Below are 57,671 nucleotides of genomic sequence, written 5' to 3' on the forward strand. Positions count from 1 at the left end.
GCCGCGTCGATGGTTCCGAACGGCGTGTAGCTGGGCGGCAACTGACTGTCCTGGTAGACGAGGAAGAACTGGCTGCCTCCGCTGTGCTTCTGCCCGGTGTTCGCCATGGCGACCGTGCCCGCCGGATAGACGTTCCCCTTCAGGCTCGAGTCCTTGAGGTTCTCGTCGGGGATGGTGTAGCCGGGACCACCCGCGCCGGTGCCCTGCGGGTCGCCGCACTGGAGCACGTAGATGCCGTTGGTGGTGAGCCGGTGGCACTTGGTGTGGTCGAAGAAGCCCTTCTTCGCCAGGAAGTCGAAGGAGTTCACGGTGTGCGGGGCCGCGGCCGTCTTCAACGCGATGCCGATGTCACCGCACGTCGTCGCCAGCTTCATCGTGTACTTGGCCGACGTGTCGATGGTCATCGCCGGCTCCTTCTTCCAGTTCAGCGACTCGACCTTGCCCGGGGCGGGCTTCTCGCACGGGTCCGGCGCCTTGCTGGGCGCGGAGGCGCTCGGTGTCACCTCCGCGCTCGCGTTCGCCTTCTTGTCGTCATCGGTGAAGACGCCGGTGGTGAACGACACCACGCTGCCCACGACGACCACGCCGAGGACCGATGCGATCACGGCATTGCGGGTGTGTGCCTTGCGCCGCGTCTCCGTGCGCCGTTGCTGCTGCCGCAAGAACTTCTCCCGGGCGAGCTGTCGCCGCCGCTGATCCTGGCTGACCACGGGGTTGTCTCCTCATGCGTCTCGTACGCCGACCGGTACGCGTGCGTCGGGTGTGCCGTCCGCAGGCGTGTGCCCCGTACCGTATATGGGTTCGCTGAGGAATCGGCAGCGCCGGTAGGCTCTGACCCACAGCCAGTCACCCCCGCACTACACAACGAAGGACGATCGTGCTCATTGCCGGGTTCCCCGCCGGGGCCTGGGGGACCAACTGTTACCTGGTCGCCCCCGCCGCGGGTGAGGAGTGCGTGATCATCGACCCAGGCCACCAGGCCGCCCAGGGAGTCGAGGAAGCGCTCGCGAAACATCGGCTCAAGCCCGTCGCCGTCGTCCTCACCCACGGGCACATCGACCACGTGGCCTCGGTCGTCCCCGTGTGCGGCGCGCACGGCGTGCCGGCCTGGATCCACCCCGCGGACCGCTACATGATGAGCGACCCGGAGAAGGCGCTCGGGCGCTCCATCGGGATGCCGCTGATGGGCGAGTTGGCGGTGGGCGAGCCGGACGACGTCAAGGAGCTGAGCGACGGCGCGAAGCTGGAGCTGGCGGGTCTGGAGCTGTCCGTCGCGCACGCGCCGGGCCATACCAAGGGGTCGGTGACCTTCGGCGTCCCCGAGGCGGCGGACATCCCGCCGATCCTCTTCTCGGGCGACCTGCTGTTCGCCGGCTCCATCGGACGCACCGACCTGCCGGGCGGTGACATGGCCGAGATGCTCGACTCGCTGGCCCGCGTGTGCCTGCCGCTCGACGACTCGACCGTGGTGCTGTCCGGTCACGGCCCCCAGACGACCATCGGCCGGGAGCGCGCCGCCAATCCGTATCTGCGACAGGTGGCCGCCGGCCCGGGAGCGAACGTCGACGACGCTCCCCGACGAGGAATGTGACGAGACCTTTCGTGAGCACCTTCAAGGCCCCCAAGGGCACGTACGACCTGATCCCACCCGAGTCCGCGAAGTACCTCGCCGTGCGCGAGGCGATCGCGGCCCCGCTGCGCAACTCCGGCTACGGGTACATCGAGACGCCCGGCTTCGAGAGCGTCGAGCTGTTCGCACGCGGCGTGGGCGAGTCCACGGACATCGTGACCAAGGAGATGTACACCTTCGAGACGAAGGGCGGCGACCGGCTGGCCCTGCGCCCCGAGGGCACCGCCTCCGTGCTGCGCGCGGCGCTGGAGGCCAACCTGCACAAGACGGGCAACCTCCCGGTCAAGCTCTGGTACTCCGGCTCCTACTACCGCTACGAGCGCCCCCAGAAGGGTCGTTACCGCCACTTCTCGCAGGTCGGCGCGGAGGCGATCGGTGCCGAGGACCCGTTCCTCGACGCCGAGCTGATCATCCTGGCCGACCAGGCCTATCGTTCCCTCGGGCTGCGGAGCTTCCGCATCCTGCTGAACAGCCTGGGCGACAGGGAGTGCCGCCCGGTCTACCGCGCCGCGCTCCAGGAGTTCCTGCTCGGACTGGACCTGGACGAGGACACGCGCCGCCGGGTCGACATCAACCCGCTGCGCGTGCTCGACGACAAGCGGGAGGCCGTGCAGAAGCAGCTGACCGGCGCCCCGCTGCTGCGCGACTACCTGTGCGACGCCTGCAAGGCGTACCACGAGGAGGTCCGCGAGCTGATCACCGCGGCGGGCGTGCCCTTCGAGGACGACCCGAAGCTGGTGCGGGGCCTGGACTACTACACGCGCACCACGTTCGAGTTCGTCCACGACGGTCTGGGCTCCCAGTCCGCCGTGGGCGGCGGCGGACGCTACGACGGACTGTCGGAGATGATCGGCGGACCGTCGCTGCCGTCCGTGGGCTGGGCGCTGGGCGTCGACCGCACGGTGCTCGCCCTGGAGGCGGAGGGAGTCGAGCTCGAACTCCCCGCGTCCACCAGCGTGTTCGCGGTCCCGCTGGGCGAGGAGGCCCGCAGGCTCCTCTTCGCCAAGGTCACCGAGCTGCGCAAGCTGGGCATCGCGGCGGACTTCTCGTACGGCGCCAAGGGCCTCAAGGGCGCGATGAAGAACGCGAACCGCAGCGGAGCCCGCTACACGATCGTGGCGGGCGAGCGGGACCTCGCCGAGGGCGTGGTCCAGCTCAAGGACATGGAGTCCGGGGAGCAGGCCGCGGTCGGCGTGAACGAGATCGTGGCGGAACTGGAGACCAGGCTCGGCTGAGCGTCCGTACGAGGGCCCCGGGGACGATCCCCCGGGGCCCTCGTCATGGGCGCCGGGTGGTGCTGGAGTGATGCGGACCGCCCGGGCCGCTGTGCGGATCGTCAATTCCCCGGACGCCGATTGCCCCTGCGGGATGATGCGTTTTCGGGCGCGCATACGGCGCGCTGGGACCGCAGGGCACCGTGGCCCGGCCCGCGGCCCGGTGGCCCCAGGTCCCCCACGGCGGCGCTGGCCCCGGGCGTTCGCCGGGAGCCCGTCCGCGGGTGTGGTCCCGGCCACGGCCCCGGCCGGAACCGAACGCCCGGCGGCGGCCGTCCGTACTTCCTTATGTCCATCGAACGGTGGAGACGTGCTCACGTGCGGCACAATGACCACTGACCGCAGGTCCACCCCTCGAGTATCGGAATCGACGTGATGAGCAAGACGACAGTGAAGGACGTCTCCACCGAGTCGACCGAGTCGGAACGCGCGGACGCGCCCCGGACGGTGGGCGGCAGTCGTGCGTTCGCCCTGCTGCTGGTGATCACCGGTGCGGCCGGTCTGCTCGCCGCGTGGGTCATCACGATCGACAAGTTCAAGATCCTCGAGGGCAAGGTGAGCGGCAAGACGTTCACCCCGAGCTGCAGCATCAACCCGATCGTCTCCTGCGGCAGCGTCATGGAGAGCAAGCAGGCCGCGGCCTTCGGGTTCCCCAACCCGATGCTGGGCCTGGTCTGCTACGGCATCGTGATCTGCGTCGGCATGAGCCTGCTGGCCCGCACCCGTTTCCCCCGCTGGTACTGGCTCACCTTCAACTTCGGCACGCTCTTCGGCGTCGGCTTCGTCACCTGGCTGCAGTTCGAGTCCCTGTACCGGATCAACGCGCTGTGCCTGTGGTGCTCGCTGGCCTGGGTGGCCACGATCACCATGTTCTGGTACGTGACGTCGTTCAACGTCCGCAACGACTTCCTGCGGACCCCGCGCCCGGTGAAGAACTTCCTCGGCGAGTTCACCTGGGTCCTCCCGCTCACCCACGTCGGCATCATCGCCATGCTGATCCTCACCCGCTGGGGCAGCCAGCTCTGGGCCTGAGCGGTTCCAGGGCCCGGCGGGCCCCGGACCGGGCGACGGACGCGGCGGCGTTGTCAGTGGGGTGACATAGGGTTTCAGCGTGGAGCCCGACCTGTTCACCGCCGCCGCAGAAGAACGCCAGGAGAAGGACCCGACCGCCAGTCCCCTGGCGGTCCGGATGCGCCCTCGCACCCTCGACGAGGTCGTGGGCCAGCAGCATCTGCTCAAGCCCGGCTCTCCGCTGCGCAGACTGGTCGGCGAGGGCAACGGCGGCCCGGCCGGACCCTCCTCGGTGATCCTCTGGGGTCCGCCCGGCACCGGCAAGACGACCCTCGCGTATGTCGTCTCCAAGGCCACCAACAAGCGCTTCGTCGAGCTGTCGGCGATCACCGCGGGCGTGAAGGAGGTCCGCGCGGTCATCGACGGGGCCCGACGGGCCACCGGCGGCTTCGGCAAGGAGACCGTCCTCTTCCTCGACGAGATCCACCGATTCAGCAAGGCTCAGCAGGACTCCCTGCTCCCGGCCGTGGAGAACCGCTGGGTCACCCTGATCGCGGCCACGACGGAGAACCCGTACTTCTCGGTCATCTCCCCGCTGCTGTCGCGCTCCCTGCTGCTGACCCTCGAACCGCTCACGGACGACGACCTGCGCGGACTACTGCGCCGCGCGCTGACCGACGAGCGCGGACTGGGCGGCGCCGTCACGCTTCCCGAGGACACCGAGGACCATCTGCTGCGGATCGCCGGCGGTGACGCCCGCAGGGCCCTGACGGCCCTGGAGGCCGCCGCCGGTGCGGCCCTCGACAAGGGGGAGCCGGAGATCGCCCTGACGACCCTGGAGGAGACCGTCGACCGCGCCGCGGTGACGTACGACCGCGACGGCGACCAGCACTACGACGTGGCGAGCGCCCTGATCAAATCCATCCGGGGCTCGGACGTCGACGCGGCGCTCCATTACCTGGCCCGGATGATCGAGGCGGGGGAGGACCCCCGGTTCATCGCCCGCCGGCTGATGATCTCCGCGAGCGAGGACATCGGCCTCGCCGACCCGAACGCGCTGCCGACGGCCGTCGCGGCAGCCCAGGCCGTCGCGATGATCGGTTTCCCGGAAGCCGCGCTCATCCTCAGCCACGCCACGATCGCTCTGGCCCTCGCCCCCAAGTCCAACTCGGCGACCACGGCGATCGGCGCCGCCATGGAGGACGTGCGCAAGGGTCTGGCCGGCCCCGTGCCCCCGCATCTGCGCGACGGGCACTACAAGGGCGCGGCCAAGCTGGGCCACGCGCAGGGGTACGTGTATCCGCACGACCTGCCCGAGGGCATCGCCTCCCAGCAGTACGCACCGGACGCGCTCAAGGACCGCGAGTACTACACGCCCTCCCGGCACGGCGGGGAGGCGCGGTACGCGGACGCCGTGGAGTGGACCCGCAAGCACCTGCGTCGAAAGCAGCCGTAGCCACCCTGTAGAATCCCTTGAAGTGCTGAGTCCCGTGTCCGGCCCCGGCCGGACACCACCAGAACGGGACAACCAGCCGGAACCCCGTCGCCGTCAGGCACGGGGATCCAGGAGCGTCGCGCACCGTCGAACGGTGTCGCGGGCAGCCCACCACCTCCTTCGGTCACTCCGGGGGTCACAGGTAGGTGGGCCACTCGCGTGCTGCACGTATGTGCCCAGACCAGGGGAGCGGCTGCCCGGCAGGTCCCATGTGGACCCGCAGGGTTTCCCCGGCTGCGGATGCGACCTCCTCTAACCCTGGTGAAGCCGATTCCACAGAGAAACACGAGGTGTTTGGTTCATGGCGAACCAGTCCCGCCCCAAGGTCAAGAAGTCGCGTGCCCTCGGCATCGCGCTGACCCCGAAGGCCGTCAAGTACTTCGAGGCCCGCCCCTACCCGCCGGGCGAGCACGGCCGTGGCCGCAAGCAGAACTCGGACTACAAGGTCCGTCTGCTGGAGAAGCAGCGTCTGCGCGCTCAGTACGACATCTCCGAGCGTCAGCTGGTGCGCGCCTACGAGCGTGCGTCGAAGATCCAGGGCAAGACCGGTGAGGCCCTGATCGTCGAGCTGGAGCGTCGCCTCGACGCGCTGGTCCTGCGTTCGGGCATCGCCCGCACGATCTACCAGGCCCGCCAGATGGTCGTCCACGGCCACATCGAGGTCAACGGCCAGAAGGTCGACAAGCCGTCGTTCCGTGTCCGTCCCGACGACGTCGTGATGGTCCGCGAGCGCAGCCGTGACAAGACGCTCTTCCAGATCGCCCGCGAGGGTGGCTTCGCCCCCGACGGTGAGACCCCGCGCTACCTGCAGGTGAACCTCAAGTCCCTGGCGTTCCGCCTGGACCGCGAGCCGAACCGCAAGGAAGTTCCGGTGATCTGCGACGAGCAGCTCGTCGTCGAGTACTACGCCCGCTGATCACTTCTCGGCGAACGCGGGTACGTCCCACGCAGCAGCCCGCCGTCTCTCCGCCCGCACGGGCGGGCGAGCCGGCGGGCTGTCGCATTCCGCCGGCGGACAGCCCTAATCCGGTACGGACCGGCCGCTCCGGCGCGATAGGCTCGGGGGACGACTTTCTTGATGTTCAGGCACGTTCCAGGGAGCGGGTGCGCACGGTGTCCGGTGGTGAGGTGGCCGGGATCCTCGTGGCGGTCTTCTGGGCGATCCTGGTCTCCTTCCTCGCCGTCGCACTGGCGAGGCTGGCCCAGACGCTCAGGGCGACCACCAAGCTGGTGTCGGAGGTGACCGACCAGGCCGTTCCGCTGCTGTCGGACGCCTCCAGCGCGGTGCGCTCCGCACAGACCCAGATCGACCGGGTCGACGCGATCGCGTCGGACGTCCAGGAGGTCACGTCGAACGCGTCGGCGCTGTCGACGACCGTCGCGTCCACCTTCGGCGGTCCCCTGGTCAAGGTCGCGGCATTCGGCTACGGCGTGCGCCGGGCGATCGTCGGCCGCCGTGAGAACGTGCCCCCCAAGGCGCCCCGGCGTACCGTGATCGTGGGCCGCACCGTCCCGTCCCCGCGGCGGGGGAAGCGGAACACCCGGGAAAAGAGAGACTGACCGAGCGATGTTCCGCCGTACGTTCTGGTTCACCACGGGCGTCGCCGCCGGTGTCTGGGCCACCACCAAGGTCAACCGCAAGCTGAGGCAGCTGACGCCCGAGAGCCTGGCCGCTCAGGCCGCGAACAAGGCGCTGGAGGCGGGGCACCGGCTCAAGGACCGCGCAGCGGACTTCGCGTCCGACGTCCGCACCGGCATGGCCCAGCGCGAAGCCGAACTCGACGACGCACTGGGCCTGAACGCGTCCGTCGACCAACTCCCGGCACCCCGGCGGCATGCAGCCGTCGAGAACCGCAACAGCCCCAAGTACATCGAGCCCCCGATGTACTCGAACAACCGGAATGAGGACCACTGATGGAGTCGGCTGAAATCCGCCGCCGCTGGTTGAGCTTCTTCGAGGAGCGCGGTCACACCGTCGTCCCTTCGGCGTCGCTCATCGCGGACGACCCGACTCTGCTGCTCGTCCCGGCCGGCATGGTGCCCTTCAAGCCCTACTTCCTGGGTGAGGTCAAGCCGCCGTTCGTGCGCGCCACCAGCGTGCAGAAGTGCGTGCGCACACCCGACATCGAAGAGGTCGGCAAGACCACCCGGCACGGCACCTTCTTCCAGATGTGCGGCAACTTCTCCTTCGGCGACTACTTCAAGGAAGGCGCCATCAAGCTCGCCTGGGAGCTGCTCACCTCGCCCCAGGACAAGGGCGGTTACGGCCTCGACCCCGAGCGCCTGTGGATCACCGTCTACAAGGACGACGACGAGGCCGAGCAGATCTGGCACGAGGTCGTCGGCGTGCCCAAGGAGCGCATCCAGCGGCTGGGCATGAAGGACAACTTCTGGTCCATGGGCGTGCCCGGACCGTGCGGTCCCTGCTCCGAGATCAACTACGACCGCGGCCCCGAGTTCGGCGCCGAGGGCGGTCCCGCCGTCAACGACGAGCGGTACGTGGAGATCTGGAACCTCGTCTTCATGCAGTACGAGCGCGGCGAGGGCATCGGCAAGGAGAACTTCGAGATCCTCGGCGATCTGCCGAGCAAGAACATCGACACCGGGCTCGGCCTGGAGCGGCTCGCCATGATTCTGCAGGGCGTGCAGAACATGTACGAGATCGACACGTCGATGGCCGTGATCAAGAAGGCCACCGAGCTCACGGGTGTCGCCTACGGTCACTCGCACGCGTCGGACGTCGCGCTGCGCGTGGTCACCGACCACATGCGCACCGCCACCATGCTGATCGGCGACGGCGTCACCCCCGGCAACGAGGGCCGTGGCTACGTCCTGCGCCGCATCATGCGCCGCGCCATCCGCAACATGCGTCTGCTCGGCGCCACCGGTCCGGTGGTCAAGGACCTGATCGACACCGTGATCGGGATGATGGGCCGGCAGTACCCCGAGCTCATCAGCGAGCGCGAGCGCATCGAGAAGGTCGCCGTCGCCGAGGAGAACGCCTTCCTCAAGACGCTGAAGGCGGGCACCAACATCCTCGACACCGCCGTGACCGAGACCAAGGCCTCCGGTGGCACGATCCTGTCCGGCGACAAGGCGTTCCTGCTCCACGACACCTGGGGCTTCCCGATCGACCTCACCCTCGAGATGGCTGCCGAGCAGGGTCTGAGCGTCGACGAGGACGGTTTCCGCCGCCTGATGAAGGAGCAGCGGGAGCGCGCAAAGGCCGACGCCCAGGCCAAGAAGACCGGCCACGCCGACCTCGGTGCCTATCGCGAGATCGCCGACAGCGCCGGCGAGACCGACTTCATCGGGTACTCGGACGTCGAGGGCGAGTCCACGATCGTCGGCATCCTCGTCGACGGCGTCTCCTCCCCGGCCGCCACGGAGGGCGACGAGGTCGAGATCGTCCTCGACCGCACCCCGTTCTACGCCGAGGGCGGTGGCCAGATCGGCGACACCGGCCGCATCAAGGCGGACTCCGGTGCCGTGATCGAGATCCGGGACACGCAGAAGCCGGTCCCCGGCGTCTACGTCCACAAGGGCGTGGTCCAGGTCGGCGAGGTCACCGTCGGCGCCAAGGCCCACGCCTCGATCGACACCCGCCGCCGCAAGGCCATCGCCCGTGCCCACTCGGCCACGCACCTGACCCACCAGGCCCTGCGCGACGCCCTCGGCCCGACGGCCGCCCAGGCCGGTTCCGAGAACCAGCCCGGCCGCTTCCGCTTCGACTTCGGCTCCCCGGCGGCCGTCCCGACGACCGTGATGACCGACGTCGAGCAGAAGATCAACGAGGTCCTCGCCCGCGATCTGGACGTCCAGGCCGAGATCATGGGTATCGACGAGGCCAAGAAGCAGGGCGCCATCGCCGAGTTCGGCGAGAAGTACGGCGAGCGCGTGCGCGTGGTGACCATCGGCGACTTCTCCAAGGAGCTGTGCGGCGGCACGCACGTGCACAACACCGCCCAGCTGGGTCTGGTCAAGCTGCTCGGCGAATCGTCGATCGGCTCGGGCGTGCGCCGTATCGAGGCCCTGGTCGGCGTCGACGCCTACAACTTCCTCGCCCGCGAGCACACGGTCGTCAACCAGCTGACCGAGCTGCTCAAGGGCCGCCCGGAGGACCTGCCCGACAAGGTCTCCAGCATGCTCGGCAAGCTGAAGGACGCCGAGAAGGAGATCGAGAAGTTCCGCGCCGAGAAGGTGCTGCAGGCCGCCGCCGGGCTCGCCGGGTCCGCCAAGGACGTGCGCGGAGTCGCCGTGGTCACCGGCCAGGTGCCGGACGGCACGACGCCCGACGACCTGCGCAAGCTGGTGCTGGACGTGCGGGGCCGGATCCAGGGGGGACGGCCCGCCGTGGTCGCCCTGTTCACCGTGAACAACGGCAAGCCCCTCACGGTCATCGCCACGAACGACGCCGCCCGCGAGCGCGGTCTCAAGGCCGGTGACCTGGTCCGCACGGCCGCCAAGACCCTCGGTGGCGGCGGTGGCGGCAAGCCGGACGTCGCCCAGGGCGGTGGCCAGAACCCCGGTGCCGTCGGCGAGGCGGTCGAGGCCGTCGAGCGCCTGGTCGCCGAGACCGCCAAGTAGGAATCGGCACCGGTATGAGAAGAGGACGCCGACTCGCGATCGACGTCGGTGACGCCCGGATCGGGGTCGCCTCGTGCGACCCCGACGGGATCCTGGCCACCCCGGTGGAGACCGTTCCCGGCCGGGACGTCCCGGCGGCCCGGCGGCGGCTGAAGCAGCTCGTCGAGGAATACGAACCGATCGAGGTCGTCGTCGGCCTGCCCCGTTCCCTGAAGGGAGGGGAGGGCCCGGCCGCCGTGAAGGTACGGGGTTTCGCACAGGAACTGGCGCGTTTGATCGCGCCCGTTCCGGTCAGGCTCGTGGACGAGCGGATGACCACGGTGACCGCCGGTCAGGGACTGCGCGCCTCGGGTGTGAAGTCCAAGAAGGGGCGATCGGTGATCGACCAGGCAGCGGCCGTCATCATCCTCCAGCAGGCACTGGAATCCGAGCGAGTGTCAGGTAAAGCACCCGGCGAGGGCGTCGAAGTGGTCATCTGATCGCGATACGGTAACGTTCCGCGCGATGCGATGGTGTTCGAACAGCCATCGCACGGCAATGGGGCGGAACGGAAGCCGGGCCACAGGAGCCTGCGACCGCCGCTTCGAGGCGCTAGGGGATCGATGACTGAGTATGGCCGGGGCCAAGGCTCCGCACCGTGGCATCCGGAGGACCCGTTGTACGGGGACGGCGGATGGGGAGGGCATGAGGGCCAGGCGCCCCAGCCCCCCTACGGCGGCCAGCCACAGCAGCACCCGGAGCAGCCGCAGCAGCACTACGGCGACTGGGGCGGCGCCCCGCAGGCCGGATACGACCAGGGGCAGCAGGGGTATCAGCAGTACCCGCAGCCCGGTCAGCCTCAGTACCCCCAGCCCGGACAGCAGCCCGGTCAGCAGCAGTACCCGCAGCACGGGCAGCAGCCCGGTCAGTCTCAGTACCCGCAGCACGGACAGCCTCAGTACCCGCAGCCCGGTCAGCAGCAGTACCCGCAGCACGGGCAGCAGCCCGGTCAGCCTCAGTATCCGCAGTCCGGACCGCAGCAGTACCCGCAGCCGGGACAGCCGTACGGTCAGCAGCCGGGACAGCAGTACCCCGGGCAGACGCAGCAGGGTCAGGGCAACGCCGGCTGGGACCCGAGCGGTCAGTCCGGCGCCCCCTACGCGAACGGTCCGTCGGGCCCGTACGGTGGCGAGCCCGGTGCGTACGGTTCCGAGCAGCCGGACTTCTACCAGACCCCCGACGCGTATCCGCCGCCCGAGCCGCCGAACCGCCGGCGGGCGGAACCGGAGCCCGAGAGCGACTGGGACCCGGGACCGGACCAGGGCGAGCACGCCTTCTTCGCGGGCGGGGACGACGATGACGACGCCGACGACCAGGCGGCCGACGGCCGCAAGGGGCGCGGCGACAAGGGCACGGGCAAGAAACGCCGCAACGGCTGCGCCTGCCTGGCGGTCGTGCTCGTCCTCGGCGGCGGCGTGGGCGGTGTCGGATATATCGGATACCAGTTCTACCAGAGCCATTTCGGTCCTGCGCCCGACTACGCGGGCGAGGGGAACGGCGAGCAGGTCGCGGTCACCATCCCGCAGGGCGCCACCGGTTCCATCATCGGGCAGGTGCTGAAGAAGGCGGGTGTCGTGAAGAGCGTCGACGCCTTCGTGGCCGCGCAGGAGGCGAACTCCGCCGGGAAGAGCATCCAGGCGGGCACGTACACGTTGAACAAACAGATGTCCGCGGCCGCGGCCGTCCAGTTGATGCTCAGCCCCAGGAGCAAGAACAACCTGATCATCGCCGAGGGCTGGCGCAACACGAAGATCTACACGGCGATCGACGAGCGGCTGAAACTCAAGGCGGGCACCACCCAGGACGTCGCCAAGAAGGAGTGGAAGAGCTTCGGCCTTCCCGACTGGGCCAACAACGACAAGGCCATTGAGGACCCGCTGGAAGGATTCCTCTACCCCTCCAGCTATCCGGTCGCCAAGGGCATGAAGCCCGCGGACGTCCTGAAGCAGATGGTCGACCTGGCCAAGCAGAAGTACGCCGCACTGGGCATAGAGGCCAAGGCCGAGAGCCTCAACCTGGAGAATCCGCTGCAGGTGCTCACGGTCGCGAGCCTCGTCCAGGCCGAGGGCAAGTACAAGCACGACTTCGAGAAGGTCGCGACGGTCGTCTACAACCGGCTCAAGCCGGACAACACCGAGACCTACGGACTGCTCGACTTCGACTCCACGGTGAACTACCTGCGTGGCCAGTCCAAGCTCGACACCGGTTCCGTCGACTCGCTGCGGCAGATCAACAACCCTTACAACACGTACAAGTTCAAGGGACTGCCGCCCGGACCGATCGACAACCCCGGCGATGTGGCGATCAAGGCCGCCCTCCATCCGGCGAAGGGCAACTGGTACTACTTCGTCTCGATCAACGAGAACGAGACCCTCTTCGCCGAGACGAACGAAGAGCAGAACCGCAACCGCGACAAGTACTTCAAATCGCAGAAGAAGAGTCAATGACGGACACCGCCGACCGGCGCCGGGCCGCCGTCCTCGGTTCCCCGATCGCCCACTCCCTCTCGCCGGTGCTGCACCGCGCCGCGTACGACGAGCTCGGGCTGAAGGACTGGTCGTACGACCGGTTCGAGATCGACGAGGAAGCGCTGCCGGGGTTCGTGGCGGGGCTCGGCCCCGAGTGGGCGGGCCTGTCGCTGACCATGCCGCTGAAGCGGGCCGTCATCCCGCTGCTCGACTCCATCAGCGACACCGCCGCCTCGGTGGAGGCGGTCAACACCGTCGTGCTCACGAAGGACGGGCGTCGCCTCGGGGACAACACCGACATCCCCGGGATGGTCGCCGCGTTGCGTGAGCGCGGCATCGAGCAGGTCGGCTCCGCCGCGATCCTCGGTGCCGGCGCCACCGCCTCCTCCGCGCTGGCGGCGCTGGCCCGGATCTGCACCGGCGAGGTCGTCGCCTACGTCCGCAGCGAGGCGCGGGCCGCCGAGATGCGTCAGTGGGGCGAGCGGCTCGAGGTCGACGTCCGCACCGCTGACTGGTCGCAGGCCGACCGGGCGCTGCGCGCTCCGCTCGTCGTCGCCACCACACCCGCCGGCACCACGGACCCGCTGGCCGCGGCCGTCCCCGAACGCCCCACGACCCTGTTCGACGTGCTGTACGACCCCTGGCCCACCGCGCTCGCGGCCCGCTGGTCGATGTACGGCGGCGCCGTCGTCAGCGGCCTCGACCTGCTGGTGCACCAGGCCGTGCTCCAGGTCGAGCAGATGACCGGTTGTGCCCCGGCCCCCGCGGACGCCATGCGCGCGGCGGGGGAGCACGCCCTGGCGGCCCGCCGCACGTGAGGGAAGCCGGCCCCCGCCGGGCCCGTGCACGTCCGTCTGCTGGACCTGGGGCTGTTCCCGGTGGCGGACGTGGGAGGATCGTAGGTGGCCGGCCGGAGCCGCGCACTCGGTCGTGCCGTCGCCGTACGCGAGGACGCGCGTACGCAGGGCAGTACCAGAGCGCGAGCACTGAGGAGCACCGTTGAGCAGGTTGCGCTGGTTGACCGCGGGGGAGTCCCACGGCCCCGCACTTGTCGCGACGCTGGAGGGTCTTCCCGCCGGCGTGCCGATCACCACGGAGACGGTGGCGGACCACCTGGCACGACGGCGGCTCGGTTATGGGCGCGGTGCCCGGATGAAGTTCGAGCGGGACGAGGTCACCTTCCTGGGCGGGGTGCGGCACGGCCTCACCCTGGGCTCCCCGGTGGCGGTCATGGTCGGCAACACCGAGTGGCCCAAGTGGGAGCAGGTGATGGCGGCCGATCCGGTGGACCCGGAGGTGCTGGCCGGCCTCGCCCGCAACGCCCCGCTGACCCGGCCGCGCCCCGGACACGCCGACCTGGCCGGTATGCAGAAGTACGGGTTCGACGAGGCGCGGCCGATCCTGGAGCGTGCGTCGGCCCGGGAGACCGCGGCCCGCGTGGCGCTGGGAGCGGTGGCGCGGTCGTACCTGAAGGAGACCGCGGGCATCGAGATCGTCTCGCACGTCGTGGAGCTCGCCTCGGCGAAGGCGCCCTACGGCGCCTACCCGACCCCCGAGGACGTGGAGCGGCTGGACGCCGACCCGGTGCGCTGCCTGGACGCGGACGCGTCGAAGGCGATGGTCGCGGAGATCGATCAGGCGCACAAGGACGGCGACACCCTCGGTGGTGTGGTGGAGGTCCTGGCCTACGGGGTGCCGGTCGGACTGGGCTCGCACGTGCACTGGGACCGGCGGCTGGACTCGCGGCTGGCGGCGGCGCTGATGGGCATCCAGGCGATCAAGGGCGTCGAGGTCGGGGACGGCTTCGAACTGGCCCGGGTACCGGGCTCGAAGGCGCACGACGAGATCGTCACGGGCCCCGAGGGCATCAGGCGGGCCACGGGCCGCTCCGGCGGCACCGAGGGCGGCCTGACCACGGGCGAACTGCTGCGGGTACGGGCCGCGATGAAGCCGATCGCGACCGTCCCGCGCGCGCTGAGGACCGTGGACGTGGCCACGGGTGAGCAGTCGCAGGCGCACCATCAGCGCTCCGACGTGTGCGCGGTCCCGGCGGCCGGCATCGTCGCGGAGGCGATGGTGGCGCTCGTGCTGGCGGACGCGGTGGCGGAGAAGTTCGGCGGCGACAGCGTGGCCGAGACCCGCCGCAACGTGCGGTCCTACCTCGAGAGCCTGGCGATCCGGTGAGCGCGCCGCTGGTGGTCCTGGTCGGCCCCATGGGCGTGGGCAAGTCCACGGTCGGGCAGCTCCTCGCGGAGCGGCTCGGTGTGGGTTTCCGGGACACGGACGAGGACATCGTCGCCGAGCAGGGCCGCTCGATCGCCGACATCTTCGTGGACGAGGGGGAGTCCGCCTTCCGCGCCCTGGAGAAGCGGTCGGTGCACACGGCGCTGGTCGAGCACGACGGGATCCTCGCCCTCGGGGGCGGCGCGATCCTCGACGTGGAGACGCGTGCCCTGCTGGGCGGGCACCGGGTCGTCTACCTGTCGATGGACGTCGAGGAGGCGGTCAAGCGGACCGGCCTGAACGTGGCCCGCCCGCTGCTCGCGGTCAACCCGCGCCGCCAGTGGCGCGAGCTGATGGAGGCCCGCCGCCACCTCTACGAAGAGGTCGCGACGGCCGTGGTGGCCACCGATGGCCGCAGCCCCGAAGAGGTCGGTCAAGCCGCCCTGGACGCACTGGAGTTGAAGGAAGCATGAGCGAGGCAGTGACGCGGATCCAGGTCGGTGGCACCGCGGGCACGGAGCCGTACGAGGTGCTGGTCGGCCGTCAGCTCCTCGGTGAACTGGCCGGCCTGATCGGCGACCGGGCCAAGCGGATCGCGGTGATCCACCCGGAGGCGCTGAGCGAGACGGGTGAGGCGCTGCGCGCCGACCTGGCCGAGCAGGGCTTCGAGGCGATCGCCATCCAGATCCCGAACGCCGAGGAGGCGAAGACCGCCGAGGTCGCCGCCTACTGCTGGAAGGCACTCGGCCAGTCGGGCTTCACCCGCACCGACGTCATCGTCGGCGTGGGCGGCGGCGCGACCACCGACCTGGCCGGGTTCGTCGCCGCTACCTGGCTGCGCGGGGTGCGCTGGGTCGCCGTCCCGACCACGGTGCTGGCCATGGTCGACGCGGCGGTCGGCGGCAAGACCGGCATCAACACCGCCGAGGGCAAGAACCTGGTGGGCGCCTTCCACCCGCCCGCGGGCGTGCTGTGCGACCTGGCCGCGCTGGACTCCCTCGCGGTCAACGACTACGTCTCCGGCCTCGCCGAGGTCATCAAGGCCGGTTTCATCGCCGACCCGGTGATCCTGGAGCTGATCGAGGCGGACCCCGAGGCCGCCCGTACCCCGGCCGGCCCGCACACCGCGGAGCTGATCGAGCGCTCGATCAAGGTCAAGGCCGAGGTGGTCTCGTCGGACCTGAGGGAGTCGGGTCTGCGCGAGATCCTCAACTACGGGCACACGCTCGGCCACGCGATCGAGAAGAACGAGCGGTACAAGTGGCGCCATGGGGCGGCCGTCGCCGTGGGCATGCACTTCGCCGCCGAACTCGGGCGGCTCGCGGGCCGGTTGGACGACGCGACCGCCGACCGTCACCGTACGGTCCTCGAGGCCGTCGGGCTGCCGCTGCACTACCGCTACGACCAGTGGCCCAAGCTTCTGGAGACGATGAAGGTCGACAAGAAGTCCCGCGGCGACCTGCTGCGCTTCATCGTCCTCGACGGCCTGGCCAAGCCCACGGTGCTGGAGGGCCCGGACCCGGCCGTCCTGCTCGCCGCCTTCGGTGAAGTGGGCCAGTAGCGGCGCCTCTCCGGGCGGCGCGGCAGTCGCGCCCCGGCCCGTTCGGCGGGCGACTCGTTCCCCTCGGTGCGGTTGACCCGATTTGCCTGCGGCGACGGGCACTTCGGGCGCTCCCCGGCCGTTCACACAACGGCGGCCGGGGACGGTACCGTTCGGTAGGGAGCGGGGTGCACACCTCGCTGCCGGCGGCGATCGTCACCGCGGCGAGCGAGCCGGAGGCGAGCCGAGCCCCGAAGACGACGAGACGGAGTGGCACCGGATGCAGCACGCAGTGGGAGCTCCGCTGCCGCCGCCCCACCAGCCGGGGCAGGGTCCGGAGACCGCCTGGTCACCGGCCGCACACCACCCGGGACAGCCGGGCGGCCACCCGGGACCCGCTCCGCAGCCCCCGCCCGCGTCCGCGCCGGGCTTCGCGGCAGCGCCCATGCCCCCAGGAGCACCCTCCGCCCACGTCCCGCCCCCGCAGCCACCGGTGCCTCCGGCGCCCGATGCGACGGGCCATGTGCAGCTTCCGCCCGGCGGCCCGGTCGGCATACCGAGCGCCCCGCCGGCCAGCGGGGCGCCCGATCCCTCGTCCACCACACTCGCCGTACTGCTGATCGGCCCGGCGGGCGCGGGCAAGACGAGTGTCGCGAAGTACTGGGCCGACCACCGACGCGTCCCCACGGCCCACATCAGCCTCGACGACGTGCGCGAGTGGGTGCGCTCGGGCTTCGCCGACCCACAGTCGGGGTGGAACGAGAACTCGGAGGCGCAGTACCGTCTCGCCCGCCGTACCTGCGGCTTCGCGGCCCGCAACTTTTTGGCCAACGGCATCTCGTGCATCCTCGACGACGCCGTCTTCCCCGACCGCCCCGTCGTCGGCCTCGGCGGCTGGAAGCGGCACGTGGGACCCGGTCTGCTGCCGGTCGTGCTGCTGCCCGGTCTGGAGGTGGTCCTCGAGCGCAACGCGGAGCGCACCGGCAACCGCCGCCTCACGGACGAGGAGGTCGCCCGCATCCACGGCCGGATGGCCGGCTGGTACGGCTCGGGGCTGCCGATCATCGACAACTCCCAGCTCGACGTGCCGGGCACGGCCCGGGTTCTGGACGAGGTCCTGGTGCGCTCGATCGCCAGCCCACCGACGTGGTGAGGTGACACGGAGGGCGAGCCGACGGCGGATGCCGTGGCGGCCTTCGGCGCGGTCAGCCGCTCAGCATGCGGCAGGAGAGGTCCGTCGCCCCCTCCCGGCGCGCTCCGGCAGGGCCTCCCGAGGGTTTGTGACCGCCTTCGCGGGTCGGCCCACACGCCCGGAACTCCGTCGGACGGCGCCCGCCGCCCGTCCGGACCTCTGGACCGGCGACATCCGGCAGACGCTCGTAGGCTCGGGTCATGTCAGAGGTGTACGCGGCCCGCCGCGAGCGGCTGAGAGAACGCTGCAGCGCGGGTGGCAGCGCGACCGCGCTGATCTCCCGCCCTGCCAACGTCCGCTACCTCTCGGGCGCCGCGCCCGAGGGTGCGGTCCTGCTGCTGGGCATCGACCAGGACGTGCTGGTGTGCACCGGACCGCTGGACGACCAGTACGCCGACGGACGGCCGGACGAGGCGATGCGGGTGCAGGTGCTGCCGGTGCCCGCCGGCGACGCGGCCGTGGCCGCGGCCGACCTCGCGTCCGCGCAGGGCGCCGAGTCCCTGGCGGTCGAGGAGAACCACCTGACCGTCGGCCGGTACCGGGCCATGAAGTCGGTCGCCCCGCGGTTGCGGCTCGGCGACCTCGGCGGCGCGGTCGAGCAGCTGCGTGTGGTGAAGGACGAGGAGGAGATCGCCCTCCTGCGGATCGGCGCGGAGATCGTCGACCAGGCCCTGAGCGAGCTCCTGGAGTCGATCCTGGTGGGCCGCACCGAGCGCCACCTCGCGCTGGAACTGGAGCGGCGCCTCGTCGACCACGGTGCCGACGGACCCGCCTTCACCACCTCCGTCGCCACCGGCCCGAACTCCGGCCGCCGCGGCCACCGCCCCACCGACCGGCGCGTGGAGGAGGGGGACTTCCTCTCCGTGTGCCTCGGCGCCACCTACCGCGGCTACCGCTGCGAGATCGGCCGTACGTTTGTCATCGGCACCTCTCCGGCCGACTGGCAGATCGAGCTGTATGATCTGGTGTTCGCAGCCCAGCGGGCCGGACGGCAGGCGCTGACGCCCGGAGCCGCCTACCGGGACGTGGACCGCGCAGCGCGCCAGGTACTGGACTCCGCCGGGTACGGGAGCGGCATCCCGGCACTGACGGGGCACGGCGTGGGGCTCGAAATCGACGAGGACCCGCAGTTGGCTCCCGCGGCCATGGGTAAACTGGACGCTTGCGTGCCGGTCACCGTCGAACCGGGGGTCCACCTCCCGGGCCGGGGTGGTGTCCGGATCGATGACACGCTCGTCGTACGCCCCGAGGCGGACGGCGGACCCGAGCTACTCACCATCACGACCAAGGAGCTGCTCGCGCTGTAGCGCGCGCCCCCGGGGTCGTACGTCAGTCCAGGAGATTCCGCAACCGTGGCTTCCACGAACGACCTCAAGAACGGCATGGTGCTCAAGCTCGAAGGCGGCCAGCTCTGGTCCGTCGTCGAGTTCCAGCACGTCAAGCCCGGCAAGGGCCCGGCCTTCGTGCGCACCAAGCTCAAGAACGTGCTCTCCGGCAAGGTGGTCGACAAGACCTTCAACGCCGGTGTCAAGGTCGAGACGGCCACTGTCGACAAGCGCGACATGCAGTTCTCGTACAAGGACGGCGAATACTTCGTCTTCATGGACATGGAGACCTACGACCAGCTGCACATCGACCCGAAGGCCGTCGGCGACACGGCGAACTTCCTGATCGAGGGCTTCACGGCCGTTGTGGCGCAGCACGAGGGCGAGGTGCTCTTCGTGGAGCTGCCGGCCGCCGTCGAGCTGATCGTCGCCGAGACCGAGCCGGGCGTCCAGGGCGACCGCTCCACCGGTGGCACCAAGCCCGCCACGCTGGAGACCGGCCACCAGATCCAGGTCCCGCTCTTCATCACCACCGGTGAGAAGATCAAGGTCGACACTCGCTCGAGCGACTACCTCGGCCGGGTGAACAGCTAACCGTGGCTGCCCGTAACACGGCCCGTAAGCGCGCCTTCCAGATCCTTTTCGAGGGGGACCAGCGCGGGGCCGACGTCCTCACGGTCCTCGCGGACTGGATCCGGCACTCGCGCGGCGACACCCGGCAGCCGCCGGTGAGCGAGTACACGATGCAGCTGGTCGAGGGCTACGCGGAGCACGCGAGGCGCATCGACGAGCTCATCGCGCAGTACGCGGTCGGCTGGACGCTCGACCGGATGCCGGTCGTCGACCGCAACATCCTGCGTCTTGGCGCCTACGAGCTGATCTGGGTCGACGAGACCCCCGACGCCGTGGTGCTGGACGAGATGGTGCAGCTCGCCAAGGAGTTCTCGACGGACGAGTCGCCCTCGTTCGTCAACGGGCTGCTCGGCCGGCTCAAGGATCTCAAGCCGTCCCTGCGCCGCGAGGGCTGACGTACCCGAACGCCGGAGGGGCCCGCAGCACCCGTGCTGCGGGCCCCTCCGGCGTTCGTGGGAGCGCCGCGACACCGTCGACAGGCCGCCGGCCCGTCCGGAGCCATATGGTTCCGGACGGCCCGGCGGCACGTTTCTGCTGGAGGGTGGAGAGGTCAGTTCTCTTCGTGGGAGACGGCGCGGCGCGCGTCCGCGTCCAGTACGCCCCAGCTGATGAGCTGCTCGGTCAGGACCGAGGGCGACTGGTCGTAGATGACAGCGAGCGTGCGCAGGTCGTCCTGGCGGATCGACAGCACCTTGCCGTTGTAGTCCCCGCGCTGCGACTGGATCGTCGCGGCGTAGCGCTGAAGCGGGCCCGCCTTCTCGGCCGGCACATTGGCCAGCCGCTCAAGATCGAGGACGAGCTTCGGCGGCGGCTCGGCGGCACCACCGGGCGTGGTGCCAGGCAGCAGCTCCTGCACCGGGACCCCGTAGAAATCCGCCAGCTCGGCGAGGCGCTGTACGGTGACGGCGCGGTCTCCGCGCTCGTACGAACCGACCACGACCGCCTTCCAGCGTCCCTGGGACTTCTCCTCCACACCGTGGAGGGAAAGGCCCTGCTGGGTGCGGATCGCCCGGAGCTTGGCCCCGAGCTGTTTGGCGTATTCGCTGGACATATAGCTCCCCGGACACGGTGTCGACGTGCGGCTCGGCCGCGCGGCTGGTGACTCACTGTGAGGTTACGCAGCGTGACTCTGCCCCGTCAAGCCGAATGGTCCGGACCGACCCTTCCGTGGTAGACGGCCTGCGATGCCGCCGAACGGGTGAAGCGTGAACCCAGGGGGGTGATCGGCGCTCCTTCGGAAGGCTGGTAACGTGTATGGCGCAATTCCGACGTCCTTTAAGGTCCGTCCCGTGAGGCGGAGAAGGAGGTCCGTTTCGTATGGACACGCGGCATTCCGATGCCCGGCCCGTTCTCGAAGGCCCTGACATCGCGCGGGTGTTGACCCGCATCGCCCACGAGATCGTCGAGCGCGCCAAGGGCGCCGACGACGTGGTGCTCCTCGGCATCCCGACCCGGGGCGTCTTCCTCGCCCGGCGGCTCGCCGACAAGCTGGAGCAGGTGACCGGCCGCAGGATCCCGGTCGGCTCCCTCGACATCACCATGTACCGCGACGACCTGCGCATGCAGCCGCCGCGGGCGCTGGCCCGCACCGAGATCCCCGGCGACGGCGTCGACGGCCGCCTCGTCGTCCTCGTGGACGACGTGCTCTTCTCCGGCCGCACCATCCGCGCCGCCCTCGACGCGCTGAACGACATCGGGCGCCCGCGTGCTGTCCAGCTCGCGGTCCTCGTCGACCGAGGACACCGCGAACTCCCGATCCGCGCCGACTACGTCGGCAAGAACCTCCCCACGTCGCTGCGGGAGACGGTCAAGGTCCAGCTCGCCGAGGAGGACGGTCGCGACACCGTGCTGCTCGGTGTGAAGCAGACCGTCCCGGGCGCGCAGCGCTAGCACTCCGGCGTACGTCCCGCGAGTGCGTTCCTGCACGCGCCCGCCTGCCCGAAAACTCCCGAATGAACTTTTTTTACGGAGCCTGAAAGATGCAGCGTCATCTCATCTCGGCCGCCGACCTCACCCGCGACGACGCCGTCCTGATCCTCGACACCGCCGAGGAGATGGCCCGGGTCGCGGACCGGCCGATCAAGAAGCTGCCGACCCTGCGCGGCCGCACCGTGGTCAACCTCTTCTTCGAGGACTCCACCCGCACCCGGATCTCCTTCGAGGCCGCCGAGAAGCGGCTGTCCGCGGACGTGATCAACTTCTCCGCCAAGGGGTCCAGCGTGTCCAAGGGCGAGTCCCTGAAGGACACCGCCCAGACCCTGGAGGCCATGGGCGTCGACGCCGTCGTCATCCGGCACGGCGCCTCCGGGGCCCCGTACACCCTGGCCAACTCCGGCTGGATCGACGCCGCCGTGATCAACGCCGGCGACGGCACCCACCAGCACCCGACCCAGGCCCTGCTCGACGCTTTCACCATGCGCCGCCGCCTCGTCGGCCGGGACGCGGGGCTCGGCCGCGACCTGGCCGGCAAGCGCATCACGATCGTCGGCGACGTGCTGCACAGCCGGGTCGCCCGCTCCAACGTCGACCTGCTGCACACCCTGGGCGCCGAGGTCACACTGGTCGCCCCGCCGACCCTGCTGCCGGTCGGCGTCGGGTCCTGGCCCTGCGAGGTGTCGTACGACCTCGACAGCACACTGGCCAAGGCCGACGCGGTGATGATGCTGCGGGTCCAGCGCGAGCGCATGAACGCCGCCTTCTTCCCGACCGAGCGGGAGTACGCGCGGCGCTACGGCCTCGACGCCGACCGCATGGCCAAGATGCCCGCGGACGCCATAGTGATGCACCCCGGCCCGATGGTCCGCGGTATGGAGATCACCGCCGAGGTCGCGGACTCCGACCGCTGCACCGCCGTCGAGCAGGTGGCCAACGGCGTCTCCATCCGCATGGCCGTCCTCTACCTGCTGCTGGGAGGGAACGAGTCCGCCGTCGGCCAGGCCCGCCCGTCCGTCTCCCACCAGCCTTCCGACCAGCGCCCCGCGCACACCGTTTCCACGGACGAGGAGAAGTAAGACAGATGAGCAAGATCCTGATCCGTGGTGCGAAAGTGCTCGGCGGCGAGCCGCAGGACGTGCTGATCGAGGGCGAGACGATCGCCGAGGTGGGCACCGGACTCGCTGCCGGGGGCGCGCGGGACGTGACCGTGGTCGAGGCCGGGGGCAAGGTACTGCTGCCGGGCCTCGTCGACCTGCACACGCATCTGCGCGAGCCCGGCCGCGAGGACTCCGAGACCGTCCTGACCGGTACGCGGGCCGCCGCGAGCGGGGGCTACACGGCCGTGTTCGCCATGGCCAACACCTTCCCGGTGGCCGACACCGCAGGCGTCGTCGAGCAGGTCTGGCGGCTCGGCAGGGAGCACGGCTACTGCGACGTGCAGCCCATCGGTGCCGTCACGGTCGGGCTGGAGGGCCAGAAGCTCGCCGAACTGGGCGCCATGCACGAGTCGGCGGCCGGTGTCACCGTCTTCTCCGACGACGGCAAGTGCGTCGACGACGCCGTGATCATGCGCCGCGCCCTGGAGTACGTGAAGGCCTTCGGCGGTGTGGTCGCCCAGCACGCTCAGGAGCCGCGGCTGACCGAGGGCGCCCAGATGAACGAGGGCGTCGTCTCCGCCGAGCTGGGTCTCGGCGGCTGGCCGGCGGTCGCCGAGGAATCGATCATCGCGCGGGACGTCCTGCTCGCCGAGCACGTCGGCTCCCGGGTGCACATCTGCCACCTGTCGACCGCCGGATCCGTCGAGATCGTCCGCTGGGCCAAGTCCCGCGGCATCGACGTCACCGCAGAGGTCACCCCGCACCACCTCCTCCTCACCGACGAGCTGGTGCGCAGCTACAACCCGGTCTACAAGGTCAACCCGCCGCTGCGCACCGAGCGCGACGTGCTGGCGCTGCGCGAGGCGCTCGCCGACGGCACGATCGACATCGTCGCCACCGACCACGCCCCGCACCCCCACGAGGACAAGGACTGCGAGTGGGCCGCGGCCGCCATGGGCATGGTCGGTCTGGAGACCGCCCTGTCCGTGGTGCAGGAGACGATGGTCGACACCGGACTGCTCGACTGGGCGGGTGTCGCCGACCGGATGTCCTTCAAGCCCGCGAAGATCGGCCGGGCGACGGGTCACGGCCGCCCCCTCGTGGCGGGCGAGCCCGCGAACCTCACCCTCCTGGACACGGCATACCGTGGGCTCGTGAACCCCGCGGGCTTCGCCTCGCGCAGCCGCAACACCCCGTACGAGGGCCGTGAGCTGCCGGGCCGTGTCACGCACACATGGCTGCGGGGCAAGGCCACGCTCGTCGACGGGAAACTCGCGTGACACCTGTAATCCTGCTCGCCGCCGAGAAGCAATCGGCGGAAGTGACCGACTGGGCCGCGCGTATCGGCTGGCTCGTGGGGCTCGCCCTGTTCATCGCGCTCGTCTACTGGCTGATGCGCGAGGGCTGGAAGTGGCGCGGCACCCTCCAGGGCGGCCTGCCCGAGCCGTTCACCGCGCCCGAGGAGCCGGGTCCGGCGAGACTGAGCATGAGCGGCCGCTACCACGGTTCCACCTCCGCGGGGCAGTGGCTGGACCGGATCGTGGCCCATGGCCTCGGCACCCGCAGCCGGGTCGAGCTCACGCTGACCGACGCGGGCCTGGACGTGGTCCGCCCCGGGGCGAACGACTTCTTCGTCCCCGCCGACCGGCTGCGCGGTGCCCGCCTCGACAAGGGAGTCGCGGGCAAGGTGCTCACCGAGGGCGGACTGCTGGTCGTGACCTGGGAGCTCGGCGACAGGCTGATCGACTCCGGGTTCCGCTCCGACCACGCGGCCGAGCACAACGACTGGGTCGAGACCCTGAACCAGATGATCAACAAGACGGAAGGCGCACGATGACGACCTCCACCGGGGAAGCCACCAAGGTTCCCGCCGTACTCGTCCTGGAGGACGGCCGGATCTTCCGCGGCCGCGCCTACGGGGCCGTGGGGGTGACCTTCGGCGAAGCCGTGTTCTCCACCGGCATGACCGGTTACCAGGAAACCCTCACCGACCCGTCGTACCACCGCCAGGTCGTCGTGATGACCGCCCCCCACGTCGGCAACACCGGCGTCAACGACGAGGACCCCGAGTCCGAGCGGATCTGGGTCGCGGGCTACGTCGTGCGCGACCCCGCGCGCGTGCCCTCCAACTGGCGCGCCAGGCGCTCGCTGGACGAGGAACTGCGCCACCAGGGCGTCGTCGGCATCTGCGGCATCGACACCCGGGCACTGACCCGCCATCTGCGCGAGCGCGGCGCCATGCGCGTCGGCATCTTCTCCGGCAACGCCCTGCCCGACGAGGGCACGATGCTCGCCGAGGTGCGCCAGACCCCGGAGATGAAGGGCGCGGACCTCGCCGCGGAGGTCGCCACCACCGAGCCCTACGTCGTGCCCGCGATCGGCGAGAAGAAGTTCACCGTCGCCGCGGTGGACCTCGGCATCAAGGGCATGACCCCCCACCGCATGGCCGAGCGGGGCATCGAGGTGCACGTGCTGCCCGCGACGGCCACCGCCGAGGACGTGTACGCCGTGCACCCGGACGGTGTGTTCTTCTCCAACGGTCCGGGCGACCCGGCCACCGCCGACCGTCCGGTCGCCGTCATGCAGACGGTCCTGGAGCGCGGAACGCCCCTGTTCGGCATCTGCTTCGGCAACCAGATCCTGGGCCGCGCGCTCGGGTTCGGCACCTACAAGCTGAAGTACGGCCACCGCGGCATCAACCAGCCCGTGCAGGACCGTTCGACCGGCAAGGTCGAGGTCACCGCGCACAACCACGGCTTCGCCGTCGACGCCCCGCTCGACCAGGTGTCCGACACCCCGTACGGCCGCGCCGAGGTCTCCCACGTCTGCCTCAACGACAACGTGGTCGAGGGCCTCCAGCTGCTCGACCGGCCGGCCTTCAGCGTCCAGTACCACCCCGAAGCGGCAGCGGGCCCCCACGACGCCGCCTACCTGTTCGACCGCTTCGTTTCCCTGATGGAGGGCCAGCGTGCCTAAGCGCACCGATATCCAGTCCGTCCTGGTCATCGGCTCCGGCCCGATCGTCATCGGCCAGGCAGCCGAGTTCGACTACTCAGGCACCCAGGCGTGCCGCGTCCTCAGGTCCGAGGGCCTGCGGGTCGTCCTCGTCAACTCCAACCCGGCGACGATCATGACCGATCCGGAGATCGCCGACGCCACCTACGTGGAGCCGATCACCCCCGAGTTCGTCGAGAAGATCATCGCCAAGGAGCGCCCCGACGCTCTGCTGCCCACCCTGGGCGGTCAGACGGCACTGAACACCGCCATCAAGCTGGACGAGAACGGCGTTCTGGAGAAGTACGGCGTCGAGCTGATCGGCGCCAACGTCGAGGCGATCCACAAGGGCGAGGACCGCGACCGGTTCAAGGAGGTCGTGGAGGAGGTCCGCAGGAAGATCGGGCACGGCGAGTCCGCCCGGTCCGTGATCTGCCACTCCATGGACGAGGTCCTGGCCGGCCTCGAGCAGCTCGGCGGCTACCCGGTCGTCGTCCGGCCCTCCTTCACGATGGGCGGCGCGGGCTCCGGCTTCGCGCACGACGAGGAGGAGCTGCGCCGTATCGCCGGGCAGGGCCTCACCCTGTCGCCGACCACCGAGGTGCTCCTGGAGGAGTCCATCCTCGGCTGGAAGGAGTACGAGCTGGAGCTGATGCGCGACAAGCACGACAACGTCGTGGTCGTCTGCTCCATCGAGAACTTCGACCCGATGGGCGTGCACACCGGTGACTCGATCACGGTCGCCCCGGCGATGACCCTGACCGACCGCGAGTACCAGATCCTGCGCGACGTCGGCATCGCGGTGATCCGCGAGGTCGGCGTCGACACCGGCGGCTGCAACATCCAGTTCGCGGTGAACCCCGAGGACGGTCGGGTGATCGTCATCGAGATGAACCCCCGGGTGTCGCGTTCGTCGGCCCTGGCCTCCAAGGCGACCGGCTTCCCGATCGCCAAGATCGCGGCCAAGCTCGCCGTCGGCTACACGCTCGACGAGATCCCGAACGACATCACGCAGGAGACCCCGGCCTCCTTCGAGCCGACCCTCGACTACGTCGTGGTCAAGGCACCCCGGTTCGCCTTCGAGAAGTTCCCCTCCGCCGACAGCACGCTGACCACGACCATGAAGTCGGTCGGCGAGGCGATGGCGATCGGCCGCAACTTCACCGAGGCGTTCCAGAAGGCGCTGCGCTCGCTCGAGAGGAAGGGCAGCCAGTTCACCTTCGTGGGCGGGACGGGCGACAAGGCCGAACTGCTCGAGGCGGCGGGGCGCCCCACCGACGGCCGGATCAACACGGTCATGGAGGCCATCCGCGCCGGTGCCACCCAGGAGGAGGTCTTCGACGCCACGAAGATCGACCCGTGGTTCGTCGACCAGCTCTTCCTGATCAAGGAGATCGCGGACGAACTCGCTGAGGCGCCCGAGCTGACCCCCGAGCTGCTCGCCGAGGCCAAGCGGCACGGCTTCTCCGACCAGCAGATCGCCGAGATCCGGGGTCTGCGCGAGGACGTCGTGCGCGAGGTGCGGCACGCGCTGGGCGTGCGCCCGGTCTACAAGACGGTCGACACCTGCGCCGCCGAGTTCGCGGCGCGGACGCCGTACTTCTACTCCTCCTACGACGAGGAGAGCGAGGTCGCTCCGCGCGAGAAGCCCGCGGTGATCATCCTGGGCTCCGGCCCCAACCGGATCGGCCAGGGCATCGAGTTCGACTACTCGTGCGTGCACGCCTCCTTCGCGCTGAGCGACGCCGGGTACGAGACCGTGATGGTCAACTGCAACCCGGAGACGGTCTCGACCGACTACGACACCTCCGACCGCCTGTACTTCGAGCCGCTGACGCTCGAGGACGTACTGGAGATCGTCCACGCGGAGCGGCAGGCCGGTCCGGTCGCGGGTGTGGTCGTCCAGCTGGGCGGACAGACGCCGCTGGGCCTCGCACAGGCGCTGAAGGACAACGGCGTGCCGATCGTGGGCACCTCCCCGGAGGCGATCCACGCGGCCGAGGACCGCGGCGCCTTCGGGCGCGTACTGGCCGAGGCCGGTCTGCCGGCCCCCAAGCACGGCACCGCCACCACCTTCGGCGAGGCCAAGGCCATCGCGGACGAGATCGGTTACCCGGTCCTGGTCCGGCCGTCCTATGTGCTGGGCGGACGCGGCATGGAGATCGTCTACGACGAGTCCCGCCTCGCCTCGTACATCGCCGAGTCCACCGAGATCAGCCCCTCCCGTCCGGTGCTGGTCGACCGCTTCCTCGACGACGCGATCGAGATCGACGTGGACGCCCTCTACGACGGCGAGGAGCTCTACCTCGGCGGCGTGATGGAGCACATCGAGGAGGCGGGCATCCACTCCGGCGACTCGGCGTGCGCCCTGCCGCCGATCACGCTCGGCGGCTTCGACATCAAGCGGCTGCGCACCTCCACGGAGGCCATCGCCCGGGGCGTCGGCGTCCGCGGACTGATCAACATCCAGTTCGCGATGGCGGGCGACATCCTCTACGTCCTGGAGGCCAACCCGCGTGCCTCCCGGACCGTGCCCTTCACCTCGAAGGCGACCGCGGTGCCGCTGGCGAAGGCCGCCGCCCGGATCTCCCTGGGCGCGACCGTCGCGGAGCTGCGCTCCGAAGGGCTGCTGCCCGCGCACGGCGACGGCGGCGAACTGCCGCTCGACGCGCCGATCTCCGTGAAGGAGGCGGTCATGCCGTGGTCGCGGTTCCGCGACATCCAAGGGCGCGGGGTGGACACGATCCTCGGTCCGGAGATGCGCTCCACCGGCGAGGTCATGGGCATCGACTCCGTCTTCGGCACGGCCTACGCCAAGTCGCAGGCGGGGGCGTACGGTCCGCTGCCCACCAAGGGCCGCGCCTTCATCTCGGTCGCCAACCGCGACAAGCGGTCGATGATCTTCCCGGCGCGTGAGCTGGTCGCCCACGGCTTCGAGCTGCTCGCCACCTCCGGCACGGCCGAGGTGCTCAAGCGCAACGGCATCCACGCCACGATCGTGCGCAAGCAGTCCGAGGGCACCGGACCGAACGGCGAGCGGACCATCGTCCAGCTCATCCACGACGGCGAGGTCGACCTCATCGTCAACACCCCGTACGGCACCGGCGGCCGCCTCGACGGCTACGACATCCGCACGGCCGCCGTCGCCCGCTCCGTGCCCTGCCTGACCACGGTCCAGGCGCTCGCCGCCGCGGTGCAGGGCATCGACGCCCTCAACCACGGCGACGTGGGCGTCAGTTCGCTCCAGGAACACGCGCGGCACCTGACCGCGGCCCGCGACTAGCAGCCCGAGGGGGACACCGGAAACGGTGTCCCCCTCTTCACGAGGACACTGAGAGATGTACAAGCTGTTCTTCCGACTCGTCTTCCAGCGGATGGACCCGGAGCGCGCCCACCAGCTGGCCTTCCGCTGGATCCGTCTGGCCGTCCGGGTGCCCGTGCTGCGCACGCTCGTCGCCGCCGTGCTGGCGCCCCGCCACAAGGAACTGCGCACCGAGGCCTTCGGGCTGCGGATGCACGGCCCGTTCGGGCTGGCCGCCGGCTTCGACAAGAACGCGGTCGCGATCGACGGGATGTCGATGCTGGGCTTCGACCACGTCGAGATCGGCACGGTGACCGGGGAGGCGCAGCCGGGCAACCCCAAGAAGCGGTTGTTCCGCCTGGTCCCGGACCGGGCGCTGATCAACCGCATGGGCTTCAACAACGACGGCTCGCTGGCGGTCGCCCGGCGCCTGGCCACGCGCACGCCCGTGTTCAGGACGGTGGTGGGCGTCAACATCGGCAAGACCAAGGTCGTGCCGGAGGCCGAGGCCGCGCAGGACTACGTGAAGTCGACCGAGCGGCTCGCCGCCCACGCCGACTACCTGGTGGTCAACGTCTCCTCCCCGAACACCCCCGGTCTGCGCAACCTCCAGGCGACCGAGGCCCTGCGCCCGCTGCTGACCGCCGTCCGCGAGGCCGCCGACCGTACGGTGCCCGGCCGCCGCGTGCCTCTGCTGGTGAAGATCGCCCCGGACCTCGCCGACGAGGACGTCGACGCGGTCGCCGACCTCGCCGTGGAACTGGGCCTGGACGGGATCATCGCCACGAACACCACCATCGCCCGTGAGGGGCTCGGCCTGACGTCCGAGCCGGCCCTGGTGAAGGAGGCGGGCGGGCTGTCCGGCGCCCCGCTGCGGGCACGCTCCCTGGAGGTGCTGCGCCGCCTGTACGCACGGGTAGGTGACCGCATCGTCCTGGTGGGCGTGGGCGGCATCCAGGACGCGGAGGACGCCTGGCAGCGCATCCTGGCCGGCGCCACCCTGGTCCAGGGTTACAGCGCCTTCGTCTACGAGGGGCCCTTCTGGGGGCGCGCCATCCACAAGGGGCTCGCCGCGCGGCTGCGCACCAGCCCCTACGCCACCCTCGCCGACGCGGTCGGCGCCGACGTGAGGAAGCCCGTATGACCCTTCACCCGACATCCGGCCACGACCCCTCGACAGAGCCGTCCGGGCCGCCGCGGCTCTCCGCAGAGCCCTTCGGTGCCCGTCTGCGCCGTGCCATGGACGAACGCGGTCCGCTGTGTGTGGGGATCGACCCGCACGCGGCGCTGCTCGCCGAGTGGGGCCTGCACGACGACGTCGCCGGTCTCGAGCGGTTCAGCCGGACCGTCGTGGAGGCGACGGCCGACCGGATCGCCGTCCTCAAGCCGCAGAGCGCCTTCTTCGAGCGCTTCGGGTCGCGCGGTCTCGCCGTCCTGGAGAAGACGGTCGAGGAGGCACGGGCGGCCGGGGCGCTGGTGGTCATGGACGCCAAGCGCGGCGACATCGGCTCCACCATGGCCGCCTACGCCGAGTCGTTCCTCAGGAAGGACGCCCCGCTGTTCTCCGACGCGCTCACGGTCTCGCCGTACCTGGGGTACGGATCGCTGAAGCCGGCCGTGGACCTGGCGCGCGAGAGCGGAGCCGGGCTCTTCGTGCTCGCGCTGACGTCCAATCCCGAAGGGGCCGAGGTGCAGCACGCCGTGCGACCCGACGGCCGGAACGTGGCGGCGACGATGCTCGCCCACCTCGCCGCCGAGAACGCGGGGGAGGAGCCCCTCGGCTCCTTCGGCGCGGTCGTGGGGGCGACGCTGGGCGATCTGTCCTCGTACGACCTGGACATCAACGGGCCCCTCCTCGCGCCGGGCATCGGCGCCCAGGGGGCCACCCCGGCCGATCTCCCCCGGGTCTTCGGAGCCGCGGTGCGCCACGTCGTCCCGAACGTGAGCCGGTCAGTGCTGCGGCACGGTCCCGACGTCGTCGCGCTGCGTGACGCCGCGCAACGCTATGCGGAGGAGATCAGGGCCGCGGTGACGGCCGTCTGAACCCCGTGCGGCCGCCGGATGAGTCCTCCGGCGACCGCCTCGAGGCGGCCTTGAGTCTGAATACATCCTCAAATCCGGGGCAATATGTCCGAAAAGTCGGGCTCGGTGGAGGCTGACCAGGACTTTTCCGCTGTTCTCGCTGACTCCGGCGCACTTGACCGCTAGTCTCCGACGAGAGTGAACGGGCAAGCGTGTTGCTCGTGGCTCGCCAGGTGTGGGGCGACTAGGTTCCTCACCGGTCCGTATCCGACAGTTCGACATCCGAGGTGACGTAGGCGTGGCTCTTCCGCCCCTTACCCCTGAACAGCGCGCAGCCGCGCTCGAAAAGGCCGCCGCGGCTCGCCGGGAGCGGGCCGAGGTCAAGAATCGACTCAAGCACTCCGGCGCCTCTCTGCACGAGGTCATCAAGCAGGGCCAGGAGAACGACGTCATCGGGAAGATGAAGGTCTCCGCCCTCCTCGAGTCGCTGCCCGGCGTGGGCAAGGTCCGCGCCAAGCAGATCATGGAGCGACTGGGGATCTCCGAGAGCCGTCGTGTGCGTGGCCTCGGCTCCAACCAGATCGCCTCCCTGGAGCGCGAGTTCGGCGGCGCCGCCAGCTGAGTCCGGGACACTCCGGGATTGCTGGAATAATCGCTGCATGAGTGAACGTCCGCGGCTGACCGTGCTCTCCGGCCCCTCCGGGGTGGGGAAGAGCACGGTCGTCGCTCATATGCGCAAGGAACATCCCGAGGTCTGGCTCTCGGTGTCGGCGACGACCCGCAGGCCCCGCCCCGGGGAGCGGCACGGGGTCCAGTACTTCTTCGTCACCGACGACGAGATGGACAAGCTGATCGCCAACGGTGAGCTGCTGGAGTGGGCCGAGTTCGCGGGCAACCGCTACGGCACGCCCCGTGCGGCCGTGCTGGAGCACCTGGAGTCCGGCGTGCCGGTGCTGCTGGAGATCGACCTCCAGGGCGCCCGGCAGGTCCGTGAGTCCATGTCCGAGGCCCAGCTCGTGTTCCTGGCTCCCCCCTCCTGGGAGGAGCTCGTGCGCAGGCTCACCGGACGGGGCACCGAGTCGCCGGAGGTGATCGAGCGCCGCCTGGAGGCGGCCAAGATCGAGCTGGCGGCCGAGCCCGAGTTCGATATGACCCTGGTCAACACCTCGGTCGAGGATGTGGCGCGCGAGCTGCTAGCCTTGATGAACGTTGTGTGATCAGGTTTGTGTGATCAGGTCTGATCTTTCCCCATCTTTCGGAAGGTAGAGCGTGTCCTCTTCCATCACCGCGCCCGAGGGCATCATCAACCCGCCGATCGACGAGCTCCTCGAGGCCACGGACTCGAAGTACAGCCTCGTGATCTACGCGGCCAAGCGTGCCCGCCAGATCAACGCGTACTACTCGCAGCTCGGCGAGGGCCTCCTCGAGTACGTCGGTCCCCTCGTCGACACCCATGTCCACGAGAAGCCGCTCTCGATCGCCCTGCGCGAGATCAACGCGGGTCTGCTGACCTCCGAGGCCATCGAAGGCCCCGCGCAGTAAGTCGGCGCAGTACGTCCGGCGGAAGTTCATCGGCGGACCGCAGCAGTTCTTTCCACAGGCCCGACAGCAGTGCTGCCGGGCCTGTGGTGTGTCATGGATGGCGTACGCCTGTGAGTCGCGGCGTACGGATGTCGAGCGCGGGAGGCCCGGTGGGCAAGCCGAAGGTCGTTCTGGGAGTCAGCGGCGGCATCGCCGCGTACAAGGCGTGCGAGCTGCTGCGCAGATTCACCGAGTCGGGACATGACGTCCGGGTGGTGCCGACCGCCTCGGCGCTGCACTTCGTCGGCGCCGCCACCTGGTCCGCGCTGTCCGGCAACCCCGTCGCGACCGAGGTCTGGGACGATGTGCACGAGGTCCCGCACGTCCGCATCGGCCAGCACGCCGATCTGGTCGTTGTGGCCCCGGCGACCGCGGACGTACTGGCCAAGGCGGCCCACGGCCTGGCGGACGACCTGCTGACCAACACGCTCCTGACCGCGCGCTGTCCGGTCGTCTTCGCACCGGCGATGCACACGGAGATGTGGGAGCACCCGGCCACCCAGGAGAACGTGGCGACGCTGCGGCGCCGCGGCGCCGTCGTGCTCGAGCCCGCCGTAGGCCGGCTGACCGGCGTGGACACGGGCAAGGGCCGGCTGCCCGATCCCGTCGAGATCTTCGAGGCCTGCCGCCGGGTGCTGGCCCGGGGCGTGACGCAGCCCGACCTCGCGGGCCGCCATGTCGTGGTCAGCGCGGGCGGCACCCGTGAGCCCCTCGACCCGGTCCGTTTCCTCGGCAACCGCTCCTCGGGCAAGCAGGGCTACGCCCTGGCCCGTACGGCCGCGGCCCGGGGCGCCCGGGTCACCCTCGTCGCGGCCAACACGGGCCTGACCGACCCGGCCGGGGTCGACGTCGTGGAGGTCGGCACGGCGGTGCAGCTGCGCGAGGCGGTACTGAAGGCGGCCGCGGACGCGGACGCCGTGGTGATGGCGGCGGCGGTCGCGGACTTCCGCCCGGCGACCTATGCCTCGGGGAAGATCAAGAAGAAGGACGACCAGGAGCCGGAGCCGGTCGTCCTGGTCAGGAATCCCGACATCCTCGCGGAGATCTCGGCCGACCGCGCCCGGCCGGGGCAGGTGGTCGTCGGCTTCGCCGCGGAGACGGACGACGTGCTGGCGAACGGCCGCAGGAAGCTGGAGCGCAAGGGCTGCGACCTGCTCGTCGTGAACGAGGTGGGGGAGCGCAAGACCTTCGGCTCCGAGGAGAACGAGGCGGTCGTGCTGGGCGCCGACGGCAGTGAGACCCCGGTGCCGTACGGACCGAAGGAAGCACTGGCCGACACCGTGTGGGATCTTGTCGTCCCGCGCCTGTCCTGAGCGCCTCCTCCACGTCCCGGACCCGCCCGACCGGGACATTCGTGCGTGGCGGCCCTGGAAAAGAGCGCGGGGCATTGGGCAGAATGCCCGTGCCGCAGGTCACAGCGCTCCCAAGAGGCGAGACACGTGGGCCCGTGGCAGGACGCGACCGATAAACTGTTCCCGGACGACGCCGGGCGCAGCCCCCGTCCCGTCCACCAATGATCAGCCAGCAGCCGCTGCAACCACAGGGAGCGTTGTGTCCCGTCGTCTGTTCACCTCGGAGTCCGTGACCGAGGGCCACCCCGACAAGATCGCTGACCAGATCAGCGACACCATTCTCGATGCACTCCTGCGCGAGGACCCCACGTCCCGCGTCGCCGTGGAGACGCTGATCACCACGGGCCTGGTGCACGTGGCCGGTGAGGTCACCACCAAGACCTACGCGGACATCGCGACGCTGGTCCGCAACAAGATCCTCGAGATCGGCTACGACTCGTCGAAGAAGGGCTTCGACGGCGCCTCCTGCGGTGTCTCGGTGTCGATCGGTGCGCAGTCCCCGGACATCGCGCAGGGTGTGGACACGGCGTACGAGTCCCGTGTCGAGGGCGACGAGGACGAGCTGGACCGCCAGGGCGCCGGAGACCAGGGCCTGATGTTCGGCTACGCGTCGGACGAGACGCCGACGCTGATGCCGCTGCCGATCTTCCTGGCGCACCGCCTGTCCAAGCGGCTGTCCGACGTCCGCAAGAACGGCACCATCCCCTACCTGCGCCCCGACGGAAAGACCCAGGTCACCATCGAGTACGACGGTGACAAGGCGGTCCGTCTGGACACGGTCGTCGTGTCCTCGCAGCATGCGAGCGACATCGACCTGGACTCCCTCCTGGCCCCCGACATCCGCGAGTTCGTGGTCGAGCCGGAGCTGAAGGCGCTGATCGACGAGGGCATCAAGCTGGACACGGACGGCTACCGCCTGCTGGTGAACCCCACCGGCCGCTTCGAGATCGGCGGCCCGATGGGCGACGCCGGCCTCACCGGCCGCAAGATCATCATCGACACGTACGGCGGCATGGCCCGTCACGGCGGTGGCGCCTTCTCCGGCAAGGACCCGTCCAAGGTGGACCGTTCGGCCGCGTACGCGATGCGCTGGGTCGCCAAGAACGTGGTCGCCGCGGGTCTCGCCTCGCGCTGTGAGGTCCAGGTCGCGTACGCGATCGGCAAGGCCGAGCCGGTCGGTCTGTTCGTGGAGACCTTCGGCACGGCCAAGGTCGACGCCGAGAAGATCGAGAAGGCGATCGAGCAGGTCTTCGACCTCCGCCCGGCCGCGATCATCCGCGCCCTCGACCTGCTGCGCCCGATCTACTCCCAGACCGCCGCGTACGGCCACTTCGGCCGCGAGATCCCCGACTTCACCTGGGAGCGCACGGACCGGGTCGACGCCCTGCGGGCGGCGGTGGGCCTGTAGGCCCCTTCGCACTCGTGCCACGAGGCCCGGCACCCTTTTCGGGGGTGCCGGGCCTCTGCGTCTCGCGGATCGCCGGCACGGGCGACTCCCGTCCCGTGCGGGTCGCGCCCCGGGTGTGCGGACCGCGGGACGGCCGGCCCGCGTCGGTGTCAGTGGCTTTTGGTAAAAATGCAAGCGTGAGCAGCGGGAACGGGCAGCAGCCGGCGGGCGGCGGAGAGGCCGCGCCGCCCGAGCAGCTTGCGCTGATGCGTGAGGCCGTGCAGAGGGCCAAGGCGCCCAGGGCCAGGCCGCGGACGTGGCGAGGGGCCGCACTGGCCAAGGAGCGGCCGGTCGCGCGCGTGCTCGTGGACAAGGGCGTGCTGCATCTGGACCGCTACTTCGACTACGCGGTCCCCGAGGAGCTCGACGCGGTGGCCCAGCCCGGTGTCCGGGTGCGGGTGCGGTTCGGGGCCGGCGGGCGCAGCGTGCGCGAAGGGCGCCGTGAGGGCGGCGGCCTCATCGACGGATTCCTGGTCGAGCGCGTGGCCGAGACCGACTACACGGGGCCCCTGGCGGCGCTGGCCCAGGTCGTGTCGCCCGAGCCGGTCCTCTCGCCCGAACTGCTCGGGCTCGCCCGCGCGGTCGCCGACCGGTACGCGGGCAGCCTCGCCGATGTGCTCCAGCTCGCCGTCCCACCGCGGCACGCCCGCGCCGAGTCCGCCGGGACGGGTGCGCCGCCCGCCCCGCCGCCCGCGCCCGACCCCGGGTCCTGGCGGAGGTACGGACGAGGTCCGGAGTTCCTGCGGTCGCTGGCCTCGGGCGGTGCTCCCCGGGCCGTCTGGACGGCTCTGCCCGGCCCGCTGTGGGCGGAGGAGATCGCCCGGGCCGTGCAGGCCACGCTCGCCTCCGGCCGGGGCGCCCTGGTCGTCGTACCGGCCGGGCGGCCCGCCGCGCGGGTGGACGCGGCGCTCAGGGCGCTGATGGGCGACGGCCGGCACGCGCTGCTGACCGCCGACGCCGGGCAGGAGCGGCGGTACCGGGAATGGCTCGCCGTGCGCCGCGGTGCCGTGCGCGCCGTCGTCGGGACACGGGCGGCCATGTTCGCTCCGGTGCACGATCTCGGGCTGGTCGTCGTGTGGGACGACGGGGACGCCAGCCACAGCGACGACAACGCCCCCCATCCGCATGTCCGCGAGGTGCTGGAGCTCCGTGCCTCGCGCGACTCCAGTGCGTTCCTGCTGGGCAGTTGGAGCTGCACCGTCGAGGCCGCCCAGCTCGTGGCGAGCGGGTGGGCCGCCCCGCTCGTCGCCGACCGGGAGCAGGTGCGGGCGCTCGCGCCGCTCGTACGGACCGTGGGGGACGGGGACCTCGCACGGGACGAGGCCGCCAGGGCGGCGCGCCTGCCCACGCTCGCCTGGCAGGTCGTACGGGACGGCCTGCGCCAGGGGCCGGTGCTCGTACAGGTTCCCCGGCGCGGTTATGTGCCCCGCATGGCCTGCGCCCAGTGCCGGGCGCCCGCCCGGTGCCGGCACTGCGCCGGACCGCTGTCCGCGCAGGACGCGGGAGAGCTGCGGTGCGACTGGTGCGGGCGGCAGGAGACCGACTGGCACTGTCCGGAGTGCGGCGGATTCCGGCTGCGGGCCCGGATAGTGGGGGCTCGGCGGACCGCCGAGGAGCTGGGGCGGGCGTTTCCGGCCGTAGCGGTGCGGACCTCGGGACGCGAGCAGGTGCTGGACACGGTCCCGGGCACACCCGCGCTGGTCGTCAGCACGCCGGGGGCCGAGCCGGTCGCCGAGGGCGGGTACGCGGCGGCGCTGCTCCTCGACGGGTGGGCCATGCTCGGCCGTCCCGATCTGAGGGCGGGCGAGGAGGCGCTGCGGCGCTGGATCGGCGCGAGTGCGCTCGTACGGCCGCAGTCGGCGGGCGGGACGGTGGTGGTCGTCGCCGAACCGACACTCAGGCCCGTGCAGGCGCTCGTCCGCTGGGATCCCGTCGGGCACGCGGTACGGGAGCTCGCCGAGCGGGCCGAGCTGGGATTCCCGCCGGTGTCACGAATGGCGGCCGTATCGGGTCCGGCCGACGCCGTGACGGGTTTTCTCGGCGGGGCCCGGCTGCCGTCCGACGCCGAGGTGCTGGGGCCCGTACCGGTGCCGGTCACCGAGGCCGGGCGGGCACGGCGGCCCGGTGGACCTCCACCGGGTGAGCGGTGGGAGCGGGCGCTCATCCGGGTGCCGCCGGGGAGCGGGGCCGCGCTGGCCTCCGCGTTGAAGACCGCGCTGGCGGCGCGCACGGCACGAGGCGGGAGCGGAGAGACGGTCCGCATCCGGATCGACCCGCCCGACATCGGGTGAGGGACCGCTGCCGCCGGTGGCCGCCGAGTCCCTGCCGGCCGACGGGGGCCCAGGCGCCGCCTCTCTCGAGCCAGGACTCGGCGGACACGCCTGCCGCAGGGCACGGCGCCCGCACGCCGGTGCGCGGACGCCGTGCCCTGCGGCAGCCTGCCGCTGGATCGGGAGACGGAAAGAGAGTCGGGCTCAGCCGTTGCGCGGGCCGGGGAAGGCCGTGGGCCGGACCTCGTCGCGGAAGGCGGGGGTGCCCGCCGTCGGCTGCGACGGCATCGAACGGGCAGCAGGGACCGTGGGCATGGCCCCGGTCACGTTCAGCGTGCGGCCGACGGAAGGGTCGGACGCTCGTTCGGGTTCGGTGGGCGCCTGGGCGGCGGCGCGGCGGGCGCCGTAACGGCGGTGCACCGCCTGCTTGGTGACGCCCAGTGCGGAGCCCACGGCGTCCCACGAGAAACCGAGTGACCGGTCGAAGTCCACGGCAGCCGTGACCAGGGTCTCGACACTGTCCCGCAACTCCTGGGCGAGGCGGACGGTCGGGGCGGGGGCGCGTCCGTAGACGACGAAGCCCGTGGAGGGGCCGGAGCGGCGCGGGCGGTAGACGTTGCCCAACTGAGCGGTGAGGGTGCGCAGTGCGTCCACCTGCCGGCGGACCCGCTCGATGTCCCGCACCAGCAAGTGCAGGCTGGCCCGGGCCTGGGCGTCGTGGGTTGCGTGGTCGGCCATGAACAAGCCTCTCGAACCGGCGTTGAAAAGGGTCGGGCCGCCATCGTGGCCCGCTGTGGTCAACTCTTTCTTGACCAACGCGTTTAGGGGTCTGTGGTCACGGGGCGGGGGCGTAAGGGCATATGCGTACGCCCCCAGGAGTGGTGCGCGCTGCATGAGGCGTTCGCCGTGGTCGTGGGTGGTCGAAGCGCCCCCGCGGCCCGGACCCCCATAGACTGGTGAGCCGACCACCCGCTCCGGCACCGCCGGACGCGTGAGGGTCCGTCAGAGCTCCCGCCCGAGAGGCCGTCACTCCCTTATGAGGCTTGTCTTCGCAGGCACCCCCGAGGTCGCCGTTCCCGCACTGGACGCGCTGCTCGCGTCCGGGAGGCACGAGGTCGCCGCCGTCGTCACGCGGCCCGACGCACCGGCGGGGCGCGGGCGCAGGCTGATCGCCAGTCCGGTCGCCGAGCGGGCGATGGAGGCCGGGATCGAGGTACTCAAGCCGAACAGGCCCCGGGACGAGGACTTCCTCACCCGCCTGCGGGAGATCGCCCCCGACTGCTGCCCCGTGGTCGCCTACGGTGCGCTGCTGCCGCGCGTCGCCCTCGACGTCCCCGCCCACGGCTGGGTCAATCTGCACTTCTCCCTGCTCCCCGCCTGGCGCGGCGCCGCCCCGGTGCAGCACTCCGTCCTGGCGGGCGACGAGATCACCGGCGCCTCCACGTTCCTCATCGAGGAAGGGCTCGACTCGGGGCCCGTCTACGGCACCGTCACCGAGCAGATCCGGCCCACCGACACCAGCGGGGACCTCCTCACCCGGCTCGCCTTCGCCGGTGCCGGACTGCTCGCGGCCACCATGGACGGCATCGAGGACGGCACCCTGAAGGCCGTGCCGCAGCCCGCCGAGGGCGTCACCCTCGCGCCGAAGATCAACGTCGAGGACGCACACGTCGACTGGTCCGCGCCCGCGCTCCGAGTGGACCGACTGGTCCGGGCCTGCACGCCCGCGCCCGGCGCCTGGACCGTCTTCCGGGGCGAGCGGCTGAAGCTCATCCAGGTCGCACCCGCACCGGAGCGGACGGAGCTCGTCCCCGGCCGGTTGTCCGTCGGCAAGAACGACGTCTTCGTCGGCACCGGCTCGTACGCCGTGGAGCTGATGTGGGTGCAGGCCCAGGGCAAGAAGCCGATGCGGGCCGCCGACTGGGCGCGCGGGGCTCGGATCGGCGACGGCGAGAGCCTCGGCGGCTGACCTCTCCGAACGGCCCGACCCGCACGGACGTACGCTGGGACGCGCACGTCATCCCACACCCGGAGCACCTTTTCGTGAGCGAGCAGTCCCGCCGTCCCCGCAAGCCCTACCGCCGGCCCAAGAAGGACCCTGTCCGCGTCCTCGCCTTCGACGCCCTGCGGGCCGTCGACGAGCGGGACGCCTACGCGAACCTCGTGCTGCCGCCCCTGCTGCGCAAGGCGCGCGAGAAGGGCGACTTCGACACCCGGGACGCGGCCCTCGCCACGGAGTTGGTGTACGGGACGCTGCGCCGTCAGGGGACGTACGACGCCGTCCTCGCGGCCTGCGTCGACCGGCCGCTGCGCGAGGTCGACCCGCCCGTGCTCGACGTACTGAGCCTCGGCGCCCATCAGCTGCTGGGGACACGGATCCCCAGCCACGCCGCGGTGTCGGCCACCGTGGAACTCGCCCGGGTCGTGCTCGGCGACGGGCGCGCCAAGTTCGTCAACGCCGTGCTGCGCAAGGTGGCCCAGGACGACCTCGACGGCTGGCTCGAGCGGGTGGCACCGCCCTACGAGGAGGACGCCGAGGACCATCTCGCGGTCGTGCACTCGCACCCGCGCTGGGTCGTCTCCGCCCTCTGGGACTCCCTCGGCGGCGGCCGTGCCGGGATCGAGGACCTCCTCGAAGCCGACAACGAGCGCCCCGAGGTCACGCTCGTCGCCCGTCCCGGCCGCGCCACCACCGAGGAGCTGCTGCGCGAAGAAGCGGCGGTACCGGGCCGCTGGTCGCCGTACGCCGTCCGGCTCACCGAAGGCGGCGAGCCCGGCGCCGTCGACGCCGTACGGGAAGGCCGCGCCGGCGTCCAGGACGAGGGCAGCCAGCTCGTCGCCCTCGCCCTCGCGAACGCGCCCCTGGAGGGCCCCGACAAGAGGTGGCTCGACGGCTGCGCGGGGCCCGGCGGCAAGGCGGCGCTGCTGGCGGCGCTCGCCGCCGAGCGCGGAGCCCTGCTGGTGGCGTCCGAGAAGCAGCCGCACCGGGCCGGTCTGGTGGCGAAGGCGCTGGACGGGAACCCCGGCCCCTATCAGGTGATCACGGCCGACGGGACCCGCCCGCCGTGGCGGGCCGGCAGCTTCGACCGCGTGCTGGTGGACGTGCCGTGCACCGGGCTCGGCGCACTGCGCCGCAGGCCCGAGGCCAGGTGGCGGCGCCGCCCCGAGGACCTGGACGGCTTCGCGCCCCTCCAGCGTGCCCTGCTCACCACGGCCCTGGAGTCCGTGCGTGTCGGCGGCGTCGTCGGCTACGCCACCTGTTCTCCCCATCTCGCCGAGACCCGTGCGGTGGTCGACGACGTGCTGAAGCAGCACCGGGACACCGAGCTCGTCGACGCCCGCCCCCTGCTGGCGGGCGTGCCGGCGCTCGGCGACGGTCCCGACGTACAGCTGTGGCCGCATCTCCACGGCACCGACGCGATGTACCTGGCGATCGTCCGCCGGACCGCCTGACCCCTGACCCCTGACCCGGGTCGGGCTCCCGGGACGAGTGACCGGTTCCTGTCCGGCCGATGCCACGGCCGGACACGCCGTGACCGGGCGGCACATCCCGATCGGAACCCCGGAGCGGGTGACGCCGCCCCGCGGCCGGCCGTGGGGCGAGCGGCCTGCCGGTGGTCGCCCGACCACCTCGTCGCCGTCGTCGGGCGGCGGCTCCCCGTTCCCTGCCGTCGTCCCGGCAGGCGGGCGTGCCCCCGGTCGCGGGAGACGCCCCGGCGAGCGTGACGGCGTCCTCGCCGGGCACGCCGGCCGCGATGGCGGCGACGACCGGGACATGCGCCCGCCCGGTCGGCGGGATCTACCGCCGGCGGGTGACGGTCTTGTGCTCGACGTACCCGGTCAGGCCCACCGCCCCGTACTCACGGCCGATGCCGCTCGCCTTGTAGCCGCCGAACGGACCGTCGAAGCTCATCGGTGAACCGTTGAGGGTGACGGTTCCGGTGCGGAGCCGGCGGGCCACCTCGAGGGCGCGCTCGGGATCCGCCGACCAGACACCGCCCGACAGGCCGTAGTCGGAGTCGTTGGCGATGCGCACCGCGTCGTCCTCGTCGTCGTAGGCGATGACGGTGAGGACCGGGCCGAAGATCTCCTCCTGGGCGATGCGCATGCTGTTGTCGACGTCGGCGAACAGTGTCGGAGTGACGTAGTTGCCCTGTTCCAGCCCCTTGGGGACCTCCGGGCCTCCCGTCACCGGACGGGCGCCCTCCTCGATGCCCAGCCGAATGTAGTCGATCACGCGCTGCTGCTGGTCGGGGCGGATCATGGGACCGATGAAGGTGTCCTCCGCGGAGGGGTCTCCGACCTTCAGGGACTCCACCATCTCCTTCAGCGCCGCGACGATCTCGTCGTAGCGGCCGCGCGGGGCGAGGATGCGGGTCTGCAGGATGCAGGCCTCGCCGTTGTTGCCCAGGGAACCGAAACGCAGTCCCTGCATCACGGAGGGGAGGTCGGCGTCCTCCAGGACGATCGCGGCGGACTTGCCGCCGAGTTCGAGGCCGACCCGCTTGAGCTGTTCGCCCGCGATCGAGGCGATACGGCGGCCTGCCCTGGTCGACCCGGTGAAGGAGATCTTGTCGACGTCCGGATGCGAGACCAGGTACTCGCTGGTCTCCCGGTCCGCGGGCAGGACGCTGAGGGTTCCCCCGGGGAGCCCGGCCTCGTGGAACAGGTCCGCGAGGAGCATCATGCTGAGCGAGTTCTCCGGGGAGACCTTGAGCACCACGGTGTTGCCCGCCAGCAGGGCGGGCGCCAGCTTCGCCATGGCCGCGGAGTAGGGGGAGTTCCAGGGGATGACCGCGGCGACGACACCGATCGGCTCCCGCCTGACGACGGTGTCGAAATCCACCGACGGGTCCGAGGGCGCCACGACCTCCTCCCAGCCGAACTCCTCGGCCGCCCTGAGGTAGGCGTTGGCCTGACGGGTCAGGAACGGCTGGCCGGCCTTGGTGAACCAGAGCGCCGAACCGTTCTCGGCGGAGATGGCGGCGGCGATCTCGTCGGCACGGGCCTCGCGCAGCGCGTTGAATCGCCGGATCACCTCCTGCCGCTCCTTGGGGTCGGTGAGGGGCCACGGACCGTGGTCGAACGCCTCGCGAGCCGCGGCCACGGCGGCGTCCACGTCGGCCTCGGCCGCCTGGGCCGCACGGCCGAGGACGGACCGGTCGTGCGGAGAGAGGATCTCCAGCAGGTCGGGGTTGCTGGGCGCCACCCAGGAACCGCCGATGTAGAGCTTGTCGCGGATCATCATCGGTCGCTTCTTTCTCGTGAAGTGGAAGGGAGGGAAGTACGGGGAAGAGGCGGGGCGGGCGGCTGTACCGCGCGCTCCGGTGTTTCTCGGGAGCGGGTCGGGCGGATCCCCGCGGGTGACCGGCCTGTGCGAGCGGCCGCCGCGGGGCCCGGGGCGCCGGCCCGGGCGAACGGGGGACCGATCCGGGCCGGCTGCTCGCAGGGGCACCGTCAGGAAGCGGGCGCGTGGTCGGTGGACCTGCTGACGTGGGCCCAGCTGCGGGCCTCGGCCGACCGCCCTTCCTCCGCGGCCAGGGCGATGTCCAGGGCGTCGCTGCCCAGGAGCAGCCGGCGCGGGGGCTCGGGTGCGCCGACGACGTCGACGATCGCACCGGCCATGCGTGCCGGGTCGCCGGGCTCATTGCCGCTGTACTCGGCGAAGCGCTTCAGCCACTGACCGACGGTCTGCTCGTAGTCGGCCCCGACGAGACCGGACTCCAGCGCGGCGCCGGCGGCCCAGCCGGTCCGGATGCCGCCCGGCTCGACGATGGTCACCTTGATGCCGAGCGGCGCGACCTCGTTGGCGAGGACCTCGGAGAAGCCCTCGACGCCGAACTTCGCGGTCTGGTAGGCGCTCAGGCCCGGGGTGCCCCCCACGCGCCCGCCGATGGAGGACACCTGCACGAAGTGTCCGGAGCGCTGGGCGCGCAGGACGGGCAGCGCCGCCCTGGTCACATTGATCACGCCGAAGAGGTTCGCCTCGATCTGCGCCCTGAACTCGTCCTCCGGGAAGTCCTCGATCGAACCGCTGGTCGCGTATCCCGCGTTGTTGACCACGACGTCCAGCGACCCGAAGCGGTCGACGGCCGCCGCGACCACGTCCCGGGCGGAGGACGGCGAGGTCACGTCGAGGGGCAGGGCGAGCATTCGTCGGGCGTGCTCCGTCCGCAGATCGGCCAGCGCCTCCGGACGGCGGGAGGTGACCGCGACGCGGTCACCCGCCTCCAGCGCCGCGCCGGCCAAGGCCCTGCCGAGCCCTTGCGAACCACCGGTGATCAGCCAAGTCCGTGCCATGGTCCATCTCTCCTCTCCTGGTGAGTCCGCCGACCCGAGTCAGCGGTCTCGCAGCTCATGTGGAAGCTTTACGGCTATCTGCAACACGACTGTAGCAGTAGTAATTCCTATGGAGGCTGACGAGATGAAGAAGGGGGCTCAAGTGCGACTCGTTGATAGGGTGGGCGCATCATGAGAGCCGACGCCGCACGCAACCTCGCCGCACTTCTGCGCACCGGAGCCCGGTTGCTGGCCGAGAATCCGAGCACCTCGCTGTCGGCCATCGCCCTTGAGGCCGGCGTCGACCGCACCACCGCGCATCGCCGCTTCGCCACACGCGAAGCCCTGCTCGCCGCGGTGTTCCAGGCGAAACTCGACGCCTCCGAACACGTCCTGGACGAGGCGCGGCTCACGGAGGCCCCCGTCGCCGTGGCACTGCACCGGTATGTGGAGGGGATCGTCCCCGTCAGCCGGGAGTGGCCCGTCGACACGCGCCGCATGATGCGCGAGGACCCCGACGCGGACAGCAGGCGTCAGGAACTGAGTGCACGGCTGGACGCCTTTGTCCGCCGTGCGGCCGACGAAGGCTTCCTGCGCCCCGGCATCCCGCTCGGCTGGGCGCGGGCCGTCCTCGATCAGCTGGTCGACAGCGCCGCCCACCGCTTCCCCGAGCTGGAGCCTCCGCAGGCGGCCGACCTGGTCGTGGACGCGTTCCTCAGGGGCGTCGGAGCGCCCTGAGCCGCCTTCGCCCGGCGAGGCCCGGCGGGCGACCCGTGCTGCTCCCGGCTCCCTCGGGCCGGCGCGGTCCGACCGGGTGTCCCCGGGGCCGGAGGTCCGCCAGGCGGACCGGACGCAACAAGCGGCGCCGGGCATGGCAGGCTTGGGTCATGGCCGTGCAGATCAACCCCAGCATCCTGTCCGCCGACTTCGCCCGCCTCGCTGAGGAGGCGAAGGCCGCGGAAGGGGCCGACTGGCTCCACGTCGACGTGATGGACAACCACTTCGTCCCGAATCTCACGCTCGGCGCGCCGATCGTGGAGGCCCTGGCGCGGGCGACGGACACACCGCTGGACTGCCACCTGATGATCGAGGACGCCGATCGCTGGGCGCCCCAGTACGTCGAGGCGGGGGCCGGTTCGGTCACCTTCCACATCGAGGCGGCCGCCGCGCCCGTGCGGCTCGCCCGCGAGATCAGGGCCAAGGGTGCCCGGGCCTCCATGGCCCTCAAGCCCGCGACCCCGATCGAACCGTACGAGGACCTGCTGCCCGAGCTGGACATGTTGCTGATCATGACGGTCGAGCCCGGTTTCGGCGGACAGGCGTTCCTGGACATCATGCTGCCGAAGATCCGCCGCACCCGAGAGCTCATCAGCAAGCACGGCCTCGAGCTCTGGCTGCAGGTCGACGGCGGTGTCTCGGCCTCCACCATCGAACAGTGCGCGGAGGCCGGAGCGGACGTCTTCGTGGCCGGTTCGGCCGTGTACGGGGCGTCCGACCCGGCCGCCGCGGTACGTGCATTGCGCACCCAGGCGGAGCGGGCGACCGCCCGCGCGTCCTGGGCGTGCGACGACTGAGCCAACGGAAACTGAACGCCGACCGTCCCGGCTGATCAAGTACGCCGGATCTGCAAGGATGAACGGCGAATGCAGAGTGTGAACAGCAGTGAGGAGATGGCCGTGTCGGGTATGTCGGCGGGCCGGTCAGCCATGCGGATGGGACCCGCTGAGCTGGTGCAGGCGGCGGCCATGGCCCGTCGCTTCTATCTCGAGGGCAAGTCCAAGATCCAGATCGCGGAGGAGTTCGGCGTCAGCCGCTTCAAGGTGGCCCGGGTCCTGGAGACCGCCCTCGAACGGGATCTCGTGCGGATCGAGATCCGTGTTCCCGCCGAACTGGACGCCGAGCGCTCCGACGCGCTGCGCGCCCGGTACGGCCTCAGGCACGCCGTCGTGGTCGAGTCCCCGGTCGAGGCCGAGGAGTCGCCCGACCCCGAGAACCTCGGTGAGGTGGCCGCCGATCTGCTCGGCGAACTGGTGACCGAGGGCGATGTCCTGGGCCTGGCCTGGGGCCGCTCCACCATCCACATGGCGGCCGCCCTCGACCGGCTGCCTCCGTGCACGGTGGTGCAGTTGACGGGCGTGTACGACGCCGGAACCGCCGAGCGCGGTTCGGTGGAGGCCGTGCGTCGTGCCGCGCAGGTCTCGGGCGGTGACGCCCACCCCATCTACGCGCCGATGCTGCTGCCGGACGCCGCGACCGCGGCCGCGCTGCGCAACCAGACGGGGATCGCCCGGGCCTTCGAGTACTTCGACAAGGTCACGGTCGCCTGTGTCTCCATCGGCTCGTGGGAGCCGGGCATCTCGACGGTGCACGACATGCTGAGCGACGAGGAACGCGCGCACTACGCGTCCCTCGGTGTCGCCGCCGAGATGTCCGCCCATCTCTTCGACGCCGACGGCCGCCGGGTCGGGCGCGATCTCGGAGAACGGTGCATCACCGTCAAGGCGGACCAGTTGCGCCGTATCCCCGAGGTGGTAGCGATAGCCGGTGGACAGAGAAAGGCGGCGGCGATCGACGCGGTGCTGCGGTCCGGGCTCGTCACCAGTCTCGTGACGGACACGTCGGCGGCGGACTACCTCATGGCGGCGGGGCCGACGCCGAAGCCGGCGCTGAACCGGTCGGACCCCGACGGGCCCTGACGGCCGGACGCCCCGGTCGCGACCACGGCGGAGAATCGAGGGGCGGCCGCGTTGCGGGGACGCCGGCGGTGCGCCGGCGTCACCTGCCGCCTCGGGTCTCCGCCGTCCCGTGTCTGGCATGTTCGTGCCACGATGATGCTCCGTGCCCGCACGGCTGCCGTATCGACGATCACCACAACTCGACCAGGGCGGTACCGGAATGACCGACGACCTGGCGGACCGGCTCGTGGTCACGCTGGATCTCGACGGAGTGGACGACAAGGCCGCGTTCATGGAGCGGATCGCCCGCGCCCTCGGCCTGCCCGACTGGTTCGGCCGGAACTGGGACGCGCTCGCCGACTCGCTCACCGATCGCACCGTCTGGCCGCCGGCCGCCGTGGGCAGGGGCCTGCTCCTCGTCGTACGGGGATGGCGGCGGTACGCGACGGCACGGCCCGAGGAGTGGGACGTCGCCCTCGAGGTGTTCTCCGCGGCGGAGCGGCGGACGCCGGGGCTGACCGTCGCCCTCGCCCTTGGAGGATCCCACGAAGAGCCTCGTGACCTGCCTGGATGATCAGTCCAACGACCGCATACCCATCGACATGGGACAATGAAGTACGTGCTCATCCCCCTGACTGACCTGGCAGGGGGCCGCCTCTGATCGACTGGGATGTGCAGCACGTGCGTTTCCTCAACGACATCCAGCCCTCGTACGACCTGACGTACGACGACGTCTTCATGGTGCCGCGCCGGTCCGCGGTCGGCTCCCGCCAGGGTGTGGACCTCACCTCCCCGGACGGCTCGGGCACCACCATCCCGCTGGTCGTCGCCAACATGACGGCGATCGCCGGGCGCCGGATGGCGGAGACGATGGCCCGTCGCGGTGGTCTGGTGGTCATCCCGCAGGACATCCCGATCGACGTGGTCACCGAGGTCGTCTCCTGGGTCAAGAGCCGCCATCTCGTGCTCGACACCCCGATCGTGCTGGCCCCGCACCAGACCGTCGCCGACGCTCTCGCGCTGCTGCCGAAGCGGGCGCACAACGCCGGTGTGGTCGTGGACGGGGACCAGCGGCCGATGGGCGTCGTCACCGACGCGGACCTCTCGGGCGTGGACCGCTTCACCCAGCTCGAGGTCGTCATGTCCAAGGACCTGCTGCTCCTCGACGCCGGCATCGACCCGGGCGAGGCCTTCGACATCCTCGACGCCGCGAACCGCCGTTACGCGCCCGCCGTCGACGAGGACGGCAGGCTGGCCGGCATCCTGACCCGCAAGGGCGCCCTGCGCGCCACGCTGTACACGCCGGCCACCGACGCCGACGGCAGGCTGCGCATCGCCGCCGCCGTCGGCATCAACGGCGATGTCGCGGGCAAGGCCAAGCAGTTGCTCGACGCGGGCGTCGACACGCTCGTCATCGACACCGCGCACGGCCACCAGGAGTCGATGATCGGCGCCGTCCGGACCGTGCGGGCACTGGACCCGCAGGTACCGATCGTCGCGGGCAACGTCGTCGCCGCCGAGGGTGTGCGCGATCTGATCGAGGCGGGCGCGGACATCGTCAAGGTCGGTGTCGGCCCGGGAGCCATGTGCACCACGCGCATGATGACCGGTGTCGGCCGGCCGCAGTTCTCGGCCGTCCTCGAGTGCGCCGAGGAGGCGAAGAAGTACGGCAAGCACGTGTGGGCCGACGGCGGCGTCCGCCACCCGCGCGACGTGGCGATGGCGCTGGCCGCCGGGGCGTCCAACGTGATGATCGGCTCCTGGTTCGCCGGTACCTACGAGTCCCCGGGCGACCTGCAGCAGGACGCGAACGGCCGCCTGTACAAGGAGTCCTTCGGCATGGCGTCGGGGCGTGCGGTGCGCAACCGCACGTCGGAGGAGTCGGCGTACGACCGTGCCCGCAAGGCCCTGTTCGAGGAGGGCATCTCGACCTCCCGCATGTTCCTCGACCCGGCGCGCCCCGGCGTCGAGGACCTGATCGACTCGATCATCGCGGGTGTCCGCTCGTCCTGCACCTACGCGGGCGCAGGCTCCCTGGAGGAGTTCGCCGAGCGGGCCGTCGTGGGCATCCAGAGCGCGGCGGGCTATGCGGAGGGCAAGCCGCTGCACGCCAGCTGGAACTGAGGCAACTCGCTTTCCCCCGGCCCCTGTCGTCCCGTCCCCGGGGCGGCAGGGGCCGCTTTCACGCGGAGTCGCCGCCCGGGGCCGGAAGCGACGCGTGGCCGCCGAGGCGGCGTGCGGGCGGCGGGGCACTGCGCGCGCCGTACGCGGGGCAAGAGGCAGGCGGCCTCGGGCGGCCGGCAGCCCGCGGATCGATGCCCGGACGGCGGCCCGTGGCGTTCCGGGGCAGTCGGGCTTCGGCGCGCCGGGCGAGCGCCTGGGTGCCGGGCCGGGTGAACCGGCTGCCCGAGCGAGGCCGTGTGTCTCAAGTCGGGGTACGGGCGGCGGGGTACCGTGCGCACCGCGCGCGGGCCCAGGGCCTTCCGGGCGTACTTCGGTGCTGTGCTCGACAGCAGCTCACCGCCGGTGGATCGACGCTCAGGCGGCGGCCCGCGGCTTTGACGCGGCGGACGAGGCCGAGGCGCGGGCGAGCGCCGGAATCACCGCGACGGCTTCCGGGCGTAGCGGACGAGGCCGAGGCGCGGGCGATCGCACGGGCGCCGGCCCGGGCGTTCGGGGTCCCGCTGCCGTCGGTGCGGCACGCGGCCGGGTTCCGCTTCAGCGGGTGCCCCGCGACCGTCACCTCGGTGCTCTTCGGGTGCCGGACCGCCCCCGGGCTCGTGTTCTACTTCCTGTGGGGCCACCGCCGTTCCCGGCAGGCCGCCGTGGAGCCCGCGCCGACCGCACTCACCGCAGAGAAGTGAACCACCCGCCTTGCTGAACGACCTCGACGAACGCATCGTCCACGCCCTGGCCGAGGACGCCCGCCGCTCCTACGCGGACATCGGCCAACTCGTGGGGCTGTCCGCGCCCGCCGTCAAGCGGCGCGTGGACAGACTGCGCGCGACCGGCGCCATCACCGGGTTCACCGTCCGGGTGGACCCGAGGGCGCTCGGCTGGGAGACGGAGGGGTTCGTCGAGCTGTACTGCCGACGCAACACCTCCCCGGAGACCATCCGCCGGGGCCTGGAGCGCTACCAGGAGGTCGTGGCGGCCTCCACCGTCACCGGTGAGGCCGACGCGATCGCCCAGGTCTTCGCCGCCGACATGCGGCACTTCGAGCGCGTGCTGGAGCGGATCGCCGGGGAACCCTTCGTGGAGCGCACCAAATCGGTGCTCGTCCTCTCGCCGTTGCTGCGCCGGTTCTCGTCGGGCTCGCCCACCTGACGCCCCCCTGCGGGCCCGGCCGGTCACTCGGCCGTCTTGCGGGCGAGCGCGTTGTTCCCTATCGAGTTGTGCACGCTGAAGCTCACGGCGTCCGAGCGGTAGCGGTCGTCCGACCACTCCACCGGGCGCCCTTCGCGTGTGGTCGTGACGCGGCGGACCCGCAGCAGCGGGCTGGTGCGCCGGATGCCGAGCAGTTCGGCGTCCCGGGCCCCCGCCGCGACCGCGTCGATGACGTGCTCGCCGTACGCGAAGACCAGGCCCCGGTCCTCGAAGAGCCGCTGGGTGACGGAGGGGCAGTCGGGCTCTATGGCCTCGACCGCCGGGGAGATCCAGTCCGCGTACACGGTCCGCTCCAGCAGCACGGGCTCCCCGTCCAGTCCGCGCACGCGCAGGACGTGCAGTACCGGGGTCTGCTCGGCCAGATGGAGGCGTACGGCGTCCTCCTGGGTCGCCGGACGGTAGGTCTGCGCCACGACGCGCCCGGTGGCCTCCCGGCCCATCGCCCGCGCCCACTCGGCGAAGCTGCGCAGCTCCGCGAAGCTCTGGCTGCGCCGGCTGGCCAGGACCACCCGGCGGGCGCCCTGCCGTGACCCGATGAGGCCCTCGGCGGTGAGGGCCGCGACGGCCTGGCGGACCGTGCCGCGAGAGACGCCGTAGTGGGCCGCGAGGTCGGTCTCCGTGGGCAGCAGACTGCCGACGGTGTACTCCTCGCGGTCGATCGCACGACGCAATGCGTCCGCGATCTCCTCATGTCGGGCCGTCATGCTTCCCCTCTTGGTCGACTGCTGTGCACAGCCCGAACAGACTAAACGAGACCTGAGCGTGATCTACTCCGGTCGCGAATGTGCAGGCAACAAAGGTTCAGGGTTTCGCCTCTGTTCACGAACAGGACATCGGGGCCGGGCGTACTGAGGCCAACTTGTTCAGACAAGTGCTTCGTACTCCTCGTGCCTCCCCTGGAGAACCAGTGTCCCTGTCGAGAACCACCGTCCTCAGCGGCGGCCTCGCCGTTGTTGCCGCGCTCGCCCTGAGCGCCTGCGGCGCCGCCACCGACAACGCGTCGACCACCACCGACGGCAAGAGCGCCGCGACCGCCACCTCCGCCGCCGACATGGGAGGCATGGACGCCCTGGTCGCGGCGGCCAAGAAGGAGGGCACGCTGCACGCCATCGCGCTGCCCCGCGACTGGGCCAACTACGGCGCCCTCATCGACGGCTTCCAGAAGAAGTACGGCATCAAGATCGAGGACGAGAGCCCGGACGCCAGCAGCCAGGACGAGATCAACGCCGTCACCACGCGCAAGGGCCAGGACCGCGCTCCCGACGTCCTCGACCTGGGCAGCTCCTTCGCCCTGAGCGCCGCCCAGCAGGGGCTGCTCGCGCCGTACAAGGTCGCCTCCTTCGGGGACATCCCCTCCGCGCAGAAGGACCCGCAGGCCCGCTGGTACAACGACTACGGCGGCTACGTCTCCATCGGCTGCGACGCCAAGCGGGTCAAGACCTGCCCGACCACCTTCGCCGACCTGCTGAAGCCGCAGTACAAGGGCCAGGTCGCGCTCAACGGCAACCCCACCAAGTCCGGTTCGGCCTTCGGTGGTGTCTACGCGGCCGCGCTCGCGAACGGCGGCTCCTTCGACGACGTCCAGGCGGGTCTCGACTTCTTCGCCAAGCTGAAGAAGAACGGCAACTACACGCCCGTCGAGTCGACCCCGGCCACCGTCGAGAAGGGCGAGACCCCGATCAGCATCGACTGGGACTACCTGAACGCCGGCTACGCCGACGAGTTCAAGTCCAAGGGTCTGGACTGGAAGGTCTCCGTCCCGAGCGACGGCCAGTACGCCCAGTACTACTCGCAGGCCATCAACAAGGACGCCCCGCACCCGGCGGCCGCCCGCCTGTGGCAGGAGTACCTCTACAGCACCGAGGGCCAGAACCTCTGGCTCAAGGGTTACGCCCGTCCGGCCCTCATGACCGCGATGGACAAGGCCGGCACGCTGGACAAGGACGCCGCGGCCAAGCTGCCCGCGGTCACGGGCACGCCTTCCTTCCCGTCCGAGGACCAGCAGAACAAGGCCAAGACAGTCATCGCGCAGGGCTGGGGTAAGGCCGTCTCCGGATGACCACCGCCCTCCCGCGTGTGGACGTGGCGCCCGCCGCTTCGGCGAAGCGGCGGCGCCGCGCCCCCGGCTGGCTTGCGGTCGTTCCGCTGCTGGCCTTCACCGCGATCACCTTCGGGCTGCCCGCCCTGGCCATGCTGAACGGCGCCTTCACCGTCAAGGACCAGGCGACGGGCGCGACTTCGTACAGCGGCGAGAACCTGAGCAGCTCCCTGCAGGGCGCGTATCTGACCGCCCTGCTCGGCAGTGTGAAACTGTCCGCGGTGTCCGCCGCCATCGCCACGGTGTTCGGGTTGCTGCTCGCCCAGGCGGTGGTGACCTCGCGCTTCCGTTTCCTGCGTGAGGCGGTGCTGACGGCCTCGGGCGTGCTCGCCAACTTCGGCGGAGTGCCGCTCGCCTTCGCCTTCGTGGCCACCCTCGGCAACTCCGGTGTCCTCACCGGGCGCCTGGGTCTGAAGGACGCGGGCTTCGATCTGTACAGCTTCTGGGGTCTGACCCTGGTCTACCTGTACTTCCTCGTACCGCTGATGGTCCTCACCATCACGCCGGCCCTCGAGGGGCTGCGCGCCCAGTGGCGCGAGGCCGCGCAGAACAACGGCGCCACCCACGGACAGTACTGGCGGCACGTCGCTCTGCCGGTGCTCACGCCGTCTCTGCTCGGCGGTTTCGTGCTGCTCTTCGGCAGCGCGTTCGCCGCGTACGCCACCGCGGCCGCGATGGTCGGCAGCACCGTCCCGCTGGTCACGCTGCAGATCGCCGACGCCCTCTCCGGAAACGTTCTCGTCGGACAGGAGAACGTGGCACTGGCCCTCAGCCTCGACATGGTCGTGGTCGCGGGTCTGGTGATGGCCGTGTACCTGCCCCTGCAACGACGGAGCTCGCGATGGCTCGCCTGACCCTCTCCCGCACGCGCGTCCGGCCCGGGCGAGGTCTCGTCCTGGCCGCGGCCGCGGTGTACTTCCTCGTCCCGCTCGCCGCGTCCGTGGTCTTCTCGGTCGACTCGGGCGACCGTGTCACGTTCGGCGCCTACAGCCAGATTCTCGGCACCGAGGGGTTCACCGACAGCCTGCTGCTCTCCCTGGAGCTGGCGGTGACCACCATCGTCCTGGTCCTGCTGCTGATGGTCCCCGCCATGGTCGCGCTGCGGCTCGGCGCGCCGAAGCTGCGGTCCGTCGTCGCCGTCGTCTGCTCACTGCCGCTCGTCGTGCCGCCGATCGCGTTCGTCGCCGGGATCAGCACGGTGCTGAAGTGGGGGCCCGAGTACCTCTCGCGCACCCCGCTCTTCCAGACGATCGTGGCGATCCAGAACGAGAACTACCCGTTCGTCCTCGTCCTCGCGTACGTCGTGATGGCGCTGCCGTTCGTGTACCAGGCCCTGGACGCCGGACTGCGGGCCGTCGACGTGCGCACCCTCGTCGAGGCCGCCCGCAGCTGCGGTGCGAGCTGGCCGCAGGCACTGGTGCGAGCCGTGCTGCCGAACCTGCGCGGGGCCCTGCTGAACGCCTCGTTCCTCACCCTCGCGCTGGTGCTCGGCGAGTTCACCGTCTCCCACCTGCTGGGCTACCAGCCCTTCGCGGTGTGGATCGTGGACATCTCCGGCTCCCAGGCGCAGATGTCCGTCGCCGTCTCCGTGCTCAGCCTGCTCGTGACCTGGATGCTGCTGCTCGCCCTCGCCGCCGTCGGCGGGCGCCGCACCCCTTCCCGTACCGCCCCCTAGGGATGACACCGCCATGACCCTCACCGCCCCAGAGAACGAGAAGACTGCCAAGTCCGGCGCCGCCACCGTCGAATTCCGCGGCCTGCGACGTCAGTTCGGGAACTCCGTCGCCCTCGACGGGCTCGACCTGACGGTCCGTCCGGGCGAACTCCTCGCCCTGCTCGGCCCGTCCGGCTGCGGCAAGACCACAGCGCTGCGCATGCTCGCCGGGTTCGAGCACCCCGATTCCGGTGAGGTGCTGGTCGACGGCGTGGACGTCACGGGCGTTCCGGCCCACCGGCGCGACGCGGGCATGGTCTTCCAGTCGTACAGCCTCTTCCCGCACCTCAGCGCGCTCGACAACGTGGCCTTCGGGCTGCGCATGCGCAAGGTCGCCACCGCGCAGCGGCGCGCCAGGGCCGCGGAGCTGCTGGACCTGGTGGGCCTGGCCGACAAGGGCGAGCGCTTCCCGCACCAGCTCTCCGGCGGCCAGCAGCAGCGCATCGCGCTGGCCCGTGCGCTCGCACTGCGCCCGCGGGTGCTGCTGCTCGACGAGCCGCTGTCGGCGTTGGACGCCAAGGTGCGCACCACCCTGCGCGAGGAGATCCGCCGGCTGCAGCAGGAACTGGGCATCACCACCCTGTTCGTGACGCACGACCAGGAAGAGGCCCTGTCGATGGCCGACCGGGTCGCCGTGATGCGGGCCGGCCGGGTCGAGCAGTGCTCCTCGCCCACGGACCTCTACTCCCGCCCGGCCACCGCCTTCGTCGCCGAGTTCGTCGGAACGGTGAGCCGGATCCCGGGCCGGATGGCGGCGGCCGACGTCGCCGAGGCGCTGGGCAGCCGGGTGCCGGTGACGGGCGGCGCCGCCCCCGCGGGCGCGAGCGTGGACGTGCTGGTCCGTCCGGAGGCGGTGGAGCTGGCCCCGGATCCCCAGGGCGACGCCCAGGTGACGTCCGGAGCCTTCCTCGGGGCCACCACCCGCATCACCGTGCGACTGCCCGAGGGGTACGACATCAAGGCCGACGTGCCCACCCGGCGGGCCGCCGACTTCCCGGTCGGGGCGCGCGTGGCGGTCACGCTGCCCGAGCTGCCGGCCGTGGTGGCCGACCGCGCCAAGGGGTGAAGACCGTCCCGGCCGCACCGCGGCCGGGACGGTCTTCGGTCAGTGCCGGGCCATGCCTTCGGCCCGGCACCCGATTCCCGGTTGTCACCGATGCACCGGTGGGAGATCCTCCGATTTTCCTGACGCCCTGTCCGTGAACACATCGTCCTTCCGCTCGTAGGCCTGGCGGCCGAATGCGGGATCGGGAACGAGAGGGCACGCACGACCCCCCGATTCGGTGGGGTCGTCCGCCCGTCCGCCCCACACGTGCCGAACGGTGGGGTGACAACCGATCCATGACCGTGCCCGTGTACGTCCGGGCCCGGTGAGAAGAAAGAGAATGTTTTGGTGAAGAGCCTTGTCGGCCACGTTTCCGGCGCCCCGCTGCAGGCGGTCCTGTTCGATATGGACGGCACGCTCGTCGACACCGAGCTGCAGTGGTGGGAGGCGGTGGAACACGTCGCCGCACGGCCTCTCACCGAGGCGGACCAGCCCGAGGTGCTCGGCCGTCCGGTGGAGCACACCGCCGAGTGGCTGGCCGCGACCACGGGCGCCTCGGCAGCCGAGCTCGCCGAGCGGCTGCACCAGGAGTTCGTCGGCCGCGTCCGCGCCGGCATCGTCCCGCGTCCCGGCGCCCTGGACCTGCTGGACGCCCTCGCCCGCGACGGCGTGCCCACCGCGCTCGTCACCGCCTCTCCCCGGACCGTCGCCGACACGGTGCTCGAGGCCCTCGGCGCCGGGCGCTTCGCGGTCTCCGTCACCGCCGACGACACCGACCGCACCAAGCCGGACCCCGCCCCCTATCTCGCGGCCTGCCGCGCCCTCGGTGTCGACCCGGCGGCCTGCGTCGCCGTGGAGGACACCCACACCGGCGTCTGGTCGGCCGAGGCGGCCGGGTGCGTGGTGCTCGCCGTGCCCTCGCTCGCGCCGATCGACGCGGCGCCCGGCCGTACGGTGCGGGCGAGCCTCGCCGGGGTCACGCCGGACGACCTGCGCGCCATGGCCGCCGGAGAGCCGGCCGTTCGAACGACCGGGCACGTACTCCCCGTGATGAGCTGGAACCTCTGGCTCGGCGGCACCCCGGTCGACGACCACCGGGCCAAGCAGCTCAAGGCGATCGCGGAGAGCGGTGCGGACGTCGTCGGCCTTCAGGAGACCGGCGGCATCGCGGCCCAGGAGCTCGCCGACGCCCTCGGCTGGTACCACCACCGGGCCGGCGAGAACCTCGGCATCATCAGCCGCCATCCGATCACCCGCCGCTTCGGCGACCCGGACGTGGGCTTCTACGGTGCGGCGGGGGTCCGGATCCGGGTCGCCCCCGGACGGGAGGTCGACATCTGGACGGCCCACCTGCACTACACGCCGTACGGCCCTTACGAGTCCGTCTTCGACGGGCTCCCGGCGGACCGGCTCATCGCCCACGAGGAGGTGCGACTCGCGCAGATGCGCGAGGCCCTGCGGTGGATCGAGGAGTCGTCCGACGACGGAGTGCCGGTCGTGCTCCTGGGCGATTTCAACTGCCCCTCCCATCTTGACTGGCCCGACGTCGCGTGGCCGGTGACGCGGGCGGCCGAGGAGGCGGGCTTCGGGGACTCCTACCGCGAGGCGCATCCGGACCCGGCTGCCGACCCCGGCCACACCTGGTCGCCGATCCACCCGGTGCACGAGGACGGCAGCGGACGCCCCGAGCCGCAGGACCGGATCGACTACGTCCTGCACCGGGGTCTCGAGGTGCTCGACTCCCGCACCTTCGTCAGCGGTGATCCGCGGCCCTGGCCCGACGTGTTCGGCAACGAGTGGCCGTCCGACCACGCGGCGGTGATCACGACGTTCACCGTGTCCCACGGCGACTGACCCGCCCGGACCGGGACGACCGGGGCCGGTGCGACCCGAGGCGACCGCTGCGCCGCTCCTTCGGTCGTCCCGGGCGCATCGCGACGCTCACCCCCGGTCCGGCCCTCGCCCGCTGACGCCACGCCGTGGAACGGCCGACCGCCCGGCGCGGCATCGGGGTCACCCCCGTGCGGGTCCGCGTACGGCGGTATGACGCGGCGTGCTGCCGCCGTACTTGGTGCCCGGGGTGGCGGAGGCCGGGGCGAGACGGGGGAGGTGCGGCAGACGATCGTGCTGCCCGCTTCTTCGGCACCCTGGCCCGCGACCCTCTTGTCGGCCCGGCCGGCGACGGCAGCCGTCCGCCCGTGCTCAGCGCGGCGCAGACCGACCTCGGGCGGCTCGCGCACGGGGCGGCGCCGCTCGTCCGCCGTGTCGCCCGCCACCTGGACGCAGCCGTCCGCTCGGCCGGCGGCCCCGGGGCCGCCTCCTGGTTCGGAGGTGAGCGACGAGCACCGGTACGAGGAAGAGGACGAGGACGGGCCGACGGGGTCGACGGTGCGGCCGTGGTCTGCCCGGCCGCGTGAGACGTCGCTCCGGCGCCCCGGGCCACCGTCCCGGACACGGGCGAGGGCGGCCGGGCGGGGGCCGCGCCGCCGGACCGCTCGGCCTGGAGAGACGTGGGGCGCGGCCGGTCGCCGGGCTCGCCGTGGACGCGGAGCTGCCCCTGACCGTCGTACGCATACGGCCCGGTGACACGGCGGAGGCGGTTCTGGTGCGCATCGATCCCGCTCTGCGGATGTCGCAGGGTGAACCGGCGGCCGGTGCGCAGCTGCCGCAAACGATCGTGAAGCAGCGGCGGGAGCCGTAGGAGCACCGCTGTGACCTGCGCCTCAGCGCTCCGAAAGGCGTCCGGCGGGGCGCGCAACGAATCGCCGCCGTGCCCCCTGCGGACGCAATGATCCGCGCACCGGCGCGCAACGGCTCCTCCTTGTCCGGCCGAGGGCGCCGACCGTACCGTCTAAGCGCCCCCCCAACACTCTTCGGTACCGGTGGAGACCACGCATGCGCACCGCCCTGCTCCAGAGCCCCGGACGCCCCGGCTCGGTCGTCGAGAACCTCAAGGTCCTCGACGAGGCCGCGGGCCGGGCGGCCGCCGCGGGCGCGGGACTGCTCGTCGCGCCGGAGATGTTCCTCACCGGTTACGCGATCGGCGGCGACATCGTG

General features: G+C 71.2%; 53 protein-coding genes (2 of these 53 cut by a window edge). 47 read left to right on the forward strand and 6 right to left on the reverse strand.

Annotation, left to right across the window (positions count from 1 at the left end):
• On the reverse strand, window positions 1-710 hold the 5' portion of the coding sequence (locus ACSHXN_RS32915) for a peptidylprolyl isomerase (RefSeq protein ID WP_355138179.1). The gene continues 112 nt to the left of window position 1, outside the view; 710 of the gene's 822 nt are visible here — the first part of the coding sequence; it begins with the start codon at window positions 708-710; its stop codon lies beyond the left edge, outside the window.
• Window positions 711-877: 167 nt separating this feature from the next.
• Between ACSHXN_RS32915 and ACSHXN_RS32920 the strand changes: the two genes are divergently transcribed.
• From ACSHXN_RS32920 to nusB, 18 genes are all read left to right on the forward strand, one after another.
• Window positions 878-1,591, forward strand: coding sequence for an MBL fold metallo-hydrolase (locus ACSHXN_RS32920; protein ID WP_355801023.1), 714 nt, complete (start codon window positions 878-880; stop codon window positions 1,589-1,591).
• 11 nt (window positions 1,592-1,602) lie between these two features.
• Complete coding sequence (gene hisS / locus ACSHXN_RS32925; protein ID WP_355138175.1) at window positions 1,603-2,865, forward strand: histidine--tRNA ligase; 1,263 nt, start codon at window positions 1,603-1,605, stop codon at window positions 2,863-2,865.
• Between the two features lie 414 nt (window positions 2,866-3,279).
• Window positions 3,280-3,936, forward strand: coding sequence for a vitamin K epoxide reductase family protein (locus ACSHXN_RS32930; protein ID WP_356113488.1), 657 nt, complete (start codon window positions 3,280-3,282; stop codon window positions 3,934-3,936).
• Between the two features lie 79 nt (window positions 3,937-4,015).
• Complete coding sequence (locus ACSHXN_RS32935; RefSeq protein ID WP_355138173.1) at window positions 4,016-5,371, forward strand: replication-associated recombination protein A; 1,356 nt, start codon at window positions 4,016-4,018, stop codon at window positions 5,369-5,371.
• 340 nt (window positions 5,372-5,711) lie between these two features.
• Entirely contained in the window at window positions 5,712-6,326 is a 615-nt protein-coding gene (rpsD, locus tag ACSHXN_RS32940) for a 30S ribosomal protein S4 (protein WP_059125556.1), read from the forward strand.
• A gap of 188 nt (window positions 6,327-6,514) precedes the next feature.
• Window positions 6,515-6,970: a DUF948 domain-containing protein gene (locus ACSHXN_RS32945; protein WP_355138171.1), complete on the forward strand. Its 456-nt coding sequence runs from the start codon at window positions 6,515-6,517 to the stop codon at window positions 6,968-6,970.
• Between the two features lie 7 nt (window positions 6,971-6,977).
• On the forward strand, window positions 6,978-7,325 hold the full coding sequence (locus ACSHXN_RS32950; RefSeq protein ID WP_355138169.1) for a hypothetical protein: 348 nt from the start codon (window positions 6,978-6,980) through the stop codon (window positions 7,323-7,325).
• Window positions 7,325-9,997, forward strand: coding sequence for an alanine--tRNA ligase (alaS, locus tag ACSHXN_RS32955; protein ID WP_355801031.1), 2,673 nt, complete (start codon window positions 7,325-7,327; stop codon window positions 9,995-9,997). The genes ACSHXN_RS32950 and alaS overlap by 1 nt, the downstream gene beginning before the upstream one ends.
• Before the next feature lie 14 nt (window positions 9,998-10,011).
• Window positions 10,012-10,476, forward strand: a complete 465-nt coding sequence (ruvX, locus tag ACSHXN_RS32960) for a Holliday junction resolvase RuvX (RefSeq protein ID WP_355138165.1) — start codon at window positions 10,012-10,014, stop codon at window positions 10,474-10,476.
• 123 nt (window positions 10,477-10,599) lie between these two features.
• Window positions 10,600-12,483: an endolytic transglycosylase MltG gene (gene mltG, locus ACSHXN_RS32965; RefSeq protein WP_438304716.1), complete on the forward strand. Its 1,884-nt coding sequence runs from the start codon at window positions 10,600-10,602 to the stop codon at window positions 12,481-12,483.
• Complete coding sequence (locus tag ACSHXN_RS32970; protein WP_355138161.1) at window positions 12,480-13,322, forward strand: shikimate dehydrogenase; 843 nt, start codon at window positions 12,480-12,482, stop codon at window positions 13,320-13,322. The genes mltG and ACSHXN_RS32970 overlap by 4 nt, the downstream gene beginning before the upstream one ends.
• A gap of 181 nt (window positions 13,323-13,503) precedes the next feature.
• Window positions 13,504-14,688, forward strand: coding sequence for a chorismate synthase (gene aroC, locus ACSHXN_RS32975; protein ID WP_355138159.1), 1,185 nt, complete (start codon window positions 13,504-13,506; stop codon window positions 14,686-14,688).
• Window positions 14,685-15,200 (forward strand): shikimate kinase, encoded by a 516-nt coding sequence (locus ACSHXN_RS32980; protein ID WP_438304718.1) that lies wholly within the window; start codon window positions 14,685-14,687, stop codon window positions 15,198-15,200. The genes aroC and ACSHXN_RS32980 overlap by 4 nt, the downstream gene beginning before the upstream one ends.
• Window positions 15,197-16,288, forward strand: a complete 1,092-nt coding sequence (gene aroB / locus ACSHXN_RS32985) for a 3-dehydroquinate synthase (RefSeq protein WP_438304720.1) — start codon at window positions 15,197-15,199, stop codon at window positions 16,286-16,288. The genes ACSHXN_RS32980 and aroB overlap by 4 nt, the downstream gene beginning before the upstream one ends.
• 259 nt (window positions 16,289-16,547) lie before the next feature.
• Window positions 16,548-17,420: a Pro-rich N-terminal domain-containing protein gene (locus ACSHXN_RS32990; protein ID WP_355138153.1), complete on the forward strand. Its 873-nt coding sequence runs from the start codon at window positions 16,548-16,550 to the stop codon at window positions 17,418-17,420.
• Between the two features lie 239 nt (window positions 17,421-17,659).
• Window positions 17,660-18,766, forward strand: coding sequence for an aminopeptidase P family protein (locus ACSHXN_RS32995; RefSeq protein WP_355138151.1), 1,107 nt, complete (start codon window positions 17,660-17,662; stop codon window positions 18,764-18,766).
• 45 nt (window positions 18,767-18,811) lie between these two features.
• Window positions 18,812-19,378: an elongation factor P gene (gene efp / locus ACSHXN_RS33000; protein WP_355138149.1), complete on the forward strand. Its 567-nt coding sequence runs from the start codon at window positions 18,812-18,814 to the stop codon at window positions 19,376-19,378.
• A gap of 2 nt (window positions 19,379-19,380) precedes the next feature.
• On the forward strand, window positions 19,381-19,812 hold the full coding sequence (gene nusB / locus ACSHXN_RS33005; RefSeq protein ID WP_059125544.1) for a transcription antitermination factor NusB: 432 nt from the start codon (window positions 19,381-19,383) through the stop codon (window positions 19,810-19,812).
• A gap of 155 nt (window positions 19,813-19,967) precedes the next feature.
• Here the strand turns inward: nusB and bldD are convergent, their stop codons facing one another.
• Window positions 19,968-20,468: a transcriptional regulator BldD gene (gene bldD, locus ACSHXN_RS33010; RefSeq protein ID WP_355138147.1), complete on the reverse strand. Its 501-nt coding sequence runs from the start codon at window positions 20,466-20,468 to the stop codon at window positions 19,968-19,970.
• Between the two features lie 266 nt (window positions 20,469-20,734).
• Here bldD and pyrR point away from each other — a divergent pair, with 266 nt between their 5' ends.
• The 14 genes from pyrR to ACSHXN_RS33080 all read left to right on the forward strand — a co-directional run bounded on the left by pyrR (window position 20,735) and on the right by ACSHXN_RS33080 (window position 37,437).
• The gene (pyrR, locus tag ACSHXN_RS33015) at window positions 20,735-21,307 is read left to right on the forward strand and encodes a bifunctional pyr operon transcriptional regulator/uracil phosphoribosyltransferase PyrR (protein ID WP_438304724.1); all 573 of its coding nucleotides are present in this window, start codon (window positions 20,735-20,737) and stop codon (window positions 21,305-21,307) included.
• An 89-nt stretch (window positions 21,308-21,396) separates the two neighbouring features.
• Entirely contained in the window at window positions 21,397-22,428 is a 1,032-nt protein-coding gene (locus ACSHXN_RS33020; RefSeq protein ID WP_355138145.1) for an aspartate carbamoyltransferase catalytic subunit, read from the forward strand.
• Window positions 22,429-22,433: 5 nt separating this feature from the next.
• Entirely contained in the window at window positions 22,434-23,729 is a 1,296-nt protein-coding gene (locus ACSHXN_RS33025) for a dihydroorotase (protein ID WP_355138143.1), read from the forward strand.
• Window positions 23,726-24,286 (forward strand): PH-like domain-containing protein, encoded by a 561-nt coding sequence (locus ACSHXN_RS33030; protein ID WP_438304729.1) that lies wholly within the window; start codon window positions 23,726-23,728, stop codon window positions 24,284-24,286. Before ACSHXN_RS33025 ends, ACSHXN_RS33030 begins: the two co-directional genes overlap by 4 nt.
• A complete protein-coding gene (gene carA / locus ACSHXN_RS33035; RefSeq protein WP_355138139.1) occupies window positions 24,283-25,425 on the forward strand; it encodes a glutamine-hydrolyzing carbamoyl-phosphate synthase small subunit in 1,143 nt (380 codons plus the stop codon). The genes ACSHXN_RS33030 and carA overlap by 4 nt, the downstream gene beginning before the upstream one ends.
• Window positions 25,418-28,726 (forward strand): carbamoyl-phosphate synthase large subunit, encoded by a 3,309-nt coding sequence (gene carB / locus ACSHXN_RS33040; RefSeq protein ID WP_355138137.1) that lies wholly within the window; start codon window positions 25,418-25,420, stop codon window positions 28,724-28,726. The genes carA and carB overlap by 8 nt, the downstream gene beginning before the upstream one ends.
• A 55-nt stretch (window positions 28,727-28,781) precedes the next feature.
• Window positions 28,782-29,888 (forward strand): quinone-dependent dihydroorotate dehydrogenase, encoded by a 1,107-nt coding sequence (locus ACSHXN_RS33045; RefSeq protein WP_355138135.1) that lies wholly within the window; start codon window positions 28,782-28,784, stop codon window positions 29,886-29,888.
• Complete coding sequence (gene pyrF, locus ACSHXN_RS33050; protein ID WP_356295015.1) at window positions 29,885-30,787, forward strand: orotidine-5'-phosphate decarboxylase; 903 nt, start codon at window positions 29,885-29,887, stop codon at window positions 30,785-30,787. The genes ACSHXN_RS33045 and pyrF overlap by 4 nt, the downstream gene beginning before the upstream one ends.
• Before the next feature lie 277 nt (window positions 30,788-31,064).
• Window positions 31,065-31,388 carry an integration host factor gene (locus ACSHXN_RS33055; protein ID WP_055492888.1) on the forward strand — a complete coding sequence of 108 codons (324 nt, stop codon included), beginning with the start codon at window positions 31,065-31,067 and terminating at the stop codon, window positions 31,386-31,388.
• A 37-nt stretch (window positions 31,389-31,425) separates the two neighbouring features.
• Window positions 31,426-31,983, forward strand: a complete 558-nt coding sequence (gene gmk, locus ACSHXN_RS33060; RefSeq protein ID WP_355138131.1) for a guanylate kinase — start codon at window positions 31,426-31,428, stop codon at window positions 31,981-31,983.
• A 52-nt stretch (window positions 31,984-32,035) separates the two neighbouring features.
• On the forward strand, window positions 32,036-32,308 hold the full coding sequence (rpoZ, locus tag ACSHXN_RS33065; RefSeq protein ID WP_005319902.1) for a DNA-directed RNA polymerase subunit omega: 273 nt from the start codon (window positions 32,036-32,038) through the stop codon (window positions 32,306-32,308).
• A 149-nt stretch (window positions 32,309-32,457) separates the two neighbouring features.
• Window positions 32,458-33,660, forward strand: coding sequence for a bifunctional phosphopantothenoylcysteine decarboxylase/phosphopantothenate--cysteine ligase CoaBC (gene coaBC / locus ACSHXN_RS33070; protein ID WP_355138129.1), 1,203 nt, complete (start codon window positions 32,458-32,460; stop codon window positions 33,658-33,660).
• A 238-nt stretch (window positions 33,661-33,898) separates the two neighbouring features.
• Window positions 33,899-35,107: a methionine adenosyltransferase gene (gene metK / locus ACSHXN_RS33075; protein WP_355138127.1), complete on the forward strand. Its 1,209-nt coding sequence runs from the start codon at window positions 33,899-33,901 to the stop codon at window positions 35,105-35,107.
• Window positions 35,108-35,283: 176 nt separating this feature from the next.
• Window positions 35,284-37,437 (forward strand): primosomal protein N', encoded by a 2,154-nt coding sequence (locus ACSHXN_RS33080; RefSeq protein ID WP_438304736.1) that lies wholly within the window; start codon window positions 35,284-35,286, stop codon window positions 37,435-37,437.
• 183 nt (window positions 37,438-37,620) lie between these two features.
• On the opposite strand, the gene ACSHXN_RS33085 is transcribed toward ACSHXN_RS33080, so the two are convergent.
• Window positions 37,621-38,154, reverse strand: coding sequence for a hypothetical protein (locus ACSHXN_RS33085; RefSeq protein WP_355803379.1), 534 nt, complete (start codon window positions 38,152-38,154; stop codon window positions 37,621-37,623).
• 298 nt (window positions 38,155-38,452) lie between these two features.
• Between ACSHXN_RS33085 and fmt the strand changes: the two genes are divergently transcribed.
• Both fmt and ACSHXN_RS33095 read left to right on the forward strand, forming a co-directional pair.
• Complete coding sequence (fmt, locus tag ACSHXN_RS33090; RefSeq protein ID WP_355138121.1) at window positions 38,453-39,385, forward strand: methionyl-tRNA formyltransferase; 933 nt, start codon at window positions 38,453-38,455, stop codon at window positions 39,383-39,385.
• Between the two features lie 74 nt (window positions 39,386-39,459).
• Window positions 39,460-40,869: an RsmB/NOP family class I SAM-dependent RNA methyltransferase gene (locus ACSHXN_RS33095; protein WP_355138120.1), complete on the forward strand. Its 1,410-nt coding sequence runs from the start codon at window positions 39,460-39,462 to the stop codon at window positions 40,867-40,869.
• Window positions 40,870-41,215: 346 nt separating this feature from the next.
• On the opposite strand, the gene ACSHXN_RS33100 is transcribed toward ACSHXN_RS33095, so the two are convergent.
• Both ACSHXN_RS33100 and ACSHXN_RS33105 read right to left on the reverse strand, forming a co-directional pair.
• Window positions 41,216-42,664, reverse strand: coding sequence for an aldehyde dehydrogenase (locus tag ACSHXN_RS33100; RefSeq protein WP_355138118.1), 1,449 nt, complete (start codon window positions 42,662-42,664; stop codon window positions 41,216-41,218).
• Between the two features lie 209 nt (window positions 42,665-42,873).
• Window positions 42,874-43,716, reverse strand: coding sequence for an oxidoreductase (locus ACSHXN_RS33105; RefSeq protein ID WP_438304740.1), 843 nt, complete (start codon window positions 43,714-43,716; stop codon window positions 42,874-42,876).
• A gap of 171 nt (window positions 43,717-43,887) precedes the next feature.
• Between ACSHXN_RS33105 and ACSHXN_RS33110 the strand changes: the two genes are divergently transcribed.
• The 6 genes from ACSHXN_RS33110 to ACSHXN_RS33135 all read left to right on the forward strand — a co-directional run bounded on the left by ACSHXN_RS33110 (window position 43,888) and on the right by ACSHXN_RS33135 (window position 49,697).
• A complete protein-coding gene (locus tag ACSHXN_RS33110) occupies window positions 43,888-44,433 on the forward strand; it encodes a TetR/AcrR family transcriptional regulator (protein ID WP_355138114.1) in 546 nt (181 codons plus the stop codon).
• A 149-nt stretch (window positions 44,434-44,582) separates the two neighbouring features.
• Window positions 44,583-45,269 carry a ribulose-phosphate 3-epimerase gene (rpe, locus tag ACSHXN_RS33115; protein ID WP_355138112.1) on the forward strand — a complete coding sequence of 229 codons (687 nt, stop codon included), beginning with the start codon at window positions 44,583-44,585 and terminating at the stop codon, window positions 45,267-45,269.
• A gap of 78 nt (window positions 45,270-45,347) precedes the next feature.
• Window positions 45,348-46,391 (forward strand): sugar-binding transcriptional regulator, encoded by a 1,044-nt coding sequence (locus ACSHXN_RS33120; RefSeq protein WP_345551740.1) that lies wholly within the window; start codon window positions 45,348-45,350, stop codon window positions 46,389-46,391.
• A 199-nt stretch (window positions 46,392-46,590) separates the two neighbouring features.
• Window positions 46,591-46,944, forward strand: coding sequence for a barstar family protein (locus ACSHXN_RS33125; RefSeq protein ID WP_355803370.1), 354 nt, complete (start codon window positions 46,591-46,593; stop codon window positions 46,942-46,944).
• A gap of 107 nt (window positions 46,945-47,051) precedes the next feature.
• On the forward strand, window positions 47,052-48,494 hold the full coding sequence (locus tag ACSHXN_RS33130) for a GuaB1 family IMP dehydrogenase-related protein (protein ID WP_355138187.1): 1,443 nt from the start codon (window positions 47,052-47,054) through the stop codon (window positions 48,492-48,494).
• Between the two features lie 750 nt (window positions 48,495-49,244).
• The gene (locus ACSHXN_RS33135; RefSeq protein WP_115974992.1) at window positions 49,245-49,697 is read left to right on the forward strand and encodes an Lrp/AsnC family transcriptional regulator; all 453 of its coding nucleotides are present in this window, start codon (window positions 49,245-49,247) and stop codon (window positions 49,695-49,697) included.
• 23 nt (window positions 49,698-49,720) lie between these two features.
• Here the strand turns inward: ACSHXN_RS33135 and ACSHXN_RS33140 are convergent, their stop codons facing one another.
• Window positions 49,721-50,461 (reverse strand): GntR family transcriptional regulator, encoded by a 741-nt coding sequence (locus ACSHXN_RS33140; protein WP_355138108.1) that lies wholly within the window; start codon window positions 50,459-50,461, stop codon window positions 49,721-49,723.
• A gap of 203 nt (window positions 50,462-50,664) precedes the next feature.
• On the opposite strand from ACSHXN_RS33140, the gene ACSHXN_RS33145 reads away from it, so the two are divergent.
• The 7 genes from ACSHXN_RS33145 to ACSHXN_RS33175 form a co-directional block, all read left to right on the forward strand.
• Complete coding sequence (locus tag ACSHXN_RS33145) at window positions 50,665-51,816, forward strand: ABC transporter substrate-binding protein (RefSeq protein WP_355138106.1); 1,152 nt, start codon at window positions 50,665-50,667, stop codon at window positions 51,814-51,816.
• Window positions 51,813-52,709 (forward strand): ABC transporter permease, encoded by an 897-nt coding sequence (locus tag ACSHXN_RS33150; RefSeq protein ID WP_355138104.1) that lies wholly within the window; start codon window positions 51,813-51,815, stop codon window positions 52,707-52,709. The genes ACSHXN_RS33145 and ACSHXN_RS33150 overlap by 4 nt, the downstream gene beginning before the upstream one ends.
• Window positions 52,697-53,530: an ABC transporter permease gene (locus ACSHXN_RS33155; protein ID WP_355138102.1), complete on the forward strand. Its 834-nt coding sequence runs from the start codon at window positions 52,697-52,699 to the stop codon at window positions 53,528-53,530. Before ACSHXN_RS33150 ends, ACSHXN_RS33155 begins: the two co-directional genes overlap by 13 nt.
• Window positions 53,531-53,543: 13 nt before the next feature.
• Window positions 53,544-54,635: an ABC transporter ATP-binding protein gene (locus tag ACSHXN_RS33160; RefSeq protein WP_355138100.1), complete on the forward strand. Its 1,092-nt coding sequence runs from the start codon at window positions 53,544-53,546 to the stop codon at window positions 54,633-54,635.
• Window positions 54,636-54,962: 327 nt separating this feature from the next.
• Window positions 54,963-56,468 (forward strand): HAD-IA family hydrolase, encoded by a 1,506-nt coding sequence (locus tag ACSHXN_RS33165; RefSeq protein ID WP_356113510.1) that lies wholly within the window; start codon window positions 54,963-54,965, stop codon window positions 56,466-56,468.
• 559 nt (window positions 56,469-57,027) lie between these two features.
• A complete protein-coding gene (locus tag ACSHXN_RS33170; RefSeq protein WP_355138096.1) occupies window positions 57,028-57,315 on the forward strand; it encodes a hypothetical protein in 288 nt (95 codons plus the stop codon).
• Between the two features lie 194 nt (window positions 57,316-57,509).
• Window positions 57,510-57,671: the 5' end (the start) of a carbon-nitrogen hydrolase family protein gene (locus ACSHXN_RS33175; RefSeq protein ID WP_355138094.1), read on the forward strand. It continues 627 nt past the right edge of the window; the window shows 162 of its 789 coding nt (coding positions 1-162); it begins with the start codon at window positions 57,510-57,512; its stop codon lies off the right edge, out of view.

Origin of the sequence: Streptomyces sp. HUAS TT11 (assembly GCF_051553595.1) — a bacterium.
Taxonomy (GTDB): Bacteria; Actinomycetota; Actinomycetes; order Streptomycetales; family Streptomycetaceae; genus Streptomyces.

Coding starts and splice junctions, on each gene's coding strand:
- ACSHXN_RS32930 (WP_356113488.1), top strand. CDS start 3,280: ATGAGCAAGACGACAGTGAAGGACGTCTCCACCGAGTCGACCGAGTCG.
- rpsD (WP_059125556.1), top strand. CDS start 5,712: ATGGCGAACCAGTCCCGCCCCAAGGTCAAGAAGTCGCGTGCCCTCGGC.
- ACSHXN_RS32950 (WP_355138169.1), top strand. CDS start 6,978: ATGTTCCGCCGTACGTTCTGGTTCACCACGGGCGTCGCCGCCGGTGTC.
- alaS (WP_355801031.1), top strand. CDS start 7,325: ATGGAGTCGGCTGAAATCCGCCGCCGCTGGTTGAGCTTCTTCGAGGAG.
- ruvX (WP_355138165.1), top strand. CDS start 10,012: ATGAGAAGAGGACGCCGACTCGCGATCGACGTCGGTGACGCCCGGATC.
- mltG (WP_438304716.1), top strand. CDS start 10,600: ATGACTGAGTATGGCCGGGGCCAAGGCTCCGCACCGTGGCATCCGGAG.
- ACSHXN_RS32970 (WP_355138161.1), top strand. CDS start 12,480: ATGACGGACACCGCCGACCGGCGCCGGGCCGCCGTCCTCGGTTCCCCG.
- aroB (WP_438304720.1), top strand. CDS start 15,197: ATGAGCGAGGCAGTGACGCGGATCCAGGTCGGTGGCACCGCGGGCACG.
- ACSHXN_RS32990 (WP_355138153.1), top strand. CDS start 16,548: ATGCAGCACGCAGTGGGAGCTCCGCTGCCGCCGCCCCACCAGCCGGGG.
- ACSHXN_RS32995 (WP_355138151.1), top strand. CDS start 17,660: ATGTCAGAGGTGTACGCGGCCCGCCGCGAGCGGCTGAGAGAACGCTGC.
- bldD (WP_355138147.1), bottom strand. CDS start 20,468: ATGTCCAGCGAATACGCCAAACAGCTCGGGGCCAAGCTCCGGGCGATC.
- pyrR (WP_438304724.1), top strand. CDS start 20,735: ATGGACACGCGGCATTCCGATGCCCGGCCCGTTCTCGAAGGCCCTGAC.
- ACSHXN_RS33020 (WP_355138145.1), top strand. CDS start 21,397: ATGCAGCGTCATCTCATCTCGGCCGCCGACCTCACCCGCGACGACGCC.
- ACSHXN_RS33025 (WP_355138143.1), top strand. CDS start 22,434: ATGAGCAAGATCCTGATCCGTGGTGCGAAAGTGCTCGGCGGCGAGCCG.
- carA (WP_355138139.1), top strand. CDS start 24,283: ATGACGACCTCCACCGGGGAAGCCACCAAGGTTCCCGCCGTACTCGTC.
- ACSHXN_RS33045 (WP_355138135.1), top strand. CDS start 28,782: ATGTACAAGCTGTTCTTCCGACTCGTCTTCCAGCGGATGGACCCGGAG.
- pyrF (WP_356295015.1), top strand. CDS start 29,885: ATGACCCTTCACCCGACATCCGGCCACGACCCCTCGACAGAGCCGTCC.
- gmk (WP_355138131.1), top strand. CDS start 31,426: ATGAGTGAACGTCCGCGGCTGACCGTGCTCTCCGGCCCCTCCGGGGTG.
- ACSHXN_RS33085 (WP_355803379.1), bottom strand. CDS start 38,154: ATGGCCGACCACGCAACCCACGACGCCCAGGCCCGGGCCAGCCTGCAC.
- fmt (WP_355138121.1), top strand. CDS start 38,453: ATGAGGCTTGTCTTCGCAGGCACCCCCGAGGTCGCCGTTCCCGCACTG.
- ACSHXN_RS33100 (WP_355138118.1), bottom strand. CDS start 42,664: ATGATGATCCGCGACAAGCTCTACATCGGCGGTTCCTGGGTGGCGCCC.
- ACSHXN_RS33105 (WP_438304740.1), bottom strand. CDS start 43,716: ATGGCACGGACTTGGCTGATCACCGGTGGTTCGCAAGGGCTCGGCAGG.
- ACSHXN_RS33110 (WP_355138114.1), top strand. CDS start 43,888: ATGAGAGCCGACGCCGCACGCAACCTCGCCGCACTTCTGCGCACCGGA.
- rpe (WP_355138112.1), top strand. CDS start 44,583: ATGGCCGTGCAGATCAACCCCAGCATCCTGTCCGCCGACTTCGCCCGC.
- ACSHXN_RS33125 (WP_355803370.1), top strand. CDS start 46,591: ATGACCGACGACCTGGCGGACCGGCTCGTGGTCACGCTGGATCTCGAC.
- ACSHXN_RS33140 (WP_355138108.1), bottom strand. CDS start 50,461: ATGACGGCCCGACATGAGGAGATCGCGGACGCATTGCGTCGTGCGATC.
- ACSHXN_RS33150 (WP_355138104.1), top strand. CDS start 51,813: ATGACCACCGCCCTCCCGCGTGTGGACGTGGCGCCCGCCGCTTCGGCG.
- ACSHXN_RS33155 (WP_355138102.1), top strand. CDS start 52,697: ATGGCTCGCCTGACCCTCTCCCGCACGCGCGTCCGGCCCGGGCGAGGT.
- ACSHXN_RS33160 (WP_355138100.1), top strand. CDS start 53,544: ATGACCCTCACCGCCCCAGAGAACGAGAAGACTGCCAAGTCCGGCGCC.